The sequence below is a fragment of the Staphylococcus sp. acrmy genome (assembly GCF_022690565.1).
Taxonomy (GTDB): domain Bacteria; phylum Bacillota; class Bacilli; order Staphylococcales; family Staphylococcaceae; genus Staphylococcus; species Staphylococcus caledonicus.
Map to the genome: position 1 here is coordinate 115343 of NZ_JALCVE010000002.1, position 57671 is coordinate 173013.

Annotated in this window: 56 protein-coding genes and 1 tRNA gene (2 of these 57 running past the window's edge); 4 read left to right on the plus strand and 53 right to left on the minus strand. The window is 33.8% G+C overall.

Annotated features, from left to right (window positions below):
* Nucleotides 1-259, minus strand: partial view of a peptide deformylase gene (locus FH144_RS02315; protein ID WP_107507870.1) — the 5' portion only. The gene continues 230 nt to the left of window position 1, outside the view; the window shows 259 of its 489 coding nt (coding positions 1-259); it begins with the start codon at nt 257-259; its stop codon lies beyond the left edge, outside the window.
* A 179-nt stretch (nt 260-438) separates the two neighbouring features.
* Here FH144_RS02315 and FH144_RS02320 point away from each other — a divergent pair, with 179 nt between their 5' ends.
* Nucleotides 439-642 (plus strand): TM2 domain-containing protein, encoded by a 204-nt coding sequence (locus tag FH144_RS02320; protein WP_103167279.1) that lies wholly within the window; start codon nt 439-441, stop codon nt 640-642.
* A 65-nt stretch (nt 643-707) separates the two neighbouring features.
* On the opposite strand, the gene FH144_RS02325 is transcribed toward FH144_RS02320, so the two are convergent.
* The 5 genes from FH144_RS02325 to gmk all read right to left on the minus strand — a co-directional run bounded on the left by FH144_RS02325 (nt 708) and on the right by gmk (nt 6086).
* Nucleotides 708-1199, minus strand: a complete 492-nt coding sequence (locus FH144_RS02325; RefSeq protein ID WP_242313502.1) for a hypothetical protein — start codon at nt 1197-1199, stop codon at nt 708-710.
* A 198-nt stretch (nt 1200-1397) separates the two neighbouring features.
* Nucleotides 1398-3806: a primosomal protein N' gene (gene priA / locus FH144_RS02330; RefSeq protein ID WP_242313503.1), complete on the minus strand. Its 2409-nt coding sequence runs from the start codon at nt 3804-3806 to the stop codon at nt 1398-1400.
* The gene (gene coaBC, locus FH144_RS02335) at nt 3806-5005 is read right to left on the minus strand and encodes a bifunctional phosphopantothenoylcysteine decarboxylase/phosphopantothenate--cysteine ligase CoaBC (RefSeq protein WP_242313504.1); all 1200 of its coding nucleotides are present in this window, start codon (nt 5003-5005) and stop codon (nt 3806-3808) included. The genes priA and coaBC overlap by 1 nt, the downstream gene beginning before the upstream one ends.
* Before the next feature lie 239 nt (nt 5006-5244).
* Nucleotides 5245-5463, minus strand: a complete 219-nt coding sequence (gene rpoZ, locus FH144_RS02340; RefSeq protein WP_242313505.1) for a DNA-directed RNA polymerase subunit omega — start codon at nt 5461-5463, stop codon at nt 5245-5247.
* Complete coding sequence (gene gmk, locus FH144_RS02345) at nt 5463-6086, minus strand: guanylate kinase (RefSeq protein ID WP_242313506.1); 624 nt, start codon at nt 6084-6086, stop codon at nt 5463-5465. The genes rpoZ and gmk overlap by 1 nt, the downstream gene beginning before the upstream one ends.
* 158 nt (nt 6087-6244) lie before the next feature.
* On the opposite strand from gmk, the gene FH144_RS02350 reads away from it, so the two are divergent.
* Nucleotides 6245-7942, plus strand: a complete 1698-nt coding sequence (locus FH144_RS02350; RefSeq protein ID WP_242313507.1) for an Rqc2 family fibronectin-binding protein — start codon at nt 6245-6247, stop codon at nt 7940-7942.
* A gap of 74 nt (nt 7943-8016) precedes the next feature.
* Here the strand turns inward: FH144_RS02350 and FH144_RS02355 are convergent, their stop codons facing one another.
* The 32 genes from FH144_RS02355 to bshC all read right to left on the minus strand — a co-directional run bounded on the left by FH144_RS02355 (nt 8017) and on the right by bshC (nt 44033).
* Nucleotides 8017-8421: a VOC family protein gene (locus tag FH144_RS02355; RefSeq protein ID WP_242313508.1), complete on the minus strand. Its 405-nt coding sequence runs from the start codon at nt 8419-8421 to the stop codon at nt 8017-8019.
* A 381-nt stretch (nt 8422-8802) separates the two neighbouring features.
* Nucleotides 8803-9030: a hypothetical protein gene (locus tag FH144_RS02360; protein ID WP_232806063.1), complete on the minus strand. Its 228-nt coding sequence runs from the start codon at nt 9028-9030 to the stop codon at nt 8803-8805.
* 29 nt (nt 9031-9059) lie between these two features.
* On the minus strand, nt 9060-9668 hold the full coding sequence (gene pyrE / locus FH144_RS02365) for an orotate phosphoribosyltransferase (protein WP_242313509.1): 609 nt from the start codon (nt 9666-9668) through the stop codon (nt 9060-9062).
* Nucleotide 9669: 1 nt separating this feature from the next.
* Nucleotides 9670-10362: an orotidine-5'-phosphate decarboxylase gene (gene pyrF / locus FH144_RS02370; protein WP_242313510.1), complete on the minus strand. Its 693-nt coding sequence runs from the start codon at nt 10360-10362 to the stop codon at nt 9670-9672.
* A 151-nt stretch (nt 10363-10513) separates the two neighbouring features.
* A complete protein-coding gene (gene carB, locus FH144_RS02375; RefSeq protein ID WP_242313511.1) occupies nt 10514-13687 on the minus strand; it encodes a carbamoyl-phosphate synthase large subunit in 3174 nt (1057 codons plus the stop codon).
* Entirely contained in the window at nt 13680-14780 is a 1101-nt protein-coding gene (locus FH144_RS02380; RefSeq protein WP_107507880.1) for a carbamoyl phosphate synthase small subunit, read from the minus strand. The genes carB and FH144_RS02380 overlap by 8 nt, the downstream gene beginning before the upstream one ends.
* Before the next feature lies 1 nt (nt 14781).
* On the minus strand, nt 14782-16056 hold the full coding sequence (locus tag FH144_RS02385; protein WP_242313512.1) for a dihydroorotase: 1275 nt from the start codon (nt 16054-16056) through the stop codon (nt 14782-14784).
* 3 nt (nt 16057-16059) lie between these two features.
* A complete protein-coding gene (locus FH144_RS02390; RefSeq protein WP_242313513.1) occupies nt 16060-16953 on the minus strand; it encodes an aspartate carbamoyltransferase catalytic subunit in 894 nt (297 codons plus the stop codon).
* Nucleotides 16954-16984: 31 nt separating this feature from the next.
* On the minus strand, nt 16985-18295 hold the full coding sequence (locus FH144_RS02395) for a uracil-xanthine permease family protein (RefSeq protein WP_107507883.1): 1311 nt from the start codon (nt 18293-18295) through the stop codon (nt 16985-16987).
* 233 nt (nt 18296-18528) lie between these two features.
* The gene (pyrR, locus tag FH144_RS02400; protein ID WP_107507884.1) at nt 18529-19056 is read right to left on the minus strand and encodes a bifunctional pyr operon transcriptional regulator/uracil phosphoribosyltransferase PyrR; all 528 of its coding nucleotides are present in this window, start codon (nt 19054-19056) and stop codon (nt 18529-18531) included.
* 395 nt (nt 19057-19451) lie between these two features.
* A complete protein-coding gene (locus tag FH144_RS02405) occupies nt 19452-20369 on the minus strand; it encodes an RluA family pseudouridine synthase (protein WP_242313514.1) in 918 nt (305 codons plus the stop codon).
* Between the two features lie 11 nt (nt 20370-20380).
* Nucleotides 20381-20857 carry a signal peptidase II gene (gene lspA / locus FH144_RS02410; RefSeq protein ID WP_242313515.1) on the minus strand — a complete coding sequence of 159 codons (477 nt, stop codon included), beginning with the start codon at nt 20855-20857 and terminating at the stop codon, nt 20381-20383.
* A gap of 114 nt (nt 20858-20971) precedes the next feature.
* Nucleotides 20972-21445, minus strand: coding sequence for a CHAP domain-containing protein (locus FH144_RS02415; RefSeq protein ID WP_242313516.1), 474 nt, complete (start codon nt 21443-21445; stop codon nt 20972-20974).
* Between the two features lie 4 nt (nt 21446-21449).
* Nucleotides 21450-22244 (minus strand): VOC family protein, encoded by a 795-nt coding sequence (locus FH144_RS02420; protein ID WP_242313517.1) that lies wholly within the window; start codon nt 22242-22244, stop codon nt 21450-21452.
* 318 nt (nt 22245-22562) lie between these two features.
* Nucleotides 22563-24080, minus strand: coding sequence for an NAD(P)H-binding protein (locus tag FH144_RS02425; RefSeq protein WP_242313518.1), 1518 nt, complete (start codon nt 24078-24080; stop codon nt 22563-22565).
* A 228-nt stretch (nt 24081-24308) separates the two neighbouring features.
* On the minus strand, nt 24309-27059 hold the full coding sequence (gene ileS / locus FH144_RS02430) for an isoleucine--tRNA ligase (protein WP_242313519.1): 2751 nt from the start codon (nt 27057-27059) through the stop codon (nt 24309-24311).
* A gap of 228 nt (nt 27060-27287) precedes the next feature.
* The gene (locus tag FH144_RS02435; protein ID WP_242313520.1) at nt 27288-27995 is read right to left on the minus strand and encodes a DivIVA domain-containing protein; all 708 of its coding nucleotides are present in this window, start codon (nt 27993-27995) and stop codon (nt 27288-27290) included.
* Nucleotides 27996-28037: 42 nt separating this feature from the next.
* Entirely contained in the window at nt 28038-28919 is an 882-nt protein-coding gene (locus FH144_RS02440) for a YlmH family RNA-binding protein (protein ID WP_242313521.1), read from the minus strand.
* A gap of 12 nt (nt 28920-28931) precedes the next feature.
* The gene (locus tag FH144_RS02445) at nt 28932-29228 is read right to left on the minus strand and encodes a YggT family protein (protein ID WP_242313522.1); all 297 of its coding nucleotides are present in this window, start codon (nt 29226-29228) and stop codon (nt 28932-28934) included.
* 12 nt (nt 29229-29240) lie between these two features.
* Nucleotides 29241-29837 (minus strand): cell division protein SepF, encoded by a 597-nt coding sequence (locus FH144_RS02450; RefSeq protein WP_242313523.1) that lies wholly within the window; start codon nt 29835-29837, stop codon nt 29241-29243.
* An 11-nt stretch (nt 29838-29848) separates the two neighbouring features.
* Nucleotides 29849-30517: a YggS family pyridoxal phosphate-dependent enzyme gene (locus FH144_RS02455; protein WP_242313524.1), complete on the minus strand. Its 669-nt coding sequence runs from the start codon at nt 30515-30517 to the stop codon at nt 29849-29851.
* Nucleotides 30518-30561: 44 nt separating this feature from the next.
* Nucleotides 30562-31353 (minus strand): peptidoglycan editing factor PgeF, encoded by a 792-nt coding sequence (gene pgeF, locus FH144_RS02460; RefSeq protein ID WP_242313525.1) that lies wholly within the window; start codon nt 31351-31353, stop codon nt 30562-30564.
* A 254-nt stretch (nt 31354-31607) separates the two neighbouring features.
* Nucleotides 31608-32789, minus strand: coding sequence for a cell division protein FtsZ (ftsZ, locus tag FH144_RS02465; protein ID WP_103166853.1), 1182 nt, complete (start codon nt 32787-32789; stop codon nt 31608-31610).
* Nucleotides 32790-32818: 29 nt separating this feature from the next.
* The gene (gene ftsA, locus FH144_RS02470) at nt 32819-34255 is read right to left on the minus strand and encodes a cell division protein FtsA (RefSeq protein ID WP_242313526.1); all 1437 of its coding nucleotides are present in this window, start codon (nt 34253-34255) and stop codon (nt 32819-32821) included.
* Nucleotides 34256-34358: 103 nt separating this feature from the next.
* Complete coding sequence (locus FH144_RS02475) at nt 34359-35636, minus strand: cell division protein FtsQ/DivIB (RefSeq protein WP_242313527.1); 1278 nt, start codon at nt 35634-35636, stop codon at nt 34359-34361.
* A gap of 15 nt (nt 35637-35651) precedes the next feature.
* Nucleotides 35652-37001, minus strand: a complete 1350-nt coding sequence (murD, locus tag FH144_RS02480; RefSeq protein WP_242313528.1) for a UDP-N-acetylmuramoyl-L-alanine--D-glutamate ligase — start codon at nt 36999-37001, stop codon at nt 35652-35654.
* A gap of 1 nt (nt 37002) precedes the next feature.
* The gene (mraY, locus tag FH144_RS02485) at nt 37003-37968 is read right to left on the minus strand and encodes a phospho-N-acetylmuramoyl-pentapeptide-transferase (RefSeq protein WP_242313529.1); all 966 of its coding nucleotides are present in this window, start codon (nt 37966-37968) and stop codon (nt 37003-37005) included.
* A 213-nt stretch (nt 37969-38181) separates the two neighbouring features.
* On the minus strand, nt 38182-40497 hold the full coding sequence (locus FH144_RS02490) for a penicillin-binding protein (protein ID WP_242313530.1): 2316 nt from the start codon (nt 40495-40497) through the stop codon (nt 38182-38184).
* A complete protein-coding gene (ftsL, locus tag FH144_RS02495; protein WP_103167493.1) occupies nt 40478-40879 on the minus strand; it encodes a cell division protein FtsL in 402 nt (133 codons plus the stop codon). The genes FH144_RS02490 and ftsL overlap by 20 nt, the downstream gene beginning before the upstream one ends.
* Nucleotides 40880-40895: 16 nt before the next feature.
* Nucleotides 40896-41831 carry a 16S rRNA (cytosine(1402)-N(4))-methyltransferase RsmH gene (rsmH, locus tag FH144_RS02500; RefSeq protein WP_107507901.1) on the minus strand — a complete coding sequence of 312 codons (936 nt, stop codon included), beginning with the start codon at nt 41829-41831 and terminating at the stop codon, nt 40896-40898.
* Between the two features lie 14 nt (nt 41832-41845).
* The gene (mraZ, locus tag FH144_RS02505) at nt 41846-42277 is read right to left on the minus strand and encodes a division/cell wall cluster transcriptional repressor MraZ (protein WP_107507902.1); all 432 of its coding nucleotides are present in this window, start codon (nt 42275-42277) and stop codon (nt 41846-41848) included.
* 142 nt (nt 42278-42419) lie between these two features.
* Nucleotides 42420-44033, minus strand: coding sequence for a bacillithiol biosynthesis cysteine-adding enzyme BshC (bshC, locus tag FH144_RS02510; RefSeq protein ID WP_242313531.1), 1614 nt, complete (start codon nt 44031-44033; stop codon nt 42420-42422).
* 193 nt (nt 44034-44226) lie between these two features.
* Between bshC and FH144_RS02515 the strand changes: the two genes are divergently transcribed.
* Entirely contained in the window at nt 44227-44676 is a 450-nt protein-coding gene (locus FH144_RS02515) for an N-acetyltransferase (protein WP_107507904.1), read from the plus strand.
* A gap of 112 nt (nt 44677-44788) precedes the next feature.
* Here FH144_RS02515 and FH144_RS02520 read toward each other — a convergent pair whose 3' ends face one another.
* The 5 genes from FH144_RS02520 to FH144_RS02540 all read right to left on the minus strand — a co-directional run bounded on the left by FH144_RS02520 (nt 44789) and on the right by FH144_RS02540 (nt 46280).
* On the minus strand, nt 44789-45481 hold the full coding sequence (locus FH144_RS02520; RefSeq protein WP_242313532.1) for a YjjG family noncanonical pyrimidine nucleotidase: 693 nt from the start codon (nt 45479-45481) through the stop codon (nt 44789-44791).
* 104 nt (nt 45482-45585) lie between these two features.
* Nucleotides 45586-45720, minus strand: coding sequence for a beta-class phenol-soluble modulin (locus FH144_RS02525; RefSeq protein WP_242313533.1), 135 nt, complete (start codon nt 45718-45720; stop codon nt 45586-45588).
* Between the two features lie 62 nt (nt 45721-45782).
* Nucleotides 45783-45917 (minus strand): beta-class phenol-soluble modulin, encoded by a 135-nt coding sequence (locus FH144_RS02530; protein WP_107506785.1) that lies wholly within the window; start codon nt 45915-45917, stop codon nt 45783-45785.
* 62 nt (nt 45918-45979) lie between these two features.
* The gene (locus tag FH144_RS02535) at nt 45980-46111 is read right to left on the minus strand and encodes a beta-class phenol-soluble modulin (protein ID WP_103167485.1); all 132 of its coding nucleotides are present in this window, start codon (nt 46109-46111) and stop codon (nt 45980-45982) included.
* A gap of 34 nt (nt 46112-46145) precedes the next feature.
* On the minus strand, nt 46146-46280 hold the full coding sequence (locus FH144_RS02540; RefSeq protein ID WP_103167484.1) for a beta-class phenol-soluble modulin: 135 nt from the start codon (nt 46278-46280) through the stop codon (nt 46146-46148).
* Between the two features lie 869 nt (nt 46281-47149).
* Between FH144_RS02540 and FH144_RS02545 the strand changes: the two genes are divergently transcribed.
* Nucleotides 47150-47223, plus strand: a tRNA-Arg gene (locus FH144_RS02545).
* Nucleotides 47224-47490: 267 nt separating this feature from the next.
* Here the strand turns inward: FH144_RS02545 and FH144_RS02550 are convergent.
* The 10 genes from FH144_RS02550 to FH144_RS02595 all read right to left on the minus strand — a co-directional run.
* Nucleotides 47491-47661, minus strand: coding sequence for a hypothetical protein (locus FH144_RS02550; protein ID WP_242313534.1), 171 nt, complete (start codon nt 47659-47661; stop codon nt 47491-47493).
* 125 nt (nt 47662-47786) lie between these two features.
* On the minus strand, nt 47787-48296 hold the full coding sequence (locus FH144_RS02555; protein ID WP_242313535.1) for a YfcE family phosphodiesterase: 510 nt from the start codon (nt 48294-48296) through the stop codon (nt 47787-47789).
* Complete coding sequence (locus FH144_RS02560; RefSeq protein ID WP_107506787.1) at nt 48293-48877, minus strand: XTP/dITP diphosphatase; 585 nt, start codon at nt 48875-48877, stop codon at nt 48293-48295. The genes FH144_RS02555 and FH144_RS02560 overlap by 4 nt, the downstream gene beginning before the upstream one ends.
* A 21-nt stretch (nt 48878-48898) precedes the next feature.
* Nucleotides 48899-49696 (minus strand): glutamate racemase, encoded by a 798-nt coding sequence (gene racE / locus FH144_RS02565; protein WP_242313536.1) that lies wholly within the window; start codon nt 49694-49696, stop codon nt 48899-48901.
* A gap of 168 nt (nt 49697-49864) precedes the next feature.
* Nucleotides 49865-50737 (minus strand): succinate dehydrogenase iron-sulfur subunit, encoded by an 873-nt coding sequence (sdhB, locus tag FH144_RS02570; protein WP_242313537.1) that lies wholly within the window; start codon nt 50735-50737, stop codon nt 49865-49867.
* A complete protein-coding gene (gene sdhA / locus FH144_RS02575) occupies nt 50737-52503 on the minus strand; it encodes a succinate dehydrogenase flavoprotein subunit (protein ID WP_107506790.1) in 1767 nt (588 codons plus the stop codon). Before sdhA ends, sdhB begins: the two co-directional genes overlap by 1 nt.
* 254 nt (nt 52504-52757) lie before the next feature.
* A complete protein-coding gene (locus FH144_RS02580) occupies nt 52758-53372 on the minus strand; it encodes a succinate dehydrogenase cytochrome b558 subunit (protein WP_107506791.1) in 615 nt (204 codons plus the stop codon).
* Between the two features lie 422 nt (nt 53373-53794).
* Nucleotides 53795-55579 (minus strand): excinuclease ABC subunit UvrC, encoded by a 1785-nt coding sequence (gene uvrC, locus FH144_RS02585; protein ID WP_242313538.1) that lies wholly within the window; start codon nt 55577-55579, stop codon nt 53795-53797.
* Between the two features lie 97 nt (nt 55580-55676).
* Nucleotides 55677-55991 (minus strand): thioredoxin, encoded by a 315-nt coding sequence (gene trxA, locus FH144_RS02590; protein WP_011276093.1) that lies wholly within the window; start codon nt 55989-55991, stop codon nt 55677-55679.
* A gap of 197 nt (nt 55992-56188) precedes the next feature.
* Nucleotides 56189-57671: the 3' portion of an endonuclease MutS2 gene (locus FH144_RS02595; RefSeq protein ID WP_242313539.1), read on the minus strand. Its footprint extends 869 nt past the window's final position; 1483 of the gene's 2352 nt are visible here — the last part of the coding sequence; its start codon lies off the right edge, out of view; it ends in the stop codon at nt 56189-56191.

A 57671-nucleotide genomic window follows, 5' to 3' on the forward strand; every position in this document is an offset into this window, starting at 1 on the left:
AATCTAGAATCTTTTCATCTGATTCTGATTTAACTTTAGGATTAATAAGTTGTAATAGACCTTCTAATTCCATGTCTATCATGGCTACTTGTTTACTAATGCCTATTTGAGGCGCGCTCAATGCAGAAGCTTCTTCAGCATACAGTGTATCTTCGATATCTAATAACAAATCTTTTAATGTTGCATCAAATTGAGTAACAGGTTGTGCTTGTTTTGTTAATACAGGATGCGTAGACTGGACTAATTTTTGTATCGCCATTTTATATGCTCCTCCTGAAAAAATTCATCATATAATTATAACTTAATTCAAATTGAATTGCGACCTTAGTCTGAAATTTGTACTACTCGATCTTTATTAATTGCTTTCTATTTTTTTACTATTAAAATAAGGGGTGAATAAAGAAAATTTAAATATTAACTAAGAGAGGAGTGTAACAAATGGAAGTAAACAAAATTATTTATATTGTTTTAGCAGTCTTTTTAGGCGGATTTGGCGTTCATAAATTCTACGCTGGAAAAACAATGTCAGGTATTTTACATTTAGTTTTCTGTTGGACAGGTATTCCTCATATCATTGCGATTATTAGTGCTATTTTAACACTATTTAGACCAGCAAATGAACATGGCAACATTGTAATGTAAGATGAATTATAAAGAGAGTTACGCTTTATAGGGGTTGTTCACACCCTATGGCGTAACTCTTTTTATTAACTCAAAATAAACATAAGAATAGAAACAACAATCGCTAATATACTAATAAGTGTTGGTATTACAAAGCGTATTTCATCTACACGCTTTTTATTGTTATCTTCTTTAATTTGTAAGGCCATATCCTTAATTTGTAATACAAGCATTTCGTGATTACTATCTATTTTTAGAACTAGTTTTTCTTCGACTTCATCTATTTTTTGATCTACCTTATCTATTTTAAGGTTTAGTCTTTCCTCGACTTCGTCTATTTTATGTTCTAACTTATCTATTTTAAGATTTAATCTTTCTTCGACTTCGTCTATTTTTTGATCTACCTTATCTAATTTAAGGTTTAACGTTTTATCAACTAAATCAATATGTTGGTCCAAACTTTTTTCTAACGTAGCATTTTGATAATCCATTTTATCTTCAAGTGCATCAAATCTTGAATCAACATGTTCTTTATATGTGACAAATTCTTTTGTAGTGATAAATTTTTCTTCAACCATAGCGGTCATCCTCCATAATATAAATGCCAGATGCTAGTTAACGATGTGAATTCTTGGTGTTTAAGTGACATAGCAATATTAATGGAATAATTAAACATTTAGTTTTAGAGTTCGACGACTCTCTTTTGTACGCTCTTTTATTTTATCACTTTAAATAAAATTAATCTACTATAAAATTTTTATACAAATTATTTTGATTTACGTCAAAATTTGAGGATTGATATCTATTTTTAAAGATAATTTATCTTTCATATACGCTTCGTGGTAAACTTCATCTAAATACTGTAATGCTTTTAGCAATTCAGGTTCTCTTTTATATTTAACTAAAATTTGAAAACGGTGTTCATTATTAATTCTTGCTATAGCCGCTGGAGAAGGGCCTAAAACAAGTGCTTTATCAGTTAAATGTTGTAACAAGACTTGATGAATATGCTTAGATGCTTCCATTACTTTCTTCATATTTTTATGAGATATCGTAAAATTCACAAGGAAATAATACGGTGGATATTTGCCTAATTTTCTAAAATCCATTTCTTTACGATAAAAAGTTAAGTAATCATTTTTTTGAACATCTTCAATCGCATAGTGCTCAGGATTATAGGTTTGAATAATAACCTTCCCGGGTTTCTCATATCGTCCTGCACGACCAGAGACTTGGGTTAACAATTGATACGTTCTTTCACTTGCTCGAAAATCAGGCAAATTTAACATGGTATCAGCGTTTAATACGCCAACCAAAGTAATGTTTGGATAATCTAAACCTTTGGCAATCATTTGCGTGCCTAAAAGTATATCGCCTTTTCCTTGTTCAAAGTCAGTAAGTAATTTTTCATGAGCACCTTTTCTAGAAGTAGTATCTACGTCCATACGAATAATACGAGCAGTTTCAAATTCTTGTTGTAGGATTTCTTCCACCCGTTGCGTACCAGTCCCTACTTGTCGAATATGCGGGCTTTCGCAATTTGGACATATATTTGGTGGCACTTCTTGATAGCCACAATAGTGACATTTTAATTGATCCGTCGTTTTGTGATAAGTTAATGAGATGTCACAATGAGGACATTGGGGCACATACCCACAGTCTCGACATAGCATAAACGAAGCGTAACCACGGCGATTTAAGAACAGTACAATTTGTTCATTTTTATCAAGTCTTTCTTGAATAGCTTCACGTAATTCATTTGAGAACATTGAACGATTTCCTGCTGTTAATTCTTCTCGCATATCAACAATATCTATTGTAGGTAGAGCTTGTTGATTTACTCTTGTAGGCAATGTTAGCAATTGATATACATCTTTTTCAGCACGTGCGTAAGACTCAAGGCTCGGGGTAGCACTCCCTAAGACTAAAGGACAGTTATGGTATTCACTGCGCCACTGAGCAATTTCTCTTGCGTGATAACGTGGATAGTCTTCTTGCTTATAAGTTGACTCATGTTCTTCATCAATAATGATTATTCCTAAATTTTTAAAAGGGGCAAAAATACTAGATCGCGCCCCTACGCTTACCCGAGCACGCCCATCTCTAATTTTTTGCCATTCATCATAGCGTTCACCATTAGACAAACCTGAATGAAGCACCGCGACATCATCACCAAAGCGACGTTTAAAGCGTAATACCATCTGAGGGGTTAACGCAATTTCAGGTACAAGCATCATCGCCTCTTTACCTAAGTTGAGTACCTCTTCAATGGCTTGCAAGTAGACTTCTGTTTTTCCTGAGCCAGTTACACCGTGTAATAAGAACGTACGCTGTTCTTGACTGTCGATTTTGTCTTTAATTTTTTGAAAAGCAATTTGCTGCTCTGAAGTCAATGTTCGTTTATCTTCACGTTCAAATACACGATTCGCAAATGGATCACGTTCTACTTGGGCGTCATATTTCTCGATAAATCCTTTTTTCACTAACCCATCAATACTTGATTTAGAAAAACCCATCTCTTCTAATTCTTTTAAAAATACTGTTTTATGTTGTTCTTCAGTAAGATAAGCATACACGTCGTATTGTTTCATAGAACGTTCAAGCATGGCTAATACGTCATCTGGGTTACGATCATCTAATATACGCACCGCACGTTGAGTTTTCTTTTTAATATTTTGAGAAAGTAAAGTCACTTCTTTTACACTTTCATTTTTCAGTAACTCATTTAATAAGGGTAAATGATCATTCTCTTGAGCATCTTTATACTTATAATGGCCATTGGTATTAAAATATTTCAGTAATTCTTCATCTATATCATTATGCTTTACGACTTCAAATACTTTAGTATATTTAGCTTTAAGTGCACTTGGCAACATAGCTTCGAGTACAGAAATACTCTTAGAAACATGGGAATGACTTAACCATTCACTCAATTGAATTAATTCTATTGTTAATTCTGGTCGAATATCTTGAACTTCTTTAATAGCTTTTAACTTGTCAAGATTGATATCTTCACTTGGATGTTCCTCAATATTCATTACATAGCCTTGTATTGTACGCGCTCCAAATGGCACGACGACTCTAACACCTACTTGAACAAAGTCTTCTAAGGCTTTAGGTATAAGATAATCAAATTTAAAGTCGACACTCTTTGAAGGTATATCTACAATTACCTTTGCAATCATTATTGCCACCTAGTTTCTAATTCATCTAAAATTTGTTGTGCAAGTTGTACTTTTTTCCCTTTCTTAATATTAATCATTTCTTTCGTTTTAAAATGCATTGTTAGTTCATTGTCATCTGATTTAAAGCCTATTGATTGATCTCCAACATTATTTGAAATAATGACGTCTGCGTTTTTACGCTTCAATTTGTCTTGGGCATATTTTTCAATATTTTGTGTTTCAGCAGCAAAGCCTACCAAATACTGGTGGGTTTTATGTTCTCCTAAGTATTTTAAGATATCTTTTGTACGTTTAAAGTTAACAACTAAATCTCCGTCTTGCTTTTTCATTTTATGGTCAAGGACATCTGCTGGTGTATAATCTGAGACCGCTGCAGCTTTAACAACGATATCTTGTTGTTCATAACGTTGTGTCACAGCTTGAAACATTTCTTCAGCACTTTCAATATGCACCATTTCTACTCCCGCTGCATCTTCTAATTGAGTCGGTCCTGTTACTAGTGTGACATGCGCGCCTCTATCTCTTAGTGCTTGAGCTATCGCAAAGCCCATTTTTCCAGAAGAACGATTCGAAACAAAGCGCACTGGATCGATGACTTCAATAGTCGGACCAGCAGTCACTAAAGCATGTTTACCATTAAATGTGCTTTGTGGTAATGATTTAGTTTCATTAAAAAAGTGATTAATTATAGTTAAAATTTGGAACGGTTCTTCCATACGTCCTTTTGCTACATACCCACATGCTAGGAAACCATCACCAGGTTCAATAAAGTGATAACCATCTTCTTTTAACACTTCCATATTATATTGGGTTCTTTTATTCTCATACATATGTACATTCATTGCTGGCGCTATAAACTTTGGTGTTTCAGTAGCAAGAAGTGTTGAAGTTACCATGTCATCTGCTAATCCATGACTTAACTTAGCAATGATATTGGCTGTAGCTGGTGCAACAATAATGGCATCCGCCCAATCGCCAAGTGCCACGTGCTGAATTTCTTGAGGGCGCTCTTCTTTAAAAGTGCTAGTGTAAACTGCATTTCTACTGATTGCTTGAAAAGCTAGTGGCGTGACAAATTCTTGAGCGTGATCAGTTAACATCACTCTCACATCATAACCTGCTTGCGTTAACTTACTCGTTAAATCAATGGCTTTATAGGCTGCAATCCCGCCTGTTACCGCTAGTAGAATATGTTTCATAACCGTGTTTCTCCCTTTACTTTTCGATGATTATAGATAATTTAACATTAAATTTATTATACACAAATTATTTAACTAATTAAAAACACACACCTTATCTATGATTACAATAAGGTGTGTATTAAATCGTCTATGAGTCAACCACTACTACGTTAAATATCTCAGATATACTAATTAAGCGTGATGTCTATAGTACTTGTATTCTATATTATTTTAAGCAATATTGTGTATGACGAATATTAAGCTTTTGCTTGAAATTCTTCAGGAACTACTGGAGTGATTTTACCGCTAGCAATTTCTTCTAACGCTTCACCCACTGGTTTAGCTGAATGATAACCGTTTAATAAAGCACTTTCTGGCTTTTCATCTAATTCACGTGCACGTTTAGCTGCAGTTGTAGCAATTAGATATTTTGAATTGATTTGTGATTGTAACTGGTTTAAAGGTGGGTTTAACATTATTTTTTAGCCTCCAATAACATTTTTCTATATATAGCTTCTACACGTTCTCTTTTTAAATGCTCTGCTTCAACAATGGATTGAATACGTTCTTTAGCTAAATGAACCTCGTCATTTACAACGACATAATCGTATAGGTTCATCATTTCTACTTCTTTACGTGCTTCATTCACTCTGCTTTGAATCTTTTCATCAGATTCCGTACCTCGTCCAACTAAGCGTTCCTTTAGATGTTCTAAACTAGGTGGCGCGAGAAAGATAAATAAGGCGTCGGGGAATTTCTTTCTTACTTGCTTTGCACCCTCAACTTCTATTTCTAAAAATACATCATGTCCATCAGCCATTGTATCTTTAACATATTGAACAGGTGTACCATAGTAATTTCCCACATACTCAGCGTACTCAATAAATTGATCTTCCTGAATTAGAGCTTCAAACTCTTCTTTTGTCTTAAAAAAGTAATCTACACCATCAATTTCACCTTCACGCATATTACGTGTAGTCATTGAAATAGAGTACTTATATGATGTAGTTGGATCATCAAATATTTCTTTGCGTACAGTTCCCTTACCTACTCCAGAAGGACCTGAAAGAACAATTAGTAATCCTTTTTCATTATCCATGCCTTACGACCTCTCTAAGCTATTCTTCTATTATTTAAATATAATATCACATTGTCGTTTGAATTGTATAGAGTGAGCTAGATAAACTTAACTCATGACGCTACTATTTTGCCATGTTACAATATAATGAATGATTAAATTGAAGGTGGAAATTAATTATGGCATATGATGGCTTATTCACGAAAAAAATGGTTGAATCATTACAATTCCTAGTATCTGGAAGAATTCATAAAATCAATCAACCTGAAAATGATACAATCTTGATGGTAATTCGACAACAACGTAAAAATCATACACTTCTATTATCTATTCATCCTAGTTTTTCAAGAATGCATATCACTACAAAAAAATATGATAATCCATTCGATCCACCAATGTTTGCAAGAGTTTTCCGTAAACATTTAGAGGGTGGCATCATCAAAAACATTCGTCAAATTGGTAATGACCGTCATATCGAAATTGATGTTGAAAGTAAAGACGAAATTGGCGATACCATTCATCGTACAGTTATCCTAGAAATCATGGGCAAACATAGTAATTTATTATTAGTTGATGATAACTATAAGATTATTGAAGGTTTTAAACATTTAACGCCAAATACCAATCAATATCGTACTGTCATGCCTGGTTTCAAGTATGAAGCACCTCCGACTCAGAATAAACTTAACCCTTTCGAAGTAAGCGGTGAGGAAGCGCTAAAATATATTGACTTTAATGCAGGTAAGCTTGCTAAACAATTATTAAGTACATTTGAAGGATTCAGTCCTTTAATTACAAACGAAATTGTTGAACGTTACCAATTTATGACATCTGAAACATTACCTAAAGCGTATGATGAAGTAATGGCTCAAACACTTCAAACAGTGGAACCCATTTTCCATAAGAATCACGAGACTGGCAAAGAAGATTTCTACTTTATGAAGTTAGAGCAATTTCAAGATGATATGGTTGAATATGAATCATTACATGAATTATTAGACCGCTATTATGATGCACGTGGAGAACGCGAACGCGTCAAACAGCGTGCCAATGACTTAGTACGTTTCGTGCAACAGCAATCACAAAAATATCAACATAAGTTAAGTAAATTAATTGATGAATATGAAAGTGCGAAGAATAAAGAGACACAACAATTATACGGAGAATTGATTACGGCTAATATTTATCGCATCCAACAGGGAGACGAGTCGGTTACGGCGCTCAACTATTATACTAATGAAGAAGTAACGATTCCTTTAAATCCAACTAAGTCTCCTTCAGTCAATGCGCAATATTATTACAAACAATATAATCGTATGAAAACGCGTGAACGTGAGCTCACTCATCAAATTAAATTAACGCGTGAAAATATTGATTACTTTGCGAATATTGAACAACAACTCGAACATATTACAGTAGATGAAATCGATGATATTCGAGATGAATTAGCCGAACAAGGCTTTATGAAACAACGTAAAAATGTGAAGAAGAAAAAGAATGATAAAATTCAACTTCAAACTTATGTATCTACAGATGGCGATACTATCTTAGTCGGTAAAAATAATAAACAAAATGACTACTTAACTAAGCATAAAGCACAAAAATCTTATCTTTGGTTCCATACTAAAGATATACCGGGCTCTCACGTCGTCATACTCAATGATGCACCAAGCGAACAAACAATTAAAGAAGCTGCAATGTTGGCAGGCTATTTCTCTAAAGCAGGAAATTCCGGCCAAATCCCAGTAGATTATACAGAGATTAAAAATGTGCATAAACCTTCAGGCGCAAAACCTGGATTTGTTACTTATGACAATCAAAAAACTTTATTTGCTACACCCGACTACGATCATATTCAACGTATGAAACAATCATAAAACGAGAAAGGCTATGAAATCTAACTTAACTCTAAAGATTTCATAGCCCTTTTTTTACTTACATGTCGTGAATCTTACTTTTCTGGTAAAGCAAGTTGGAAGCTAACTCCAAACTTATCTTGAATCCAGGCAAATTCACGGAATGGAGGCATAGATGTTTTCGGCATCAAGATAGCCCCTTCTTTTTTCAAGCCACTAAATAATTGTTCCATTTCCATAGCATTATCAACAGTGATATATAATGAAATTGAAGGATTCATAGGTAATTCTTCGCCATTGTCGGCATCGATGGCCATAAAGACTTGACCATTTAATGTAAAGATAGAATGTTGAACAGTACCTGGTGTGCCTGGACCTTCTTCATCATATTTGACCATTGTTAAGATTTCACTATTTTCAAATAGACTTGTATATAAGTTAATAGCTTCTTCAGCTTGATTATTAAACATTAAAAATGTTGTTATTTTAGGTATTTCCACGGTAATCCCCCTATATATGTTTGTTTATTTACTACCTATTCTAAACTAATAACCTTTATTTTGAAAAAATTTAAACATCCTTTAACTGAAATTTATTAAGTTTATTTACATAAAAAGTAGCGTCTTAATTTTTTGACTTATTCGGATTTACAGTTAAAATTAAGTTAAAGTTTAATGGGAGGCTTTCGCTTATGATGCATTTTATTATACCTATCTTAGCAATGCTTATTGTCTTATTTATTGGTTGGATTCTTATTAAAATTTTTATACGTTAAGATTAGAGTATACCAAGTTTAACTATAGATATATTAAAAGTGGTACATGTTCGACTTCTTTTCCATTATTCTGGAAGATTTTGTCGTATATGTACCACTTTTGCATTTAAATTTCACCTTTTTGTCGTAAACTTTCTTTCGCTTTTTTAAAGACATCACTTGTATGTTTAAAGGCATCCATATTCACTTTTGATTCTTTTGAACTCATTTTCTCAATACTTTGATCTATTGAAATAGTTTGTTCAGGCATTTTGAAATTGTCTTTTCTATATAAAAAATCATTAATATGTTTCATTTGAGTATAAAAAGTATTGCGTTCCCGTTCATTGGTCAATGGCATTGTCCCCTTTTAGACATAGCTTATTACAAGTTGTCTCTCCAATCAACTAAAGTCTGAATGTCATCTTCTGAAATTTTGCCTTCTTCACGTGCCACTTCAATTAACTCATTATAGTTACTTAATGTGTAAAAAGGTACATTAATATCTTTAAACATTTGGTCTGCTTTAGCTAAGCCGTAAGTAAAGATAGCTACTACACCTAGTACTTCTGCACCCGCTTCTTGAAGTGCTTCGACTGCAGTTATAGATGAACCTCCTGTTGAAATTAAATCTTCAACAACAACGACTTTTTTACCTTTACTTTGAGCACCTTCAATTTGATTTTGTTTACCATGACTTTTACTTTTAGAGCGTACATAGTTCATCGGTAAATTTAATTTTTCAGAAATGTAAGCAGCATGAGGAATGCCAGCTGTTGCAGTACCTGAAATAATCTCTACATCACCAAATTTATCATTAATAAGTTGACTTAAGCCATCACGAATAGCTCCACGAATTTCAGGATAACCTAATGTCACACGATTATCACAGTATATTGGAGATTTAATACCTGAACTCCATGTATATAAATCATTAGGTGATAATGTCACTGCTTCAATATCTAATAACGATTTTGCAATTGCTTTTGCCATGTTAACCTAACCAACTTTCCTTAATATTTGTATAACTTTCTACTGGATTATCACTTTGCGTGATTGGTCGTCCTACTACGATATGTGTAGCCCCTAATTGTTTAGCATCTTCAGGTGTAGTGATACGTTTTTGATCATCTACAGCTGCCCCTTGTGGTCGAATACCTGGTGTGACTTTTAAAAAGTCTGACCCTAACTCATTCGTTAATAATTTCGCTTCTAATGGTGAACATACTACACCATCTAAACCTGCTTGTTGCGTTAATTTAGCATAATTTAATACCGCTTCTTCAATGGTTGTTTGAATGTTTTGCTCATTGTGTAACATTTCTTCAGTAGTAGATGTTAACTGAGTTACAGCGATAATTTTAGTATGTTTACTATATTTTCTAAGTCCTTTTGCTGCACCTTTCATCATTTCTACTCCGCCTGCAGCATGAACATTCACTAAATCGACGTCTAATTTTCCTAAACCTTCCATCGCTTTTTCAACAGTATTCGGAATATCATGTAATTTAAGGTCTAAAAATATATCATGACCTCGTGCTTTAATTGTTTTAATTAGCTCTGGACCGGCTTGATAGAACAATTCCATTCCAATTTTTACAAATAAAGGCTCATTAAATTGATCGAGAAAAGCGTTAACTTTATCAGCTGACTCAAAGTCTAAACCTATAATTGGTAAATCTCTCATTTAAGTAACTCCTTTGTAGACATGAAATCTAGCATATATAAATATGTAAGGAGGTTACGTCATTAATCATTTAAATTATGCATAAACAATTAATGAACTAACCTTGCCTCACATAAATTTCAACAGTTATCTTACCTATTTCATCTCTATATTACATATTTCTCATTGAAAATGTCATACTCTCTATAACATTTGTTAAAGCACTAGCCGTATCAAGTGAAGTTAAGCAAGGTACACCGTTTTCAACAGTTGTTCGGCGAATTTGGAAACCGTCTCTTTCAACTTCTTTACCTTTAGTCATTGTATTGATAACAATTTGTACTTCTCCATTTTGGATACGAGTTAATAAGTCATTATCTCCGCCAATTTTACCTACTACTTCTACTGGGATATCGTTTTCTTTTAATTTTTCTGCTGTACCTTGTGTAGCTAAAATTTTATAGCCTACTTCATTTAAGTGATGTGCAATTTTCACAATTTCTTCTTTATCTTTATCACTTACTGTCATTAAAACCGTACCGTGATCTTTAACTTCTACACCACTACCTACTAAGCCTTTGTATAAAGCTTTTTCTAATGTAAGGTCTTTACCCATGACTTCACCGGTAGATTTCATTTCAGGTCCAAGTGTCACGTCGACATTTTTCAATTTATTAAAGCTAAAGACAGGTGCTTTAACAAATACGCCTTCTGAATATGGTTGAACACCTTGTTTATATCCTAAGTCGATAAGTTTTGTGCCCATAATCGCTTGCATCGCGAGTTGTGCCATTTGGATGTCCGTAATCTTACTTAAGAATGGTACCGTACGACTTGCACGTGGGTTTACTTCTAATACGTAGACGCCATCATGCGCAATAACAAATTGAATATTGATTAAGCCTACAATGTTAAGTCCTTTAGCTAACTTAATTGTATAATCTTCAAGCGTATCAAGATCTTCTTGGCTAAGTGTTTGTGGTGGATATACTGCAATAGAGTCACCACTATGAACACCTGCACGTTCAATATGTTCCATAATACCTGGAATAATAACTGTTTCACCATCAGAAATGGCATCAACTTCAATTTCTTTACCTGTTAAGTATCTATCAACTAATACAGGGTGTTCTGGACTTGCTTTTACAGCTTGTTCCATATAATTTTCAAGTTCGGCATCGCTATTAACAATTTCCATAGCACGACCGCCTAGCACATATGATGGTCTTACGACTACTGGATAGCCAATTTCACGTGCATTTTCAAGAGCTTCTTTAGGAGATGTAGCCGTTTTACCTTTAGGTTGTGGTACATCAATAGTATGCAATAGTGCTTCAAATTCTTTTCTGTCTTCTGCACGGTTTAAGTCTTCTAATGTAGTACCTAAGATTTGAACACCATGTTTTGCTAATTTATCAGCTAAGTTAATGGCTGTTTGACCACCGAATTGAACAACTACGCCTTTAGGTTGTTCTAAATTAATAATATTCATGACATCTTCTTCAGTTAAAGGTTCAAAGTATAATTTATCTGAAATTGAAAAGTCTGTTGATACAGTTTCAGGGTTATTATTAACGATGATTGCTTCATATCCCGCATTTTGTATAGCCCATACCGCATGGACAGTAGCATAATCGAATTCTACCCCTTGTCCGATTCTAATTGGACCAGATCCAAGTACTAAAATCTTCTCTTTTTCAGTAACAATAGACTCGTTTTCAGTTTCATACGTACCATAATAATATGGTGTTGTAGATTCAAATTCTGCAGCACATGTATCTACCATTTTATATACTGGCTTAATGTCATGTTGTTGACGTAATTGATAAACCTCTTCTTCCGTCATGCCAAAACGATGCGCAATCACTCTATCACTAAAGCCATAATCTTTAGCATATTTAAGATATTCTAAATCACCCGCATGTTCTTTTAATTCATGTTCAATGTTTATGATATTTTGGAATTTGTTTAAGAAGAAATAATCAATTTTTGTCATATTGTGAATTTCTTCTAATGTCGTACCACGACGGATAGCTTCTCCGATAAAGAACAAACGTTCATCATCTTGGTGACTAATACGTTCTTTAATATAATCAATATCGTAACTTTCACCATTTGGTAAGCCTAAATGGTGCACGCCATATTCTAATGAACGTATTGCTTTTAATAACGATTCTTCATACGTACGTCCAATAGCCATGACTTCACCGGTAGCTTTCATTTGCGTACCCAATTCTCGTTCACCTTTTTCAAATTTATCGAATGGGAAACGAGGAATTTTAGAAATAACATAGTCTAGTGTTGGTTCGAAAGCCGCATATGATGTACCCGTGATAGGATTGAGCATTTCATCAAGTGTTAAGCCGACTGCAATCTTCGCTGCTAATTTAGCAATTGGATAACCTGTTGCTTTAGACGCTAATGCTGATGAGCGTGATACACGTGGGTTAACTTCGATAATATAGTAGTTAAGTGAATGAGGATCTAATGCTAATTGCACGTTACATCCACCTTCGATACCTAATGCTCTAATTACTTTAAGTGAAACATCACGTAACATTTGATATTCGACATCTGATAATGTTTGGCTCGGTGCAACTACAATTGAGTCACCCGTATGAATACCTACTGGGTCAATATTTTCCATGTTACATACTACAATGGCATTATCATTTTTATCACGCATTACTTCATATTCAATTTCTTTAAAGCCGGCGATAGATTTTTCAATTAAACATTGAGTAGCTGGGCTATAATGTAAACCATTGCTAACCACTTCTTTTAATTCTTCGTCATTATGACAGATACCGCCGCCAGTACCTCCCATAGTAAACGCTGGTCTTACAATTAAAGGATAGCCCACTTGTTCTTTAAATTTAAAAGCTTGCTCAACTGTATTTACGATATCACTCTCTGGTACAGGCACATTTAAATCATTCATTAATGTTCTGAACAACTCTCTATCCTCAGCTTGTTGGATTGACTCTAGTTCTGTTCCAAGTAATTTAACGTTGTTTGCTTTTAACACACCACTATCATGTAATTGAATAGCCATGTTTAAACCTGTTTGGCCACCTAAAGTAGGTAGTAATGCATCTGGTTGTTCTTTACGAATAATGCGTGCAATAAAGTCATGAGTTAACGGTTCGATATAAACTTTATCGGCAATTTCTTTATCTGTCATGATTGTCGCAGGGTTTGAATTCACTAAGATAACACGATAGCCTTCTTCTTTAAGAGCTAAACACGCTTGTGTCCCAGCGTAGTCGAATTCTGCAGCTTGTCCAATAATGATTGGACCTGAACCAATTACTAAGATTGTTTGAATATCGTCACGTTTAGGCATTGATTGTATGCTCCTTTTCTTTAAAATCTTTCATCATAGTTAAGAACTCATCGAATAAATAGTTTGAATCACTTGGGCCTGGTCTTGCTTCAGGGTGATATTGTACTGAGAATGCTGGTAATTTTTTATGTCTTAAACCTTCTACAGTGCCATCGTTTAAAGCAATATGTGTAATTTCTAAATCTGTATCTGCTAGTGAATCTTTATCAATCGCATAGCCATGGTTTTGACTAGTGATGTCAACTTTACCAGTACGTAAATCTTTAACTGGATGATTTGCACCGCGGTGTCCGAATTTCATTTTAAATGATGTAGCACCTTGAGATAGTGCGAATAATTGGTGGCCTAAACAAATACCGAAGAAAGGAATTTTACCTAAGATACCGTTAATCATATCTAAAGCTACTTTAACTTCATCAGGATCTCCAGGGCCATTTGATAACATTACACCGTCTGGAGATAATGCTAGAATTTGTTCTGCAGTAGTATCGTAAGGCATCACTGTTACATTACATCCTCTTAGATTTAACTCACGTACGATGTTTTGCTTTTTACCGAAATCTAATAATACGACACTTAAATCTGAACCTGTAGATACGTAAGGTGTTTTAGTTGATACTGTAGTAACTTCATCACGAGGTAATTCCACAGTTTTCAATTTAGCTGCTAACTGTTCGATTTCTTCTTTATTATCTGTGAATCCAGCTTTTAAAACACCATGTTCTCTGATTTTACGTGTAATGCTACGTGTATCTACACCTGAAATACCAGGAACATTATATTGTACAAGTACTTCATGTAATGTTTTTTGCTTTCTGAAGTTACTTGGATGCGTGCTAGCTTCTTTAACGACTACACCATTTAGTGTTGGTGTAAGTGTTTCAAAGTCGTCTCTGTTAATCCCATAGTTTCCGATTAAAGGATAAGTGAATGTAATAATTTGACCAGTGTATGAAGGGTCTGAAATTGTTTCTTGATAACCTGTCATTGCAGTATTAAATACGATTTCGCCTACAGATAAATCGTCTGAACCTAATTTATATCCTTCATAATATGTTCCATCTTCTAATACAAGATAACGTCGTTCGAACATTTTACTTGTCCTCCTTATATTTAACTTCGCCTTCAACCATAGTTAAGACTGGGTTACCATATACTTTGTAACCAATAAATGGTGTGTTATCAGCTTTAGATAAGAAATCTTCTCCTCTGATTTCACGCTCTTCATCTAGGTTAATAATTGTTAAATCTGCGAAGCTTCCTTCTTCTAATCGACCGTATGGTAAATCGAATGTTTGCGCTGGTTTAATTGTTAAATAATCTACTAATTGTTGTAGTGTCCAGTCTCCATTTTTCACGAAGTGTGTATATAATAATGGGAATGCTGTTTCACTACCGACGATACCAAATGGCGCTTTAACCATTGGTTGATCTTTCTCTTCTTTAGCATGAGGTGCATGGTCTGTAGCAATGCAATCGATAGTGCCATCGAGTAAACCTTCTAATAATGCTTCTCTATCTTCTTTACTTCTTAATGGTGGATTCATTTTGAAAATGGCGTTATCACCTGGCACATCATCTTCAGTTAATAGTAAGTGGTGTGGTGTGACTTCGGCAGTTACATGAATGCCTGCTGCTTTAGCGTCACGAATTGCTCTTACACTTTCTTTAGTTGAAACGTGACATACGTGATAGTGGCAATCTGCCGCTTCAGCAAGTAAAACGTCTCTCGCAATTTGAACTGCTTCACAAATATTAGGAATACCTGGTATGCCAAGTTCTTCACTACGTTTACCTTGATGCATTGCCCCGCCATAAATTAGACTATTATCTTCACAGTGAGCAACGACCGCTTTATTGGCTTTCGCTGCTGCTTGCATAGCTTCATACATCATTGCTGATTCTTGTACACCTACGCCATCATCAGTGAAGGCAAATGCCCCCTCTTTAGCTAAGGCATCAAAATCTACATGTTCTTTACCAGCTTGTCGTACTGTAATCGCTGCATATGGTAAAACACGTACTTGAGCGTTATCTTTAATCAATTGTTGTAAACGTTCCATATGTTCAACTGAATCTGGTACCGGATGTGTGTTAGGCATTGGGCATACTGTTGTAAAACCTCCACGTACCGCTGCCTTTGTTCCTGTTTCAATTGTTTCTTTATGTTCACCACCAGGTTCACGTAAATGCACGTGAACGTCTACTAATCCTGGTGCTACAAATTGGCCTTGTGCATCAATAACTTCAACATTATTGTCTACTTCTATGTTGTCATTGATTTCTTTGATATATTGTCCGTCAATTAAAATCGACGTTTGTTTAAGTTCACCGTTATCTAAAATTTGAGCGTTTTTAATTAATTTCATTATTTACTCCTCTTTTCCTGATAATAGTTTATTGATTATTGCCATTCTTAGATACATACCATTTTCCATTTGTTTAAAAATACGTGCCTTAGGTGCTTCGACTAATTCTGTATCAATTTCCACTTCTCTATTAACTGGTGCAGGGTGCATGACAATCGCTTTATCTTTTAATTTGTCATATCTAGCTTTAGTTAAACCATATTGTTCATGATATTCATTCGCTTCAAAATTCGCTTCTCCAGTAATGCCGTGTCTTTCATGTTGGACACGTAGTAACATTACGATATCAACCGTTTCAATTACATCATCGATTTGAACATATGGTGCTTCTAAAGATTCATCCACCCATTCATCAGGGCTTGAGAACATTACGTTGGCTCCTAATGAAGTTAAACTAGTAAAGTTACTTCTAGCCACACGTGAATTTTTAATATCTCCACAGATTAGAATGTTTAACCCTTCAAATGAACCGTATTCTTCATAAATTGTCATGATATCTAATAAACTCTGTGTAGGATGTTGTCCACTACCATCTCCAGCATTCGCAATCGGGATATTAAGATTTTCTAACTCTTCATAATATGCGTTTTGTGAATGTCTAATGACTAGTAAGTTTACGCCAATACTTTCTAAAGTTTTGCAAGTATCATAAAGTGACTCACCTTTTTGTACTGATGATGTACTTGTTTCAAAGTTAACTTCTTTCAGACCAAGTTTTTGTTCAGCTACTTCGAAACTACATTTAGTACGCGTTGAATTTTCAAAGAATAAGTTTGAGACGAATTGATCATTATATTGTGGTAAAGGTTGTTTCCCTGATTTATAATCGCTCGCTGTTTGAATTAAATCGTAGATGTCCTCGTTTGATAAGTGTTCCATTGATAATAAGTTTTTCATAAAGCGCCTCCTGAGAAATAATTAAGCTAAATTAGTTTTTTGTTTCGTGTTTTTCTTTTGGCAAAATTAAATTTAAGATAATACCTGAAAGTGCAGCTAAAGCCATACCTTCAATTTGTAAATTAACGCCTAAACCTTTTAAGTTGATAAGTAAATTACCAATACCAACTACTAACACTACCGATGCAATAACCAAGTTACGATTATTAGCAAAATCAATATTGCTTTCTACTAACATTCTTAAACCACTTGCAGCGATAATTCCAAACAGCAAGATGGAAACGCCACCCATTACTGGTGTAGGAATTGAAGAAACGAGTGCAGAGAATTTACCGATGAATGATAAAATCACCGCAATAACTGCTGCCCCACCAATAACATAAATACTGTAAATTCTAGTTATTGCTAGAACACCAATGTTTTCACCATACGTAGTACTTGGTGGTCCGCCTATAATACTTGCGAACATTGTTGAAACTCCATCACCTATAATAGAACGATGTAAACCTGGATCTTCAAAGAAGTTTCGTCCTACAATTTTATTGATAACCATTTGATGACCAATATGTTCACTTACAGTTACAAATACGATAGGTAGCATGACTAGAATTAAACCTAAGTGTATAGAAGGCACATAATCTTTAAATGGTAAGTAGATATGTGGGAATTCTAGCCAGTGCGCTTTAGCAATGTTTGAAAAATTAACTAGCCCCATAAAGATTGATACAATATAGCCTACTATAATACCGATAAGCACCGGTATAAGTGATAAGAAACCTTTGAAAAAGCCTTGAACAATAATTGTTACTAACAATGTGATAAGTGCGACAACTAAATAACTTAAGTTGTATCCTTTCATATCCCCTGAGTTCTCGTACATTGCCATGTTCACAGCGGTAGGAGCTAAGCTCAATCCAATGACCATAATCACTGGTCCAACCACTACAGGTGGAAGTAGATGCATTAACCAATTAGTGCCACTTATTTTTATAAAGATACCAATGATGATATACATCACACCACTAGCAAACAGTGCCATCAACATATCGCCTAAGCTATGCGTGCTTAACCCCGTAATAATAGGCGTAATAAATGCGAAACTAGAACCTAAGTACGCCGGGATTTTAGCTTTTGTAATTAAGATATAAAGTAATGTTCCTATTCCTGAAGCTAATAATGCAGCAGATATTGGTAAACCGGTTAAAAATGGTACTAATACGGTTGAGCCAAACATTGCAAATAAGTGTTGCAAGCTCAATAATCCCCATTGCGCTGGATTCGGTTTGTCTTTTACATCTAGCACTGGTTTAACTGTACGTTCAAACATTTGGTCATTTTCCATTTTTGTCTCCCTTTCTATATAAAAAAGCCTCTTTACATATTGATGTAAAGAGACTAAAAAGTCGTATAATCCTACCGTTAAGTAATATATTTCTGCTTATCGGTAGATACGTGATAAAGTATTTAAATTAATATGGGTAAGTTAAGATACGATTTAAATTATTCTATTATCTTACACACTCACCATTAAATACTTCACCTTTTTCAGTCTCTCGTACTGATTTAAAAGGTTATCTATTCTATTACTACTGCATTATATGAATCTCGCTCATCTAAATAGACCGACACGGCTTCGTCTTTAGCAGTTGGAATATTCTTCCCTACAAAATCTGCTCTAATCGGAAGTTCTCGGTGGCCACGATCAACAAGTGCAGCTAATCCAATCTTATCTGGTCGAGAATGTAATAATATTGCATCTAATGAAGCTCTCACAGTACGGCCAGTATAAAGAACATCATCAATAATAATGACTACTTTATCAGTAATATCCGCATCAATTTCAATAGCTTCTTTAGTAATTTGTTTATTTGAGATTTCAATATCATCTCTGAAATGTGTAATGTCTATAGTACCTGTTGGAACTGTTTTCTGCTCAATTTGACTAATTTTATTCTGAATGCGTCGTGCCAAAAATTCGCCTCTAGTCTTAATACCGAGTAATACAAGGTTTTGTGTCCCTTTATTGTATTCTAGAATTTCATGTGCGATACGAGTTACAGTACGTTGAATTGCAGCTTCATCCATAATAATACGCTCAGACATTATCTCACCTCTTTAAATTGAAAAAACCTCGTGCCTTTTTAAAGACACGAGGTTTAATTTATATACGTTAAGTTTAAACTATGCTTAAACTTATAACATTCTAATTAATTGAAACAATTTTTTAGAGTTAATTAAATTGTTTATTTAATATGTATATATAATTAGTACTCTGTCTTCGAAGCCTCTCTGGACTTTCTTTTAAAGACACCGTTTTCTTGTTTGAACTGTAATTAGCTTAATGCTTTTTTAAGTATAAGTCAATGCCAATTTCAAAAAAAACTGCTTCACATAACAAATAAACAACTTGTGGTATTTTATAATTTTTTAAGGAACAAAAAGGGAAATCTAATGTGATCTCAAAGATTCCACCCTCTCACCCTCTGTTAGAGCTGCATTTATGCATCTCTTAGACGTATTTCTTCTAATAACTCTTCAAACTCTTTTGGTAAATTAGCTTGGCGTTCTATATATTCATGAGTAACTGGGTGTTCAAATCCAATTACACCCGCATGAAGTGCTTGTCCGCCGATATCAAGCGTTTTTCTCGGACCATACTTAGGATCTCCAACCAATGGGAACCCAATATATTTCATATGCACACGGATTTGGTGCGTACGACCAGTTTCTAATTGACATTCGATTAACGTATAGTCATTAAAATGTTCTAACACGTTAAAATGTGTCACTGCTTCTTTACCATTATCTACCACATCCATTGATTGTCGATCTTTCTCATTACGACCAATAGGTGCATCGATTGTACCATAATCATGTGGAATATTGCCATGCACGAGCGCAATGTATTTTCTTTTAACTGTTTTATCTACCAGTTGCTCTACTAATCCACGGTGGGCGATATCATTTTTTGCTACCATTAGTAATCCTGACGTATCTTTATCAATACGATGGACAATACCTGGACGAATCTCTCCATTAATTCCTGATAGGTCTTTGATTTGATACATTAAACCGTTAACCAATGTACCTGTATAATGTCCTGGTGAAGGGTGAACCACCATTCCTTTAGGTTTATACACAATAGCGACATCTTTATCTTCATAATAGATATCTAAATTTAAGTTCTCCGGCTGAATATCTGCCTCAACAACTTCTTTTTCAGTAACTACAATATGATCACTCATTTTAACTTTGTAATTTGATTTAATCAATTTATCATTAACTGTTACTAACTCTTCTTTAATCCAATCTTGAATTTGACTTCTAGACCAATCTGTATTCATATCTGACAACAATTTATCGATACGTTGGCCGACATGTTGTTCATTGTCTATCTTATATTCGTAAGTTTCCAAATCGTAGCCTCCTATCCTTTTGATGATGCATCTTTAAGTAACGCGATAATAATAAATATGACACCTATCGTTAAACTCGAATCTGCTATATTAAATATTGGAAAAGCATAACCAAAAATATTTGTATCAATAAAATCCACTACTTCGCCATTAAGTAAACGATCAATAAAGTTACCTAATGCTCCTGCGAATAATAAACTAATTGCGACTTGCATAAACATATTATATTTAGCTTCTTTAATAAAGAACAATACAAGAACGACTAAAATGATAAGCGTAATAATATAGAAAAAGCCCATCTTACCACTTAATATACCCCACGCAGCGCCATTATTTCTATGAGACGTTATATTTAAAAAGTTAGGAATAACTTCATAAGAATCTCCAATATTCATCGATGTTGCAATGATTCGTTTTGTTATTTGGTCAATCACTAAAATGGCAATAGCTACTATTAATGACAAACCTACATAATATTTCTTTTTCATTCACGTGCCTCCATTCACACCTCAACGCTTTGACAACACTCTACATTATAGCTTACTCATTTATATAAAAAAAGCTACAGTTATGAATGGCATAAAAATATATTTTATTTAAAATTAAGTCTTTACGTTATTTTTCGGATGAATATAATTAAAGCTATCCACTTGATATGAAGACACCGTTCGTTTTGTTACTTCATAAGGTTTGCGATAATTCATATCTGAAACCATAAGTGAACCATCTGAATTCACTTTTTCTATATAAGCTACATGGCCATGCTCACCTTTAGGATACTGTAATATTGACCCAACAGAAGGAACATGATTTACTTTATAACCTTCATCGTCTGCCTTTTCAGCCCAATATTTCGCATCGCCCCATTTGTTATTGATCATATTGCCATCTTGACGGATACGATTAAATACATAATACGTACATTGCCCTTTAACATAAGTATTGAATTTCATAGGATTCTTTTCCCAAAAATGAATCGTCGGTTGAGTCATATCTTGGTTATCAACCCCGTCAAATAGTGCGCCACCTGTAAATAGAGCACTACTTAATATCATAACTAAAATTAATTTTTTCACTTTATCACACTACTTCAATAAAATTAAATCTAAATTGTAAGCCATCAGGCCCATTTATATTTATATGCGTTGTTTCAGGATAATAATAATCGATGAGTGCTAATCCATATGAGTTGTCATTTTCCATGCGTTTAGTACTTGATAGCCATTGATTTAACGCAAGATGATGATGATAATGTGAAGAAGCTAAATAAAGTGAAAATTTATCTAAATAGGCGGAATTTTGTAAACCAAAATAGGTCAAATAATAATTTTTAATCTCTGACATACGAATCGTCTTAAGATGTAAATTACCTATTTTACTATCATGAGGAATGCCTTGCCACTTTTCATCAGATACTTCTGTTAAGAGACGTGGCACATTTAAAGCCTCAATATCCATATTTAGATTATTATTGACGTACACCCAATCATCCGAATCATGATCTACATAAAATTTAAAAGCATGCCCTTCCGGATCCTCGAAAAAGAGGGATGTACACACACTTTGTTCTCCCCCATTAACTGGTATTTCATAGTCACTCATTTGTACGAGTAAATCAGCTAAGTCTTTCATAGATGGCAATAATATTCCAATATAAAATAGACCCGCTTCAGATAATAAAGGTTCTCTCCCATTATGAATTTCATTTAAAGTAATGAAATTATTAGAGTTACCTACTTCATATTGAACTGAGAATGTTGTTTCAGTGACGACTTTAAACCCTAGCACGCTTTCATAAAACGGTCTTAAGATAGTTAAGTCTCTTACATTTAATGTTACTCCATTTACGAAATGTGCCTTTTTGGAATGAAACATTGTTGCCTCCTAATGCTAATGTCTATAATTAACAGTTATTGATTAATCATTTTGAAAATCTTACTTAGTAACGCTACTTTATTTTTAGTCCTCGCCATTAAAATATTCAATATTTTACCAGATTTTGTATGTAGTTTGCAATTTATTAGCTCGGTATGTATTTTAATCGCTCTCATAATACAATGATTACATCAAAATTAAAAGGCTTGTCTCCTAAACAATATAGGAAACAAGCCTGCGAAATAGTTTACTAACCAACATTTAACTTTTAAAGTTCAGTACATTATTATATTAACGTCTTACTATCTTTATATAACATTATCTTTTTTCAATTAGTGTGTGGTAAATTTTTACGCCTGCCCAAGCACCAACCATAGCGCCGAGTGTCATAGCAGAGTTACTAAGCACTGTATTTAATTTTGAGTGTTCGATTTGTTCTTCCTCTTTGGTAGCTAACTTATCCATATGTTGTTTAAAGATATCCATCACTGCTTTATGTGCTTTTGCTTGCGTGAATTTATATACTGACCAAGGTAACGTAGGTTCATATTCTTGTAATGCGACCAATCCTTCATTGGTATCTAAAATACGTCTAAATTCAAATCTTGCGTTACCACCGTCTTTAGCTAAGGCGAGATTGCCACCCACAATTTTGTAAACAATTTTATCGTCAGTAGAATTATGTTCTTTTTTCTTCATTTTTAAAATAAATTGGTTAATGAAAGGCAATCTAATATTAAATTCATCTTCATTAATTGTTCCATTGACTAAATGTAACGTAATGTTATTAATAAAATCTGCGTATTCACGAGACACATCACGCATTGAAAAACTTTGTGGAATTTTAAATCGAGTAATTGCACGCACGTCTTTGACTTGTTCTTTCTTATCTTTATTTTTAGAAGATGATTTTGATTTATTGTTTTGCTTCATATCTTTTTCTTCTTCAAGTGCACGGCGCACACTTTCTTCATAAGTAATACTTCCAAATGAAAAATCAGGATGTGTACGTTTTGGTTGTGGAATCATATCATGGACTAAGCTATTCATTAGTGGATAAACCATTTCCTTAGGTACTTGTGAAATCATTTGTACCCAATATCGACTAAGCCAAATTGGAATAATGGGCAAGTCTAACGTTGGAAGTTTTTTATCTAATACTTTTGCTGTACGTCCAATTAATTCTTTATAATTCATAATTTCTGGACCTGTAATATCAAATGCTTCATTTTCATCAGGAGAACGGTCTACTAAACCTGCTAATTTATCGATGACGTCTTCAATGGCAACTGGCGCAATCATATTGTAAGCCCAACTTGGAAGCACCATAGCAGGCAAACGCTCTACTAATCGTTTTAAAATTGGATATGAGCTACCTTTCGCCCCAATGATTAATCCTGCACGTAAGGTACTCACTGGAACGCCATAAGAACCTAATATTTTTTCACATTCTAAACGACTTCGTAAATGGGCTAACAGATGATTCTCACTAGGAATAAGACCACTCATAAACACAATATGTTTAACACCTTGTGCTTTAGCAGCACGTGCGAAATTATCTGCAAGTAAAGCGTCCATATCTTCGAAACTAGCTTGAGTTAATTTAGCATTTGGCATCATTGAATGAACAAGATATATAGCGGTATCGATGCCTTCCATTACTTCAGTAATTTCATCTATATCAAATAAATCTGCTGCTTTCCATGTTACGTTATGCTCATTTTCTTTATTATCGGCATTTCTAGATATAGCGATGATTTCATGATTATCTTTCAACTGTTCTTTTAAGTGGCCTCCAATGTAACCGGAAGCCCCAGTTAATAATACTTTACCCATGCTAACACTCCTTTTATTACCTTACTATTAAAATCAAAAAGGTTTTGAACTATTTATTATTCTCATTAGCCTTTCTAAATGCTAATCAAACATTGTATAATTTTTTATTTTTACTATTTGAAATTTTAATTACCACTATATTTTATAATTAGAAAAATCCCTCAAATCATTTTATTAAATCATTTGAGGGATTCGGGATTAAAGATTAATATCTTTTATATTTAAATTTTATACTAATATTTTGATGACTTCTTGGCAACGTGGACATAAGTGATCAAGTTCGCCAACTTGGCCTAATTCTTCACTATAGTTCCAACATCTTTCACATTTTTCGCCATCAGCATGATCAATACGAATATCACCGTGTTGGTATGATTCAGCATTGTCAACACTATCAACAACTTCTACTTGAGATACAATGAATAATTGTTGTAAGTCTTCAAATTGTTGTAAGAACTCTGTCGCATTAAAGTTATCGTTACTACTGATCACGACTTTAGCTTCTAATGATTTACCAATGACTTTATTGTTACGTGCAACTTCTAATGCACGATTAACATCATCGCGAAGTGACATAAGTTGATTCCATTTATCTAATAATTCCTGATCTACTTCTACAACTTTTGGCATATCAGCTAAATGTACGCTTTCTTCTTGTACATGTGGAGTATGTGACCAAACTTCTTCAGCAGTGTGAACTAAGATTGGTGCTAATAATTTAGTCATATCTACTAAGATTTGATATAACACTGTTTGCATACTGCGACGTTTATGCGCGTCTTTTTGTTCAATGTAAAGAATGTCTTTACCGTAATCTAAATAGAAGTTACTTAATTCAACGTTAATAAAGTTTTGAACTTCTTGATAAATATTTAAATAATCGAAGTTATCATAATGTTCGATTGTACTTGCAGTGAACTCACGAAGACGATTTAATAAGTAGCGATCTACTTCTAATAATTCAGCTTCTGGTACTGCATCTGTATTTGGATTAAAGTCACTAATATTACCTAACATAAATCTTAAGGTATTTCTAATTTTACGATAAACATCAGATGTTTGTTTTAAGATTTCATCAGAAATACGTACATCTGCAAGATAATCTGTACTACTTACCCATAAACGTGCAATATCTGCACCTTTTTGTTTTACTACTTGGTCTGGAACGATAACATTACCAAGTGATTTACTCATTTTCTTACCTTCTCCGTCCATAACGAAACCATGAGATAGTAAGAATTTATATGGTGCTTGTCCTCTTGTAGCTACAGCAGTAGTGATTGATGAGTTAAACCAACCACGATATTGGTCACTACCTTCGAAGTATAAGTCAGCTGGGAAACTTAATTCTGGGCGTTGTTCTAATACGCCTCTGTGAGATGAACCAGAATCGAACCATACATCCATAATATCTGTTTCTTTAGTAAATTCACCATTAGGACTACCTGGATGACTAAATCCTTCAGGTAATAAATCTTTAGCTTCTCTTTCAAACCATACATTTGAACCATGTTCTGCGAATAAATCAGCCACATGATTAACTGTTTCTTTTGTCATGATGATGTCGCCATTTTCAGCATAAAATACTGGAAGTGGAACACCCCATACACGTTGACGAGAAATTACCCATTCGCCACGATCACGAATCATATTATAGATACGTGTTTTACCCCAGTCTACTTTGAAATTAGTTTCTTCGATAGCATCTAAGATATCTTGTCTAACTTTATTGATTGAAGCAAACCATTGAGGTGTAGCACGGAAGATAACTGGTTTCTTAGTACGCCAGTCGTGTGGGTAACTATGTGTAATAAAGTCTAATTTTAGTAACGCTTCTTTTTCAGTTAAAAGATCAGTTACGGCTTTATTAGCTTTGTCATAGAACATACCTTCAAATTGTCCACCTTCTTCAGTGAAGACACCTTTATCATCTAATGGACTAATTACTGGTAAATCATATTTTTGTCCTACGATATAGTCATCTTCCCCGTGTCCAGGAGCAGTATGAACACAACCTGTACCAGCATCTGTAGTAACATGGTCACCGTTAATTACTAATGATACGCGGTCTAAGAATGGATGTTGTGCTTCTACGTATTCTAATTCTTTACCTGTAAATTCTTTTTCTAATTTAACAGCTTCTTTATCCCATCCTAGCGCTTCTGAAACTGTTTCTGCTAAAGCTTGAGCGATAATATATTTTTTACCATTTACATTATATTGACCATATTTAAGTTCTGGATGAACAGTAATGGCAACGTTTGAGGGAATTGTCCAAGGTGTAGTTGTCCAAATGATAAATTGCGCGTCTTCATCAACTACGCCTTTAGTATCTTTTACGTCGAAAGCAACATAAATAGATGCAGAACGTTTATCATGATATTCAATTTCTGCTTCAGCAAGTGATGATTCACTTGATGGTGACCAGTAAACAGGTTTTTTACCTTTATAAATTAAACCTTTATCAGCCATTTCACCAAATAGACGAATTTGAGCTGCTTCGTATTCAGGTTTTAAAGTGATGTATGGATCACTAAAGTCACCACGCACACCTAAGCGTTTGAAATCTTGTTTTTGTAATTCAACTTGTTTTAATGCGAATTCTTTACATTTCTCTCTAAATTCGGCTACAGACATTTTCTTGCGGTCTACACCTTTTTTTGTTAAAGCTTGTTCAATTGGTAAACCATGCGTATCCCAACCTGGAACATAAGGCGCATAAAATCCTTGCATCGTTTTATAACGTACGATGAAGTCTTTGATAATTTTGTTTAAGGCATGACCCATATGAAGGTTACCATTCGCATACGGTGGACCATCATGTAAGATATATGTTTGGTTTCCTTTGTTTTTGTCTAATGATTTTTGATAATGATCTTCGCTATCCCATTTTTCTTGGATTTGAGGTTCTTTATTTGGTAAGCCACCTCGCATAGGAAAATCAGTTTTAGGCATTAATAAAGTACCTTTGTAGTTCATAATTGTTTTTCACTCCTTAAATATAAAAAGAACTCTAAGTTCAACTAAAAAGGGACGGAATTACCGCGGTACCACCCTTGTTAACTCAACTTAGAGTTCTCTCTTAGAAAATTTTATAATGTGATAAGCCAGTGATATAAGAAATACACTTTTGCTAGGCTTACACCCACCCTAGCTCGCTGTGAAAAGTTTACTATTTCTTACGCGTCTGACTTTTAAATTTAGATATTATTTATTTGATGTTGATTGGCTTTGCGCATCACTTGATTCAAGTGATGTAGACTCGCTCGTACTAGCTGCATTACTAGTTGAACCTGTCACACTTTGTGAATTAGCACTGTTACTTGTACTTTCGCTATTATTAGCATTATTGGCAGATTGTTGTGTTTGAGCTTGTTGTTGCTCTTCTGGAGTAATATCTTGACTGTTTAAATGTTGGAAGTTCTCTTGAGTAACTTGTTCAGCATCAATGTCATAATTAAGCAAATAATCCCAATCGTCATTTTTAAGTAAGTCTAATTGTGCTTCAACTAACATACGGAAACGTGATCTAAATATTTTAGATTGGCGTTTCATATCTTCAGTTTGGAATGATAAATGACGTGCTTTTTCAATAGCATCATTTACAATTAAATCTGCTTGAGCTTGTGCTTTGCTAATTGTCGCTTCAGCTTCTTTAGTAGCAGCTAACTTAGTTTCTTCCCCTGCTTGTTGAGCTTGTACAAGCGCATCACTAACTGATTGATGAACTTGTTGGTAAGATTTAATATTAGTATCTCTCTCTTCAACAACTTTTTCAAGTTGTTTTTTTTCTTCTTTTAAACGCTCAATTTCATTGCTTAATTGAGTTAAATAATCACTAACCTCTGCAGGTTCTAAACCATTTTTAACTTTAGTAAATTCTTTATTCTTAATTTCACTAGGTGTAAAAGGCATTCCATATCCTCCTCAAATCAGACTATGATTTATAATTCATTTTTACTTGAATAATGTTCGATAAGTTATGTGTGTTTTGTCTTTTTTCGTTTTACCACCCACTTCGGTAATTTGAGCACGCCCAAAACCTTGAATGGATAGTAAATCATTGGTTTGTATTTGAAAATCAGGTGAATCAATAATTGTATGGTTAACTTTCACGCGTTTCTTTTCGATAAGTTGTTTCGCAATTGATCTTGATTTGTGAATCATTTCTTTTAAAACAACATCTAATCTTAAAGCGCTAACTGTGCTACCTTGAATTTTCCAATTCTCTACTGATTGTATCATATCTTTAAATGGAATAGAATTAAGTTTCACTGATGCACCTTTTATCTTTGTTAATTCCAACAGAATATATGATTCTAATCGCTTTGTCAAAACAAATTGAATTGTTTCGCCGACAATAATATCTCCTACTTGTTCTCTTTCTATTCCTAAGGACATTAGTGTGCCTAATACATGTTGATGTCGTAATGTAACAAATTTCTCAGGATAATTGATTTGAATAAGCGCCTCTTCAAAGTCTTCTTCAGACGGTTCATAATAATTTGGCGCGATGATTGCTCGTTTTCTTTCTGCATTTTCCCCACCAAAGAAACTCACATGCATATCTTCATAGCTTCCTACGATTACTCCAAGGATATATTGTCCTCTTGGATCTAGAAAATGAGTTAACACAGGCGCATATTGTTGTTCTACTTGAGCACATTTATCAATAAATTGATCAATTAAAGTTTGTTCTTCAGTTCTAAAGTGTTGATATATGTCGATGGCTGTAACCTCCTTTTTCCAAATAAATAGAATCTTAATGTTATTTAAACCATATATCGTAAATAAAACATAAAAATAGTCTAGAACACATTTACCGTTCCAGACTATCATTAAAATATAAAATTAATGTAGCATTAAATAATTTAAAATCATACTAAAAATACTTCTCAAACCTGCTTGGAAGAGTATAAGCACAAATAGTGCGACAAGTGATGAAATATCAATCATTCCAATAGGTGGGATAATCTTTCTAAAAGGTTCTAAATAAGGTTCATAAAGCTTTCCTAAAATTTCACCAAATTTAGATTCTCTTATGCTTGGCACCCAAGAAGTAAAGAAATAGATAATCATTCCAAAATAATAAATTTGGACTAAAATTAAAATAAATGAAAAAATACTACTTAACATGCCGAGATCCATATATTAAGCTCCTTATTCGTAATGTTGCGATTCCATTTGTTCGATATGATCGGTAATACTACCCGCAACTTCGACATTATCAGGCGTACAAAGGAATATATCTGTACCAACACGTTGAATATCTCCACCAATTGCATAAACAGTACCACTTAAAAAGTCGATGATACGTTTAGCTGAAACTTTGTCGATACGTTGTAAGTTAACCAATGTCGCACGACGATTTTTCAATTCATCTGCAATATCTTGTGTATCTGAAAAGACACGTGGTTCAAATAAGCACATTTTTGAACTTTCATATGTACTATACCCTTGTGAAGATTGATTCATCGTTACTACGTTCTTAGTGTTCGACTTTGAAGGTGTGTGATTCATACGATTGTTCCTTTCTTCTGAGTTATACGCTCTTGATGTTTTCTTAGATGGCACAGATTTTATATTATTTTGCTTTGTTTGATTGGTTTGTTGTTGGCGTTCTGGCTGTTGTTGTACATTATTATTTTGAGACGCTTCATTTTGAACCGCTCGTTGTTGATATTCTTCTGGGCCTTCAACTACTTCTTCTTCATCATCCATTAGAAAAAAATTGTTAAATAAATCTTTTATAGCCACGGCATTCACTCCTATTCTCCTACAAGTTTAGTTCCTATTCTTATAAATGAAGCACCTTCTTCTACAGCAACTTGATAATCATTGCTCATTCCCATAGATAAATACTCACAAGGCGCATACTCTAAAGTAAGGTTTTTAATTTCATCACGTTTTTCTCTCAATTGTTTAAATACTTGACGAATGTAATTCGTGTCGTCAGTATATGGTGCCATAGTCATTAATCCGACAATTTTAATATTTTCATATTGCTTGATTTGTTCAATAAAATCATTAACTTCATCTAATGCAATCCCATGTTTACTTTCTTCACCAGAAACATTGACTTGTACGAAACAAGAAATAGGATAATTAGCTCTCTTATTAATTTCCTTTGCAAGACTTAAACGGTCTAAAGCATGAAGGTAATCAATCTCGTTAATAACTTCTTTTACTTTTCTCGATTGTAAAGAGCCGATGAAATGCATTGTAACATCATTAGGCAAAGCTTCTTTCTTCTCTAGAAAACCTTCTAAACGGTTCTCACCAAAGTGTCTTAAGCCTGCTTCATAAGCTTCTTTAGCTCGGTCTATTGTAACATATTTTGTAACTGCTATCACGTTTGGTGGGAACGTTGACTCACTTTTTTCAAAATGTGTATTAATTTCTTTTTCAATTGTTTCTAAGTTATCTTGTACTTTCATTTGAGTATCAACCTCTTAATGCGGATTTCTTTTTATAAATAATATTATTTTTGTCCTATAAATGCTAGCATTCTGCCAGTTTGTCCCTTTTCAATGCGATATGAGAAGAAAAGAGACAAATCCTCTGAAGTTGCATAATCGGTAATATAGATATTGTCTGAAGGAACACCGTGTTGAGTAAGCAATAATGCATTGGCACGTTTTAAATCAATGCCATGACGATTTGCGTCTCTCGTTTCAATATATTTAGATGCATCGATAGGTAATGTTTCAAATTTTGATTTTATATCATCGTTGATTTCGTAACTCATAGATGTGGACGGTCCGATAACAACCTTTAAATCTTCAAAGTTAAAATCGATATTGTCCAACATTTTAACTACAATTTGTCCGTAAGTACCTCTCCAACCTGCATGTGCTAATCCTATAAAATGGTGCTTTTCACTATAGAAATAAACAGACACACAGTCTGCATAGCACATGGTTAATAATATATTAGAATCGTACGTATACATTCCATCAATACCATGTAATTGGTTGGTTAATTCATCAATATTTTTACCCTGATCACGTTGAGTAACGTGGGCTATTTTATTTTCATGAGTTTGTATTGGAAAGACCCATTGGTTAGGTTGAAAATCAATAGCCTCAGCTAACATATGTTGATGCTTTGTAACATTGGTCGGATCATCATCAATGTAACGTGCCATATTGAAAGAACCTTCTGGATATAAGCTGTAGCCACCTTCACGCGTAGTAAATCCAAGTGTTACAGTTTCGATATCGTTAGATTCATATTTTAAATAATGAGGATACTTAATAAACTTCTCTGACACGTAAACAAAACCACCTTCTAAAAATTTCTCTATTTAAAAATTTAAAAATGTAATCTTTACTCTAAACATGAACATGCTTTTATTATATAACAATATTCACTTTGTTTTAAAGTAAATAAAAAAGGGGCGGAACAGAATTCATAAACGAATTCAAAGTTCCATACCCCCACAAGGAAAGACTATTCATACATGAAATAACCATTCGAACCGCTAAGTCATGTATTATCAAATATTAGTTAAAACTTATTTATCAATTAACGTCTAGTTCTTCTAGAACGTCTTTCTTCTCTATTTCTGATAAAGCTAGGAATATCATCGTCTTTAGTAGAATGACTTCTTTCACTTACACTTTCAGAAGAACGTGAGCTTGTAGTTCCTTGGCCAAATGAATCTTCTTTAGGTGCACTTGTTTGAGTTGACGCACTTGATGTAGCGCTTGTACCAAAGCCAGTGCTAGAAGCTTTACGCCCTTGTGATGTTGGTTTATCTTCGAAACCTGTAGCAATAACTGTTACAACGATTTCATCTTGTAATTCTGGGTTAATTACTGTACCAAAGATCATGTTTACATCTTCATCTGCAGCATCTTGTACGATGTCTGCTGCTTCTTGAGCTTCGAATAATGAAAGTGATTCTCCACCAGTAATGTTCATTAATACGCCTTGTGCACCAACGATTGATGTTTCAAGTAATGGTGATGAAATGGCTTTTTTAGCAGCTTCTACAGCTCTGTTTTCGCCTGAAGAAACACCGATACCCATTAATGCTGAACCTTGGTTAGACATAATTGTTTTAACGTCTGCAAAGTCTAAGTTTACTTCACCAGAAACTGCGATTAAGTCAGAGATACCTTGAACACCTTGACGTAATACGTTATCTGCTTCTTTAAATGCTTCCATCATTGGAGTAGATTTATCAACGATGTCTAATAAACGGTCGTTAGGAATGACGATTAATGTATCTACCGCTGCTTTCATAGCTTCAACACCAGCAGCTGCTTGAGTAGAACGTTTACGTCCTTCGAAACCGAATGGACGAGTAACAACACCAACAGTCAATGCGCCCATTTCTTTAGCAATTTTAGCTACAACTGGTGCAGCACCTGTACCAGTACCGCCACCCATACCAGCTGTAACAAACACCATGTCTGCGCCTTGGATAGCATCTTCAATTTGTTCACGTGATTCTTCTGCAGCTTTTTTACCAATTTCAGGGTTAGCACCTGCACCAAGTCCACGAGTTAATTTTTCACCAATTTGGATTTTAGATTCAGCTTTAGATAAGTTTAAAGCTTGTCCATCTGTATTAATTGCAATAAATTCTACGTTATTCATACCGTGGTCAATCATGCGGTTAACAGCGTTATTACCGCCGCCACCTACACCGATGACTTTTAATGTCGCTAAATGATTAAATCCTTGTTCAAATTCTAACATTTATATTTCCTCCTAGTCTTAATGGCCAATCATTCAAATAGAGATTTCATAAGTTTTTTAAATTTACCCTCTTCTTTTTGAGGTCTTTCTTGCTCATCATCATAGTGATGTTCAGTTTCTTGATGTTCTTCTGGAGTTTCATACTTATCATGATCTTCTACTTTTTCAACTCTGTCATGTGGTTCATTGTAGTTTTCTTCATAAGTATCTTCATTTTTATTTGATTTACGTTTAAACCAATCAAATCCACCAGATTTAGAAGCGTTATCTTTTTCATCTTCTTCAATAACTTCTTCTTCAAATTCATCATTATCGTGATAATTTATTGTAACATAATCTAACAACTCATCAAAAGCGATACTACTAGATATAGTAGAAATCGCTGAAGTGAACTCAGGCTTTCTAATACCCATTTGTGATGGCGTATGAATTCTAATTTTTTCATTAACCATAGTGTTCAATAATTCTTTAACACCTAGTAAATTAGATGAGCCACCAGTGATGATGAAACCACCGTTAACTTTAGTTAAACCTAAGTCAACTAATACATCAAAGACTTCATCAATAATATCTTGCATTGTACGTTCAATAACCGCACTTAAATCTTTTTGCGTATACTCTACTAATTCATCACTATCAACTTGATCTACGCTGAATACGTCCTGATCTGAAGCTGAGTTAGTAAATGCATGTCCATATTGATGTTTAATCTTCTCAGCAGTTTCATATGTAGTATTTAATTCTTCCGCAATATCATCTGTGATGTCTCGTCCTGCAAGTTCGATTGAGTCTGCGTCTACTAATTCACCGCGTTCATAAAATGCGATTTGTGTTAAATCTTCACCAATGTCAATAACACAAGCACCTAATTCTTTTTCAGTTGCAGAAAGAATTGAGCCATAGTTATATGCATCAGAATATACATCTAATACATCAACGCCACATGATTCTACACATTTAATCATATTAATTAAAATAGATTTATGGATAGCAATGACGCCAGCTTCTACTTTTAATGAATGTCTAGCAATAAGTTCTTTCGGATCTGAAACTTCATTATCGCCATCAACAATGAATCGAAGAGGGAAGACATCAATAACGTCTGTATCTGGAACGTCATTTTTTTGACGAATGCCTTCTAACACATCTTCAATATGTGTCCCGTTTATTTCAGTATCTTCATAAAAATCAATTTCATTAACTTCATCGTATACTTCAGTACCTATGATAGGTAATTTTAAGAAAACTTCTTTAATGTCTACACCAGAAGCGATAGAAGCTTTTTTAATTGTATCTTTAATTGCTTGTTTAGCAATGTCAAAATCATCAATCAATCCGTTCTTTATACCGCTAGTGTAGGTTTGTCCTGTACCTATCACATTTATTCCATTGTGAAATTTTTCGCCTACTATTGTTTTTACGCTTGATGAACCAATATCTATGCTTACATAGTAATGTTCCTCCATAGATAGGCACCTCCTGACAAATTACTATTAAAATACACTATGTTTAGTTTACAATACGATGTTTGGCTTGTGAACTATAAACACATATTAATATCGAAATTTTTTAATTATTTGAATCTGATTGTTCGTTAATTTTATTTAAAGCGCTCTGTAATTCATCTTTTGCAACTGTTTCTTCTTGTGATTTTTGACGAACATTTTGATCTGATTTAGAATCGGAGCCGCCGTTATCACCATAAGGAATGAATGATGCGCCTACTGACAAATCAATATACCCTTGAGTTTTAAGATTTCCTGAATCATCTCTAGATAGTGATTGTGACATTTGTGGGTAGTATTGAATTTTTTTAGCAATTGTATCCATATTCCCTACCACTTGCATGTCATCTTTCATAAACATCAAAATTCTATTTTGATTATTTTGTTCTGGAGCGTATTTGATTTCAGAAATCATATCTCTTATATCAGACGACATATTAGATAATGCTTTAATGATGCTATCTTTGTCATCGCCTTTAAAGTCGTCTAAAATTGGTCCGCTTCCAGCAATGTCACCATCATAATTTTTCAATTCTTTATTACCTTCTATAATGGGAACATACTTGTTTTTCTCTTTAACAATACCTACAACGTCATTTTCAGTCACTTTTACATTGACAGTATTAGGCAATTGCTTGTCTATTTCCACATTTTTAATAAGGTCATTTTTTTCTAAATTATTGATACCCTTTTTCTTACTATAGGTATACATGCGAGAGTTATCTTTAATATCTAAAGCTTTCTCAATTTGACTATTACTTACATTTTTATTACCGGTTATATTTATATGAGAAATTCTACTTAGTGGTGTAAACATATAAATTAAAAATAATAAGATTAATAGTACTAAAATAGTTATAACTGTATATTGAATTTGTTTCTGTCGCTTTCGCCTTTCAATTCTTTGTTGCTCTCGTTTTTCTTGAAGCGACATGCCTTCGTATTTATCTTGTTTTTCTTGTTTTCGAGTCTTCCGTTGGTTGTTGAAATCTTTAAGGCTGTTAAACGAAAGCTTGTTATTATTCTTTTTGCGATGTTTCTTAGAGTCTGATTCAGTATGATTTTTAGATGCCTTTGTTGCTTGTGTATCTGATTCTTTATCGTTAATGGAATATGGCGTCTTTGGATCATTTTTTTCTTTTCTATCTTCTTGGTTGTCGTTTACTTCATCCTGTTTTCGATGAATTTTATATCTTTCTTCATCATCGTATGTTAAATCATCACTTAAGTCATTTTCATTGAATGTATGATCATCTGTTGATTCTAGGCCACGATTCCTTCTTTTCTCAGCTCTTTTAATAGCTCTTAACTTGCGATCGCTTTTCCTTTTATTATCATCCATTTGGTTTCACACCCTTTAGTAAGATGGCAAGTGTGCACGGAAGCTCTCAATAAATCGTTCTCCACGTTCCTCGAATGTACCGTATTGATCCCAACTTGCACATGCAGGAGATAATAACACTACTTCATTTGGCTCGATGACGCCTTGAACTTTTTCGACTGCATCTTCAATATCTGTTGCTTTCACAACTACTTTACCTTGACTATTACCTAGTTTAGCAAACTTTTCTTGAGTTTCCCCAAAGACAACCATGACTCTAACATTTTTCATGTAAGGTATTAGTTCGTCAAAGTCATTACCACGATCTAATCCTCCGCATAGCCAGATAATTGGTTGCTTGAATGAATTCAATGCAAATTGTGTCGCTAATGTATTTGTAGCCTTTGAATCGTTGTAATACTTATTCGTTCTATTAGTTCCAATATATTGCAATCTATGATCAATTCCTGAAAATGTAGTTAAACTATTAATAATTGCTTTAATTGGTACCCCAGCTAAAATTGCTGCTAATACAGCTGCTAAAATGTTTTCTAGGTTGTGTTCTCCTGGTAAAACAAGGTCATCAATATTAATGATTCTAATTCCTTTATAAATGATGAAATTGTCTTTAATGTAAATGCCTTCAGCTTCTTGTTGTGTAGAGAAGTATAATGTTTTAGCTTTTAACGTTTCAGATTCAATTAAATGTCTTTGATGATAATTACAAATTAAATAATCACTTTCTAATTGGTTCTTATAAATTTGTTTCTTAGCATTTTGATAATTTTCTAATGTTTCGTGATAATCTAGGTGTGCAGAGTAAATATTAGTAATAATAGCAATATGTGGGCGATATGCTTCAATCCCTAACAATTGGAATGAAGATAACTCAGTAATTAAATACTCTTCTGGTGACGTCTCTTGTGCTACTTTAGAAGCTACGAAACCAATATTACCTGATAAACGACCACTCAATCTACTTTTTTGGAACATATCTCCAATTAAAGACGTCGTCGTCGTTTTACCATTTGTACCCGTTACCGCAATAATAGGTGCTTCTGATACTAAATAACTTAACTCAACTTCAGTTAAAATTTTCAATCCACGTTCTTCTGCTGCTTTAATAATTGGAACTGTATAAGGTATGCCTGGATTTTTAACAATAATCGGATTGTTATCTAATAAAGATAGTGGATGTCCTCCGTCAACAATGTTCACACCTAAAGTTTCTAAATCTTTAGCATGTGGATCTTGCGATAAGTCTTTACCATCATTAACTGTTACATTAGCGCCTAACTTAGTTAATAACTTAGCCGCTTCATATCCACTCTTTGCTAACCCTACTACAAGAACTTCTTTATTTTCTAATCCTGTATAATTCAGCATGTTAATGCACTCCTATCCATAATCCGATTAATCCTGAAATTAGACCTACTGTCCAGAATACTGTAACAACCTTCCATTCACCCCATCCACTTAACTCAAAGTGGTGATGTATTGGACTCATCTTGAAGATACGTTTTTTAGTTAACTTGTAAGATGCAACTTGTAGCATTACTGATAAAGTTTCTACTACAAACACTAAGCCAATAAGTAATAAAGATAGCTCTTGGTTCAACATTATTGAGATAGTTGCGAAAATCCCACCTAATGCCAAGCTTCCTGTATCACCCATGAAAACTTTGGCTGGGTTAAGGTTATAAGGTAAAAATCCTAGTAGCGCGAAAATCATGATAATACAAAATGCACCAATTGCTGGTGAATCTAAGACAAAGCTCATGATGGCAAACATGGTAAAACCAATAATTGATAATCCAGTTGCTAGTCCATCTAAACCATCTGTTAAATTCACAGCGTTTGAAAATCCTACTTGCCAAAAAACAATAAAGATAACATACGCAAATGATAACGGTATGCTTACATTAGTAAAAGGTATATTTAAATCAGTTGAAAATTCAACTAAGTGAAACACGTCACTAAGAACAAAGAAAATAACTGCAATACCAATTTGAGCTAAAAACTTTTGTTTACTTGTTAAACCTTGGTTATTCTTCTTAACTACAATAATGTAATCATCAATAAATCCAATTAATCCAAATCCAATAGTTACAAATAACAAGAGGATAATAGGATTAGAATTATCGATAAAGAAAATCGCTATAATCGATGTGATGATAATACTAATTAAAAACGTAAGGCCACCCATGGTAGGCGTACCTGTTTTTTTCATGTGACTTTGTGGCCCCTCTTCCCGAATACTTTGGCCAAATTTCATTCGTTTAAGTGTTGGAATTAATATAGGCACTAAAATGAAAGTGATACCTAATGCGATAAGCGCAAGTATAAAAAGCATAATATTCTCCTTTATGTATATTAAATTTTTAAATTAATAATTGTAAGTTGTATTTTACTGTATTCAGTTTATCAATTTTTTAGATAACATTATATAGATTTGAGTATGTTAGCGAGGTGAGGGATAAGGCTTTACTTTTTATTATGCCTCTCCCTCATCTCGCAACTCTATACTCATTATTTTCTTAAGTAGGTTCAAATAGTAACTCAAAGGTTAATTCGAATCGCTTTTTGAGTCGCTATTCGAATCACTATTTGAGTTAGATTCATCGTCATTGCTTGAAGAAGAATCACTTTCACCTTCACTACTTGAATCATCCTCTTTAGAAGAAGCATCACTTGTTGCAGATGAACTATTATTCGAATTGTCAGATGTAGCATCTGGGTCATCCGTAGATAATTCAACTTCTATCTTACTACTATCTTTTAATGTCGTACCATTAAAGATAGATTGTTTCGTGACATAACCGCTTCCTTTTGTAGTCACATTGATGCCAGTTAACTCTTGGAATGCAAGGACATCATCTTTAGTCCAACCTTTCATATCTGGCATAGTGATATCTCCGTCTGTTAGTAATAATACTTTACTGTTCGGTAATAATTTTTTATCAGCTTTTACTGATTGAGATTTAATATTATCACCACTACCAATTACAATTGGCTGTAGGTTTTCAGATTTAAGACTATCTTGTGCTTTATCTGAAGTCTGTCCTACGACATTCGGTGCTTTAGTATACTGAGCAGTCTTAGTTTCATCTTTTTTAGAGCCTACATTGAGATATTTAAGCGTATTTTCCATAATAGGTTTAAAGGCTTTACTTACGCCATATTCATACGCTTCTTGATCATTTTTCTGAGCTAAACTCATACCGGCATAGACAATGACTTCAGGATCTTTCTTAGGTGCATCACCAATGAAGCTTACAAAATATGGATTCTTGCCTTTAACGTAGCCTCCACCGTTTTCATCAGCAACCTGAGCAGTTCCCGTTTTACCTTCAATATCATAGCCATCTACGCGGTAGTTCATCGCATGACTTTTCTTGCTGTTAACTACTTTGTCCAATTCATTTTCAACTTTATCTGCGGTAGACGCAGTGATTGGTTTACCTGCGATAGTCTTTTCACCTTTATAGAAGGTTTTATTAGAAATTGGGTTGTTAATACTTTGCACGAACCATGGTTGCAACATATTACCTTTATTAAAGAATGCAGATTGTGCTTGTATCATTTGAACTGGTGTAACTGTTGTTGATTGTCCGAATGCAGATGTTTTTTGTTGTAACTCGTTGGTCCAAGCAATGTTACCTGATGCTTCACCGTCAAATAGACCGTTAGTCGTTTTACCAAATCCAAAACGTTCGTACCAAGATTTCATCTTATCTGCACCTACTAAGTCTTGTAAATGCATCATTAATGTATTAGATGAATATGTGAAACCAAGTGACATTGGAATTTCGCCCCATCCAGATTTATTCCAGTCTGAAATACGTGAACCCATAATGTCACGATGTCCTGATTCAAACTTTTTCTTTGGATCAAATTTACCTTCTTGAATCGCTGCTGCTAATCCATACGTTTTAAATGTAGAACCAGGTTCATAGGTATTTTGATATAAATCGTTTGCCCATTTCTTACCAAAATCTTTACCCGTTTCTGGATTAAACGTTGGTCGTTGACTGAAAGCTAAAATTTCTCCAGTTTTGGCATCCATAACTACTGCAAATAAATCTTTTGGTTGATATCTCTTAACCATGTCATCTAATGCTTCTTCAACAAATACTTGAATGTTGGAATCAATTGTTAAATGAACGTCATCCCCACGCTTAGGCGCTTTTTCGTTTTTAGTGTTTGGTGCTATATATCCCCAAATATCTTGGACATAAGATAAGGCACCTTTTTTACCACTTAAATAACTATCGAAGATTTTTTCTACACCTAAAGCACCTTTTAATTCACCTGTATCAGGATTTTTTTGTGCCATCCCGATTAAATGCGAAGCAAAGTTACCATTAGGATAGAAACGTTCAGTTTCTGGGTATAACGTGATACCAGGTAATTTCATTTTTTCAAGCTTTTCTTTATCTTGATATGTTAAGTTCGATCCTTTTTGACCAAATTCAACTTGGAATGCTTTCTTTTGGTTAAGACGTTTTTCAATTTCTTCAGGTTTCATATCGATAACTTTTGCTAATTGTTTAGCAGTTTTCTTTTTATCGACCACGTGACGTGGTTTGTCACTGTTATCACTCGCACTTTTATCAATGACTGCTACCACTTTAAACCTTTCAACGTCTTCCGCTAGGACCTTTCCTTTCCTATCATATATTTTTCCTCGTTCAGCTTGTTCATTATTTTGAACTAAATATTTTTCATTAGCTCGCATAATCAAGTCTTGACCATCCGAATGACCCGTTAGCATAATATATGAATATCTTAGAACCAATATAAAAAAGAGCAGTCCGAATATACCAACAAGGAGGACTGCTCCTAATTTATTTTTTCTAATTTTAATTTTTCGCTTCGCCATTAGTACGCACTACCTTTACATTATCGTTCTTTAGGCTCATTCCTTGTTCTTTTGCCTTATCGTAAATGCGTTCGTAAGAAGAATTTTTCTTAATTTCAGATTGAATTGCGCTGTTTTCACTCGATTGTTGTTCTATTTTTGTTTCTAAATCTGCAATTTTTCCATTAGTATCATACGCATCCATTTTTAAAGATAGCATATAGATAGCGATGACAGCAATTGCAGTGACAAGCGTTATGTATAAGAACTTCTCAAATCTTGTAAGTTGAACTACAACCTTCTTAGTAACTGTACGGGTCTGTGGTTCAGTTTGCGGTTGTTGCTTCGGTATGCTGTTGTGCTGGACTTCATTATATGGTTCATATATTTTTTCTACAGCCATCTTTTTCAATTACTCCTTATTTTAGTATTTCTGCGACACGTAATTTAGCACTACGCGCTCTATTATTCTCGTCTAAATCTGAATCAGTTGCTGTGATAGGCTTGCGATTCACCCTTTTTAACTTAGGTGTATACGCTTCAGGAATAATTGGTAACCCTCTAGGCACATCAGGACCTTTTTCATATTCTTGGAAAATTTGCTTACATAATCGATCTTCCAATGAATGGAAAGTAATCACTGATATTCTGCCACCTACTTTAACTAATTCAATTGCTTGTTCAATTGAATCTTCAAATGCAGATAATTCATCATTAACCGCAATACGTATAGCTTGAAAAACTCGTTTGGCAGGATGACCACCTTTGCGGCGAGCTTTAGCCGGAATACCTTCTTTAATGATATCTACAAGTTCTAATGTTGTTTCGATTGGTTGTCGTTCACGATGTGCTTCAATTCGTCGAGCAATTTGTTTTGAAAATGATTCTTCGCCATAACGATAAAATGTCTTAACTAGTGCTTCAAACGACCAGTTATTCACTACTTCGTAAGCGCTTAACTCTTGGGTCTGATCCATTCTCATATCTAATTTTGCATCGTGATGATAACTAAATCCTCTTTCAGGGATATCTAGTTGCGGACTCGAAACCCCTAAGTCATAGTAAATACCATCCACTTTTTCAATTTCTAATTTTTTTAAAATGTCAGTTAATTCTCTAAAGTTACTGTGTACAAACGTGACTTTGTGTAGATGATCTTTTAGTACTTCTTTAGCATTTTCAATAGCAGAAGTATCTTGATCGATTGCAATTAATCTACCGTCATCGTTCAATTGATTTAATAAATAGAGTGCATGTCCCGCACCACCAAGCGTACAGTCTACGTAAATACCATCTTCTTTGATGTCAAGATAATCAATTGTTTCTTTGAGCATGACGCTTATATGATGAAACACGGTTAATTCCTCCATTAAAAATCAAAATCTATCAAATCTTCAGCAATATCTTCGAAACTTTCTTCAGATTCATCATAAAAATCATTCCATGTTTCTCTATCCCAAATCTCAATTCGATTTGAAACGCCTATTACTGTACATTCTTTAGTTAGGTTAGCGTACTTTCTCAAATTTTGAGGGATGTTGATACGCCCTTGTTTATCAAGTTCAACTTCAATGGCACCAGAGAAGAACATACGCATAAACTTACGTGCATCTTTTTTTGTCATCGGTAAGGTTTTCATTTTATCTTCAATTTGTTGCCATTCTTCAAGTGTGTAACCAAATAAACATTTATCAAGGCCTCGCGTGATAATAAATCGTTCATTTAAGTCATATCTAAACTTAGATGGAATAATCATACGACCTTTAGCATCAAGTTGATGCTCGTATTCTCCCATGAACATTATTATCACCTCACCTTATTTATAATTTACCACATCTCACCACTATCCTCCACTAATTCTGTAAGATATATTAAAATTCTTTATATTTATATAAAAAGACCCATTTTATCTTATTGATAAAATGGGTCAAATGCTTATTAAATCAAGGCTTTATAATAATTTGTTCAAATGTATATTCAAGTGGTGGATAGGTGGAGGGACTGAACACATCTATCCCAAAATCATTCATGATTTGTAGTGGATTCCATATTCTTTCTTGCAAGCCGTGGAGTGGGCGTAACACATGTTCTAACTCTCTAAAATGTTTCATGCTAATATCATTCTCTATTTCGATATTAAGCAAATAGCGTTTTAACAAGTAATCAAATTGCTCATTATGAATTTCATTATTCTTGTTTACTAAATTTACGTTATCTTGATTACCCTCTACTTCAGCTAACAAATGTTGATAAATTTTAGCTTGCTCCGCTTTAAGTTCTTTGACTTTTTGAATAAAGTCTTCTGAAGCTTGTTCACGAACAAACTTTGTTCTATCGTCTTCAATACCTAATTGAATCACTTTATCCGCTTTCAACTGGTATTGTTCTAATAACTTATCAGTTCTTTCAGTGATATAAGTCATTTTCATTCGTGGTAAGACAATAGGCATCTCAACGTTTAAGAGCTTAAATACGTCGTTTAATTCTGCCCAATATTTAATTTCACTCGGGCCTCCAACAAATGCCACTGTATTAAAGAGCCACTCTTCCATTACTGGTCTTGTTACTACATTATTAGAAAAACGTTCTGGTTCCGACTCAATTAAATTTAATATTTCTTCTTTTGAAAATTCAGCATCTGATTTACTTAATTTGAATGTGTCTCCCTCTTTAGTTAAGAGTTGGCGCATATTATCTTCATGTAAGAATAAATGCACATTCGTATCCGTTTGAATCATTTGCTCTAACCCTGACGCCTTTGTTTGTTGTTGAGTAGATCTAAACGCTTCATCAATTTCATGATGCTTTTCAATGATTTCTTTTAAAAATGGCTTTTCAAGTTGGCGTAATTGTTCAAATTGCGCATCAATAAATAAAACGCCATGGTCTTTGAAAACTTCATGTAATAACCCTTTAAATATATCAGTCCATGTATCAAATCGATTTATGATATTTAAACATTTATTATAAAGGGTTTTGGTATTTTCAGTTTCTTTTAATTCTTTGAAAAATTGTTTTAAAGCCTCAGTAAGCGCTTCTTTATCTGGTGAATAACGCGACACATTCGTTTCAGGTGGTGCCATAGTATGGTATTTCACTTTATGCAATTGCGCTTCTTTCGAATTGTAAACGTATGTATGGTTTACTTCGTCAAAGTCATGATCTTCACCAGCAATCCAGAATACAGGCACAACCGGTTTATTGTGTTCTTCTGTTAATTGATTGCTTAACGTTACAATAGAAAGTATTTTATGAAATGTGTATAAAGGCCCACCAAACATTCCAGCTTGTTGCCCACCTATGACTACCTTCGCGCCATTTTCTAATGCTTTTAAGTTTGATTGTTGAGGCGCAGTTATATCTAAATCAGACATATATGCTTCGATAATTTGCGCTAACTGTTGTTCTCTTCCATTATTAGAACTATTCATTCTATTAATAAAGCTTGATTGTTCAACCGGATTATATTGATAAAATTTTAATAGTTGTTCGTCACTATTTTCCAATTTAGTAATAAACGCATCTTTTTCTTTAAAATATGTTACTTGACAGTCCATACCCATACTCCTTCGACATTGCTATTACTCATATAGTATAAAGATTATAGCACTATCTGACAATTTTACGGCTTATATATGAAAGAAATATTTTTCATTTGTGACTTTAACGCTTCTTCCATTATTCAATTAAATGAAATTTACCTACTTTTTGCGTTATAATAATATAAAATAAATAAGGGGGAATTGCAATATGAGTGAAGTGAAACATCTTGAGATTAATTATAAAACTGATGAATTATTTGAGGCATTCAGAGCATTCGGCAATCAAGATTTATATATGGTAGAAGAATTTAATGGACAAATGATTGATGCGAGTTCAGACTCACCATTCTATGGCATCTTCAATGGGGAAAATTTAGCTGCCCGTATGGCACTATTAAAAAAAGGTGACGTAGAGGAAAAGTATTTTCCAAAGTATGATGACTACCTATTATTATGGAAATTAGAAGTTTTAGAACAATATAATAATCGAGGTTATGGCAAAGATTTAATTGACTATGCAAAATCTTACAATATGCCTATCAAAGCCATTGCACGTCAAGACTCTAAAGAATTTTTAATTAGTCACGGATTTGAAGACGTTCAAGCAAAGAATCCAGAAGGTCACGATGTATTAATCTGGGCACCAAACAACAAATAGCTTTTAATAAATATCACAACCTGAGATGAAGATAATAGCGTTTAGACTTCGAAGCATAATCAGTCGCACGAGGTATAAACATTGTTATCCTACGTCTCAGGTTGTTAACTATTTAACCCTTTTCAATTAAATCCACTAACTCAGTTAACGTTGTTATTTCATAATCTGGATGAATACCTGTATTATTCTCTTTCCCTCTGATGTTAAACCAACATGTAGCAATATTAGCATTCTTTCCTCCCAATATATCAGAAGTTAAAGAGTCTCCAACTATTATTGAATTTGCACGTTTCTCATTACCAATCTTTTTGAAAATAAAATCAAAAAACTCAGTCATTGGCTTTTGATAACCTGTTTCCTCAGATATAAATACATCATCAAACATATCTTTATCTTCTAGTTGAGCAATACGGCGTTGTTGCGTATCTGTCACGCCATTTGTCACGATATATAATTCACACGCTTGCGATAAACGATCAAGCGTTTCTAACGTTGTATCAAAATGTTTAAGCGGGGCTTTAGCCAATTCATCTCTGAATATTACATCCGCTTCCTTCCCATCAACCTCAATATTATAATGGTTAAAATATTCTATAAAACGATGAGATAATACTTCTTCTTTCGTTAACTCATTCTTTTGAAAAGCTTCCCAATGCGCTTGATTTACTTGTTTGAAAAACTGAAAATCCTTCGCCGTAGGATAATGATTATAACGTTTCGCCATATTATGAAACGCTTTATCCTCAGCATCATAAAAATCCACAATAGTATCATCAAAATCCAGTAAAATTGTATTGTATTTCATACCTGTACATCCTTAATTATATTTATGTATACAGTTTAACAGAAAATGTATTAGCAATAAAAAAAGACCAGAGCGTTTGCCCTGGTCAACTATTACGATAGTTATTAGAAACCGAAGATTTTTCCTAATGCACTTACACCGTTTTCTACAATTCCTACGATGCTTGTACCTAATTTAGTCCAGTCTTTGTCTTGTCCTGCTTGTACTGCGTTTGCGATTGCTTCTGCGATTTTTTGCATTATAATCTCTCCATTTCTTTATTTTTTAATTTAGTAACTTTGTATTTGTATTATTGCTTAATTTAGAAGCCGAAGATTTTTCCTAGAACGCTTACTCCGTTTTCTACGATACCCACGATGCTTGTACCTAATTTAGCCCAATCTTGGTTTTGACCTGCTTGTACTGCGTTTGCGATTGCTTCTGCGATTTTTTGCATTATAATCTCTCCATTTCTTTGTTTATTTATTTAGTAAAATTATATTTTTAATTATTGCTTTATTAGAAACCGAAAATTTTTCCTAAGAAACTAATACCATTTTCTAAAATACCTACGATACTTGTACCTAATTTAGCCCAATCTTGGTTTTGGCCTGCTTGAACTGCATCTGAAATTGCTTGTACTATTTTCATATTAAATTCTCCATTCCTTTTTTAATTTTTTATATTAGAAACCTAAATATTTGCTTAATAAACCTACACCGTTTTCTACAATACCAACAATGCTTGTACCTAATTTAGTCCAATCACCATTAATGCCAGCTGTTACTGTATCTTTAATTGAGTTGAATAAACCTTCCATTTTATACACTCCTTAAATTTAATTGGTAAAATTCTTAAAACGATTGTTAGGTTGTTGTGTTTAACTATCGTTTTGATACTTATACTATATAGCTCTTTTCTCATCTATTGGCTCTTTTTTCTCAACTTGGACATTAATCATCAAAACTGTAAAACAAAGATTGCAAATCATACACTTAGGAATTCAAATATGTTTTGCAAAATCTGACAATTCTGTAAACGTTTACAACGCTTTTACATTAGCTTTACAAAGCTTGTTAACATTTACTTTTCATTAATATAAGTACATGTATTTACTACTTATACTGATTAATCATTGGAAATTATGATAAATACGGGAGATAAGGTGTTTTTGTAGTATAGTAAGTAATATATTTTCAATTCATTTATAAAAAGAGGTATTTTATGTATTTAATTTTAGCTATATTTATTTTTATTAGCGCTATTGTAAGTATGAGTTTTTCTATACAATCTAGCTATATTAGTCGATCAACCATTTCTTACTACGCCCTTTCACGCAGCCTTTCAGCAACTGTTCTTTCTATTATTACGTTAATTTTTATTAATAGTAATTTCTTAATTATTGTTTCAATATTAATGATACTTATACAGTTTTTTTTTGGCTTTATAGGGTTAATTTCGAAAAATAAATTTAAAACTTTTGGGCCTTTCTTAACAGCGTTCATTAATTGTAGTTTATTAATTATTTTTATTATGATTTAAACTCTGATATATTGAAACGTCGCCCTATAGATAGAAATGTAAGTTACAATTACACGTAATTAGTGAAAAATATAAACTTTTTTTATATGATAACTATTGCTAAATAAGTTTTCTTTAGCTATAATAATTCTTGTGTTAAAAAATCATGTCCTGGTAGCTCAGCTGGATAGAGCAATGGCCTTCTAAGCCATCGGTCGGGGGTTCGAATCCCTCCCAGGACGTTAGTAAAACGTTAAAAATAACCGAAACGCCTTGATATAGTGCGTTTCGGTTATTTTATTTTGGAACTAAACAGAAGAAAGTAGAACTATTAGGACACGTGTTTGAGACGTATACATAAAAATAACCGTATCGAAATCGACACGGTTTAGAGTATTAATACGTATTTAATAAAAGTTTGTGGCATGTTTTCAAACCTTTTTAAAAATTTTGCAGCCTGTTATGTCACTTTTATTTAATTTAAGTATTTTATTTTATATTTACTCATGTTATTTCAACCATTCATACCATTTATATTTTTTACCTTTAATTTCTTCATACTTCCCATTACCAATATATTTTATTCCTAAATGCTTCAAGTATAATATTCTTGCTAAACGAATGAATTCAGGGAGTAATAAAATCAATATTAATAGTACTGTAAATAAATATATATTCATTTTTGACACCTCTCCTAAAACGTATTATTACAATAGTCGAAAAAGCAAATAAAGGGGTAAGTTGTTTATTCTTTTCTGATGAATTATCCTACATCCCACTCTTCATCATCTAACTCTTACGCTTACTAAATATCAAACTCTACTGTATCGATAATACTATTATCTCGATTTCTAAAATTTAACGTAGCATGGTTGCTATCATCATCAATTAATAATTCAGCAAATGTTTCTTCAACTGAACTTCTTGATTGGGAAATACTACCTGGATTGATCACATGCACGTCTCCTAAATTTTCATATTTAGCTACGTGGGTGTGACCGTAAAATGCCAACTGACATCCTAAAGATTGAGCTTTTTCTGCTAATCTCATACGAGTCTGATTGACTTGATATAAGTGCCCATGTGTATAAAAAGCTTTAACCCCTTTAATTTCAGTAACTTCTTCATTTGAGAATTCTGGATAAAAGTCACAATTGCCTTTCACACGCGAATAAAGACTTAGTTCTGTATCGTTATATTCAAACTCTGAATCACCTAAATGTAATAGCACATCGGCATCTTTATGTTGTTCATAAAGGTGGTATAAAATGCCCGCTTCAGTATGATTGTCACTTACAATAAGCCATTTTGTCATGACTGCTCACTCTCCAAATACGCATTTAATTGCTTAATTGCATTGCCTCGATGACTGATTTCGCCTTTTTCTTCTGTTGTAAGCTCTGCCATGGTTTTACCCTTTTCAGGAAGATAGAAGATTGGATCATAACCAAAACCATGATCGCCTTGTCTTTCAGTTGTTATTACCCCTGGAACAGTTCCTTTAAATGTACGTGTTGGTTCACCAGGTGCACTCATACTAATCACACATACGAATTGTGCGTCTCTATTCGTTTCTTCTCCCAGATTCTCAAGTAATTTATCAATATTATCTTCATCATTTTTATCTAAGCCTGCATAGCGTGCAGAATAAACGCCAGGTTCACCATTTAATGCAAAGACTTCTAGCCCACTATCATCGGCAATCACACGTTTATTTAATACTTTAGCCGCTGCCTCTGATTTTAATCGTGCATTTTCTTCAAAAGTAGTACCAGTTTCTTCGACATCAAAATCTTGAATCACTTCAGAAATTCCAATTACATTATCATTTGGAAAAATCGACTTGAAATCATTTATTTTACCTTTGTTGTTCGATGCAATAATAATATCTGCCATAGTACTCTCTCCTTGTTTCCATTAATTAACTTCTATTCGTTCAACTTCAACTTCTAATTTCAACCATTGTGCGATGATATTTTTAATATGTACCGTATCTCCTGTCGCAAAGAAACGATGATGAGGATGGCGCGTATAGCTAGCATGTTCATTACTAAATGTTAATAAAGCACTGACCTCACGTGCCGTTTCAAGTCCAGAAGAAATCACTTTCTTTTCTCTTCCGAAATAATCATTAATAGGTTTATAGAGAAGTGGATAGTGCGTACATCCTAATATAATCGTGTCAGCATCCGTATTACGCCATTGTTTCAACGTTTGATGAATCACAATACTTGTGATTGTGGGATCATCATAGCGCATTTGTTCAACTAAAGGTACAAAGCCAGGACAAGCTACTCCATAGACATTAACGTTTGGATTGATGCGTTTAATATGATGACGGTACGCTTCTGATTTAATCGTACCTTCTGTGCCTAATATTAAAACATTTTGATTTTTAGTTGTCATAATAGCAGTTCTTGCGCCAGGTTCAATGACACCTATGACTGGAATGGGTAATAATTTCTGTAAGTGTTCTAACGCGACTGCAGTAGCGGTATTACATGCGATAACTAACATTTTTATATCAAATAACATAAGTTTATTCGCTATTTGTGTAGTGAATTCTTTAACCTCTTCTCCCGATCTAGGGCCATAAGGGCATCTTGCTATATCTCCTAAATAATAAATCGTTTCATTGGGAAGTTGGCGCATAATCTCTTTAGCAACCGTCAAACCTCCTACGCCTGAATCTATAACGCCTATTGGTTTATTCATTTAAATTCATCCTTATACTATATAGTCATTTTATTTTACCATAGTCGCTAAATGAGTTTGACTAATGTGATTACACACTTTTAAAACTAAAACTAAAAGGGCTAAGACATTCTCTGAAAATGTCTCAACCCTTTAAATGTTATATCAATACTTCTTTAATTACGTATCTTAATCTACTTTATGATCTGAACCCAAGAATGATTTAAACATATGGAATGTAGTTTCTCTATTTAAAGCTGCAATTGAAGTTGTTAAAGGAATACCTTTAGGACAAGCATTTACACAGTTTTGAGAGTTACCACATTCTTGTAAACCACCACTACCCATTAAAGCATCTAAACGTTCATCTTTCGTCATTGCACCTGTTGGGTGTAAGTCGAAAAGACGTACTTGTGAGATAGCTTGCGCACCAACGAATTTATTGTTTTGAGTAACGTTCGGACAAACTTCTAAGCATACACCGCAAGTCATACATTTAGATAATTCGTAAGCGGTTTGACGTTTTTTCTCTGGCATACGAGGTCCTGGTCCTAAGTCATACGTACCATCGATTGGAATCCAGGCTTTCATACGTTTTAAGTTATCGAACATTCTAGTACGGTCAACTTGTAAGTCACGAATAACTGGGAACGTATTCATTGGTTCTAGACGTATAGGTTGTTCTAATTGGTCGACAATTGCTGAACATGATTGTCTAGCACGGCCGTTAATAACCATTGAACAAGCACCACAAACTTCTTCTAAACAGTTCATATCCCATGTAATAGGCGTTGTTTTTTCACCTTTACTATTTACAGGGTTACGTCTAATTTCCATTAAACAAGCAATCACATTCATATTCTCTTTGTAAGGAATTTCGAATGATTCTTCATAAGGTTTAGAGTCTTGGTTGTCTTGTCGTTTAATGATTAGTTTAATTGTTTTTGGTTTATCTTTTTGTTGTTCTTGATTGTTTTGATTACCTTGGTTATCTTCAGTACTTTGAGATTCATTATTACGTAGTTCTTCTGGAGTGTCTTTTACTGATTGAGTGTCAGCCATTATTTTTTACCTCCTTTAGACTTACTTGTATAGTCACGTTTACGTGGTGGAATTAAACTTACATCAACTGGTTCGTAAGTGAATTTAGGTGCTTCTTCTTTACCTTGATACTCAGCTAATGTTGTTTTTAACCATTCTTCATCGTTACGATCTGGGAATTCTGGTTTGTAGTGGGCACCACGTGATTCGTTACGGTTGTAAGCCCCAATTGTAATTACTCGTGCTAAAACTAACATGTTCCATAACTGACGAGTGAAGAATACTGCTTGGTTACTCCAAGTTTGCGTATCTTCCATATCAATGTCTTGATAACGTTTCATTAATTCAACAATTTTCTTATCAGTTTCAAGTAATTTATCATTTTCACGTACTACTGTTACATTAGCTGTCATAATTTCACCTAATTCTCGGTGAAGTTTATAAGCATTTTCAGTACCACGCATATTTAAAAGTTTGTCGAAACGTTCTTGTTCTTCATCTACACGTTTTTGATATAGACTTTCATCTAAGTCAGTGTATGTTGTTTCAACATTTTCAATATATTTAATCGCATTAGGTCCAGCCACTGTACCACCATAAATAGCGGATAATAATGAGTTAGCGCCTAAACGGTTACCACCATGTTGAGAGAAGTCACATTCTCCAGCTGCAAATAAACCTTTGATATTTGTCATTTGATCATAGTCAACGTATAAACCCCCCATTGAATAATGCACGGCTGGGAAGATCTTCATTGGTACTTTACGTGGGTCGTCGCCTGTGAATTTTTCATAAATTTCAATGATACCACCTAATTTAACGTCTAATTCATGTGGATCTTTATGAGATAAATCAAGGTAGACCATGTTTTCACCGTTAATACCTAATTTTTGGTTAATACATACGTCGAAGATTTCACGTGTTGCAATGTCACGTGGAACTAAGTTACCATAGTCAGGATATTTTTCTTCTAAGAAATACCAAGGTTTACCATCTTTATAAGTCCAAATACGTCCACCTTCACCACGAGCCGATTCACTCATTAATCGGAGTTTATCGTCACCTGGTATAGCTGTTGGATGGATTTGAATAAATTCACCATTTGCATATTTAGCGCCTTGTTGATAAACGATTGAGGCTGCTGAACCTGTATTAATCATAGAGTTCGTTGTTTTACCGAAGATAATACCAGGGCCACCTGTTGCCATAATTACAGCATCTGAACCAAATGATTTAATTTCAGACGTCGTCATATTTTGAGCAACAATACCTCTTGCGGCATTTTCATCATCTTTAACTATGCCTAGGAATTCCCAACCTTCATATTTAGTAACTAAGCCGTCAACTTCGAATGAACGAACTTGTTCATCAAGTGCATATAATAGTTGTTGTCCAGTTGTAGCTCCTGCGAATGCTGTTCTGTTGTATAAAGTACCACCAAAACGTCTGAAGTCTAGTAAACCTTCTTTAGTTCTACTAAACATAACGCCCATACGGTCTAATAAATGGATAATTGATGGTGCAGCTTCAGTCATTGCTTTTACAGGTGGTTGGTTCGCTAAGAAGTCTCCACCATATACTGTGTCATCAAAATGGATCCAAGGTGAATCCCCTTCACCTTTAGTATTTACCGCACCGTTAATACCGCCTTGGGCACATACAGAGTGCGAACGTTTAACAGGTACGATTGAGAATAAATCTACATGCGCACCTTGTTCTGCAGCTTTAATTGTTGACATTAGACCGGCAAGTCCTCCACCGACAACAATAATTTTTTTCTCTGCCATAAAATTGTCACTCCCCTAAAATATATCTAAGACCTAACTGTAGATACTATATGCCTCATCATTATCTATCATCGCGTTAATATTAAGACGGATGGAATTTTCAGATAATTAATCAGACATATAGCTATTTTGAATAAACTTTATATTTAGAATGTCTAAATAGTCATTCAATTGTTTAACTACAGTTTTCAAGTTAATGTTTCGTTAATCCATGAGTTAAGGTTAAATTGCATTTAAATGCATCAATACAATATTTACGTAAATGCTAAGATTGCAGTAACACCGATGTATGAAAGAACTAAGAATACTGCTAATGATACCCATGTAAATACACGTTGTGATTTCTTAGATTGTAAAATACCCCATGTTACTAAGAATGACCATAGACCATTTGAGAAATGGAACACTACTGCAATAATGCAAATAATATAAATTACAACCCATAAAGGACTTTGTAATGTTTCATGCATTAATTCATAATTGATTTCTTTACCAAAGAATACTTTTTGTAAATGTGTTTGCCATAAATGTACGAATACAAAAACAAATGTGATAATACCAGTTAATCTTTGTAAAGCGAACATCCAGTTTCTAAATAATGAATAGTGACCAATATTCTCTTTCGCTGTAAATGCTATGTGTATACCGTATAAACCATGATATAAAATTGGAATGTAAATCAAGATTAATTCAACTGCGATTAAAAATGGTAATGATTCCATGAAAGCAGATGCCTTATTAAAAGCTTCTGCCCCTTGTGTTGCTTGATGATTCACCATTAAGTGAACGATTAAGAATGCACCAATTGGAATAATACCTAGTAACGAGTGAATTCGTCTAAGATAAAATTCGTTTTTAGACTTTGCCAAAAGGAGTCCCCCTGTAAAACTATTAATTTAAATAGCTTTTCCCTAAGAAAGTCTTTATCAATTGAAACAACAATTATCGCTCAAAGTATTTACTATTTTATTTAATACTCGTTATAAACGTAGTAATAAAACAAGTTTGAAGTTGAAATAGACATGCAATAGTTCATATCTTGACTTCATAAAGCGTTAAATTAGCTATGTTCACGAGTACGGCTTAAAAAAGTAAATGCTCCTCGGAGTTGAATTTTAATTAAGATTTCAATTTTAAAATCAAATACCTTAAAACACCGAAATGATAATGTTTCTCAATTAGAAAACGCTTTCATACTTTCTTAAAAAAATAAGCTTTTTGTTAACTATATTGTAACATTTTTTATATATTTTTGGGGTATGAGAATAATTCTCATACCCCTTTTTTTAATTTAGCTATTATTCAATGCTTCTTGCAAGTTCTTAGCGACCTTTTCAGGAAGGCCAGCACCTTGTAAATCTTTGACGCTAGCTTCTTTCATTTTTTTAATTGAACCGAATGTTCTTAATAATTTAGTCTTACGTTTACTTCCTATACCATCTACCGTGTCTAATACTGATTGTAAACCAGTCTTTTGACGTGTTTGTCGATGGAAGGTAATCGCAAAACGATGGACTTCATCTTGAATTCTGTGTAGTAAATAAAAGGCTTGGCTATTCTTTTTCATAGGAACTACTTCTGCGTTCGCTCCATATAATAATTCGGAGGTTTGGTGTTTGTCGTTTTTTCTTAGCCCCGCCACTGGAATATCCAGGCCTAGCTCATTTTCAAGAACATCTAGAACGCCGCTCATATGACTTTTACCACCATCTACAATGATAAGATCTGGTAATGGAAGGCCTTCATTTAACACACGTGTATAACGTCTACGCACAACTTCGCGCATTGATTTGTAATCATCTGGTCCATCTACAGTTTTAATTTTATATTTACGATACCCTTTTTTATCAGGTTTACCGTCAACAAATGTTACCATTGCCGAAACTGGATCTACACCTTGAATATTAGAGTTATCGAAGGCTTCTATGCGTATAGGTGTTTGAATGCCCATTCTTTCTCCCAGTTCTTCAATAGCTTTTACCGTACGTGACTCATCTCTAGCAATAAGTTCAAATTTATTTTCAAGTGCCACTTCAGCGTTATGATTAGCTAAATCAATCATTTCTTTTTTAGTTCCACGCGCAGGTTGGACAATTTTAGTATCTACAACTGAATTAATCATCTCTTTATCTAAATTTTTAGGAATATGCACTTCTTTAGGTAAAATATGTTGATTTAAGCTATAAAACTGACCTATAAATGTATAAAACTCTTCTTCTTCAGTTTGTTGTAATGGAATCATTGTCGCATCACGTTGAATCATATTACCTTGACGTATAAAGAAAACTTGAATACACATCCAGCCTTTTGACACACTATAGCCAAAAACATCTCTTATTGTATTATCAGAGGACATAATTTTTTGCTTTTTAGTTAAATTATGAATATGTTGAATCAAATCTCTATATTCTTTAGCACGTTCAAAATCTAACTTTTCACTGGCATCCATCATACGATCTTCTAAATTTTTCAAAATGGTTTTATCTTCTCCATTTAGAAAATCACTAATTTCACGTGTCATTTGCGCATATTTCTGTTGATCTACGTCATAAACACATGGGCCCATGCATTGCCCGATATGGTAATAGAGACATAATTTATCCGGCATAGTATCACATTTTCTAAACGGATAAATACGGTCCAATAACTTTTTAGTCTCTTGCGCCGAATACGCATTTGGATAAGGACCAAAATATTTGCCAGTCCCTTTTTTTACAGTACGGGTTACGATAAGTTTTGGATGTTTTTCTTTAGTGATTTTTATAAATGGATAGCTTTTATCATCTTTTAATAAGATATTGTAACGAGGTTGGTATTGCTTAATCAGATTTAATTCTAATAATAACGACTCTGTTTCACTGGAAGTTACGATATATTCAAAATTACGGATTTCACTTACGAGTCGAGTCGTTTTAGCGTCATGTGCACCGGTAAAGTAAGAACGTAATCTATTGCGTAAACGTTTAGCTTTACCAACATAAATAATTTGATCGTTACGATCTTTCATTAAATAACATCCTGGCTCGAAAGGAACGACGCTCAATTTGTCTTTAATCTTTTCTTTATAATCTGCCATTGTTGTCCTCCCTTCTTTATCTTTTAGTCACACATAAAAAAGACGGAGCGATTACATTTAATGTAATGCCCCAGTCTCAATTTAGTTCTTTTCATTCTTATAGATGTTTATCTAATACTTCAGCTAAGTTTTCTTTAGGTTGGAAACCTACTACTTTATCAACTGGTTCTCCATCTTTAAAGACGATTAAAGTTGGAATACTCATTACTTCAAATTTAGCAGCTGTTGATGGATTTTCATCAACGTCTAATTTTAAGATATCAGCTTTACCATCATAGTCTCCAGCTAATTCTTCTAAAACTGGCGCGATCATTTTACAAGGTCCACACCAAGTTGCCCAAAAGTCTACTAATTTAACGCCTGATTGAATGTTTTCATCAAAGTTTGAATCCGTTACTTTTACGATTGCCATAAATGCCAATCCTCCTTAAATTTTGAATGATGAGCAAATTATAACAGACTTTCATATCGTCTGCATTGCTCTTGCTCATTTAAAAATTTGTATCATTTTATTCATCAAGTGAGTTGTCATCTTGTTTCATTCACTTGCTTTATTGTACGTTATATACCCAAAAAATCAACATTCATGCTTAATAATTATTATTTCAATTATTTAAGTTCCGCAACAGTCACGCCAAAGCCACCTTCACTTGGCATTCCTCCGCGGTATGAACGTACACTTTTATGCTTTTTCAAGTGATTTTGTACCCCTTTTTGAAGGGCACCTGTTCCTTTACCATGAATAATATAAACTTGCTCATAATTACTCAATACTGCTTGGTCAATGTATTGATCGAGTTCGCCTATTGCTTCTTCATAGCGATAACCTCGTAAATCCAGTTCTGTTTTAATCGTTTGACGATTTTGTCGCGTAACCATTTTAGCTGGTTTTTCTTGTTTTTTCTTCGTTTTTTCTAAATCTTCAATAGGTAATTTCATTTTAATGATACCCATTTGAACGACCGCTTCATCATCGCCTACTAATTCCAGAACCTCACCTTTTTGGCCATAAGATAACACTTTAACTTCATCACCAGCATGAATCGCATCATGTTTTTGTTTTTGAATCTTTTGTTTAATGGATTTAGCTTCATATTGATCATCTAATTGTTTTTTCTTATCAATTAGTTCATGTTCTTTAACGTCAGCGCCTTTTTGGTCGCGTAGTTCTCTTAATTCTTTTAAGATTTCATCCGCCTCTTTAGTAGCAGATTTAACACGTCGATTAGCTTTTTCTTTAGCCTCATCCATTAATTTTTGTTCATAATTTTTATATTGTTCGTATTGTTTTTCTAAATCATCATGTGTTGTTTTAGCTTCACGTAACAGTCTGTCTAATTCAATACGTTGTTCATCTACACGTTTAGAATTTTTTTCTAAGGATTCTATCATAGAATTGATTTCTTGTTCATCAGTACCAATCATTGTCTTCGCTTTATTTATGATACTAAGGCTGAGTCCTAATTTTCTAGAAATATCAAATGCATTAGAACGACCTGGTACACCCATTAAAAGTTTATACGTAGGACTTAATGTGTTGACATCAAATTCTACACTCGCGTTCATAACACCTTCACGATTATAACTATATGCTTTAAGTTCCGGATAATGAGTCGTTGCCATGACTAAAGATCCGATATTTCGGACATTATCTAGAATACTCATAGCGAGTGCAGCACCTTCACTTGGATCCGTTCCTGCTCCAAGTTCATCAAATAACACTAAACTATTCTTATCTGTCTCTTGTAGAATTTCGACAATGTTTTTCATATGAGATGAAAACGTTGATAACGACTGTTCGATAGATTGTTCATCACCAATGTCGCAATATACATTTTCAAAGACGCTTAACTGACTTCCATCTAATGTAGGAATGAGTAACCCAGACTGTGCCATGACTATAATGAGGCCTAGCGTTTTTAGTGTTACCGTTTTACCACCTGTGTTTGGTCCAGTGATGATTACCGTTTCAACATCATCAATAAATTCAATTGTGTTCGCTACCACTGTTTCTTTATTTAATAATGGATGATAGGCGTTAGGGAGATACACTGTTCTTTCTTTATGGAAAGTTGGTTTAGTCCCTTTAATT

Bases quoted from the DNA above. Each gene is read 5' to 3' on its own strand.
- FH144_RS02525 (WP_242313533.1), bottom strand. From the start codon at position 45,720: ATGCAAAAAATCGCAGAAGCAATCGCAAACGCAGTACAAGCAGGACAA.
- mraY (WP_242313529.1), bottom strand. From the start codon at position 37,968: ATGCTTTTTATACTTGCGCTTATCGCATTAGGTATCACTTTCATTTTA.
- FH144_RS02540 (WP_103167484.1), bottom strand. From the start codon at position 46,280: ATGGAAGGTTTATTCAACTCAATTAAAGATACAGTAACAGCTGGCATT.
- FH144_RS02490 (WP_242313530.1), bottom strand. From the start codon at position 40,497: ATGGCGAAGCGAAAAATTAAAATTAGAAAAAATAAATTAGGAGCAGTC.
- trxA (WP_011276093.1), bottom strand. From the start codon at position 55,991: ATGGCAATCGTAAAAGTAACGGATTCAAACTTTGATGAAAACATTCAA.
- FH144_RS02530 (WP_107506785.1), bottom strand. From the start codon at position 45,917: ATGCAAAAAATCGCAGAAGCAATCGCAAACGCAGTACAAGCAGGTCAA.
- racE (WP_242313536.1), bottom strand. From the start codon at position 49,696: ATGAATAAACCAATAGGCGTTATAGATTCAGGCGTAGGAGGTTTGACG.
- pyrF (WP_242313510.1), bottom strand. From the start codon at position 10,362: ATGAGAGATTTACCAATTATAGGTTTAGACTTTGAGTCAGCTGATAAA.
- FH144_RS02475 (WP_242313527.1), bottom strand. From the start codon at position 35,636: ATGGATGATAATAAAAGGAAAAGCGATCGCAAGTTAAGAGCTATTAAA.
- sdhA (WP_107506790.1), bottom strand. From the start codon at position 52,503: ATGGCAGAGAAAAAAATTATTGTTGTCGGTGGAGGACTTGCCGGTCTA.
- lspA (WP_242313515.1), bottom strand. From the start codon at position 20,857: ATGAAAAAGAAATATTATGTAGGTTTGTCATTAATAGTAGCTATTGCC.
- bshC (WP_242313531.1), bottom strand. From the start codon at position 44,033: ATGGACTGTCAAGTAACATATTTTAAAGAAAAAGATGCGTTTATTACT.
- FH144_RS02320 (WP_103167279.1), top strand. From the start codon at position 439: ATGGAAGTAAACAAAATTATTTATATTGTTTTAGCAGTCTTTTTAGGC.
- carB (WP_242313511.1), bottom strand. From the start codon at position 13,687: ATGCCTAAACGTGACGATATTCAAACAATCTTAGTAATTGGTTCAGGT.
- ftsL (WP_103167493.1), bottom strand. From the start codon at position 40,879: ATGGCTGTAGAAAAAATATATGAACCATATAATGAAGTCCAGCACAAC.
- FH144_RS02550 (WP_242313534.1), bottom strand. From the start codon at position 47,661: ATGAATATATATTTATTTACAGTACTATTAATATTGATTTTATTACTC.
- ileS (WP_242313519.1), bottom strand. From the start codon at position 27,059: ATGAACTACAAAGGTACTTTATTAATGCCTAAAACTGATTTTCCTATG.
- coaBC (WP_242313504.1), bottom strand. From the start codon at position 5,005: ATGAAACATATTCTACTAGCGGTAACAGGCGGGATTGCAGCCTATAAA.
- FH144_RS02440 (WP_242313521.1), bottom strand. From the start codon at position 28,919: ATGATAGTCTGGAACGGTAAATGTGTTCTAGACTATTTTTATGTTTTA.
- FH144_RS02350 (WP_242313507.1), top strand. From the start codon at position 6,245: ATGGCATATGATGGCTTATTCACGAAAAAAATGGTTGAATCATTACAA.
- FH144_RS02555 (WP_242313535.1), bottom strand. From the start codon at position 48,296: ATGACAAAATGGCTTATTGTAAGTGACAATCATACTGAAGCGGGCATT.
- FH144_RS02380 (WP_107507880.1), bottom strand. From the start codon at position 14,780: ATGTTCGAACGACGTTATCTTGTATTAGAAGATGGAACATATTATGAA.
- mraZ (WP_107507902.1), bottom strand. From the start codon at position 42,277: ATGTTCATGGGAGAATACGAGCATCAACTTGATGCTAAAGGTCGTATG.
- ftsZ (WP_103166853.1), bottom strand. From the start codon at position 32,789: ATGTTAGAATTTGAACAAGGATTTAATCATTTAGCGACATTAAAAGTC.
- priA (WP_242313503.1), bottom strand. From the start codon at position 3,806: ATGATTGCAAAGGTAATTGTAGATATACCTTCAAAGAGTGTCGACTTT.
- FH144_RS02325 (WP_242313502.1), bottom strand. From the start codon at position 1,199: ATGGTTGAAGAAAAATTTATCACTACAAAAGAATTTGTCACATATAAA.
- FH144_RS02535 (WP_103167485.1), bottom strand. From the start codon at position 46,111: ATGAAAATAGTACAAGCAATTTCAGATGCAGTTCAAGCAGGCCAAAAC.
- gmk (WP_242313506.1), bottom strand. From the start codon at position 6,086: ATGGATAATGAAAAAGGATTACTAATTGTTCTTTCAGGTCCTTCTGGA.
- sdhB (WP_242313537.1), bottom strand. From the start codon at position 50,737: ATGGCTGACACTCAATCAGTAAAAGACACTCCAGAAGAACTACGTAAT.
- FH144_RS02520 (WP_242313532.1), bottom strand. From the start codon at position 45,481: ATGAAATACAATACAATTTTACTGGATTTTGATGATACTATTGTGGAT.
- murD (WP_242313528.1), bottom strand. From the start codon at position 37,001: ATGCTGAATTATACAGGATTAGAAAATAAAGAAGTTCTTGTAGTAGGG.
- FH144_RS02445 (WP_242313522.1), bottom strand. From the start codon at position 29,228: ATGGATCTCGGCATGTTAAGTAGTATTTTTTCATTTATTTTAATTTTA.
- FH144_RS02560 (WP_107506787.1), bottom strand. From the start codon at position 48,877: ATGGCAGATATTATTATTGCATCGAACAACAAAGGTAAAATAAATGAT.
- FH144_RS02390 (WP_242313513.1), bottom strand. From the start codon at position 16,953: ATGAAAAACTTATTATCAATGGAACACTTATCAAACGAGGACATCTAC.
- uvrC (WP_242313538.1), bottom strand. From the start codon at position 55,579: ATGGCAGATTATAAAGAAAAGATTAAAGACAAATTGAGCGTCGTTCCT.
- pyrE (WP_242313509.1), bottom strand. From the start codon at position 9,668: ATGGCAAAAGCAATTGCAAAATCGTTATTAGATATTGAAGCAGTGACA.
- FH144_RS02425 (WP_242313518.1), bottom strand. From the start codon at position 24,080: ATGGGTAAAGTATTATTAACTGGGGCTTCCGGTTACATTGGAGGCCAC.
- FH144_RS02435 (WP_242313520.1), bottom strand. From the start codon at position 27,995: ATGCCTTTTACACCTAGTGAAATTAAGAATAAAGAATTTACTAAAGTT.
- FH144_RS02455 (WP_242313524.1), bottom strand. From the start codon at position 30,517: ATGAAAGTACAAGATAACTTAGAAACAATTGAAAAAGAAATTAATACA.
- pyrR (WP_107507884.1), bottom strand. From the start codon at position 19,056: ATGTCTGAGCGTATTATTATGGATGAAGCTGCAATTCAACGTACTGTA.
- FH144_RS02385 (WP_242313512.1), bottom strand. From the start codon at position 16,056: ATGAAATTAATTAAAAACGCTCAAATTTTAGATAACGGTGAACTTAAA.
- FH144_RS02420 (WP_242313517.1), bottom strand. From the start codon at position 22,244: ATGTTTCATTCCAAAAAGGCACATTTCGTAAATGGAGTAACATTAAAT.
- rpoZ (WP_242313505.1), bottom strand. From the start codon at position 5,463: ATGTTAAACCCACCTTTAAACCAGTTACAATCACAAATCAATTCAAAA.
- ftsA (WP_242313526.1), bottom strand. From the start codon at position 34,255: ATGGAGGAACATTACTATGTAAGCATAGATATTGGTTCATCAAGCGTA.
- FH144_RS02515 (WP_107507904.1), top strand. From the start codon at position 44,227: ATGAGTGAAGTGAAACATCTTGAGATTAATTATAAAACTGATGAATTA.
- FH144_RS02395 (WP_107507883.1), bottom strand. From the start codon at position 18,295: ATGGAAAATGACCAAATGTTTGAACGTACAGTTAAACCAGTGCTAGAT.